The 57671-nt window shown below is 47.3% G+C and carries 55 protein-coding genes and 1 riboswitch (2 of these 56 running past the window's edge); of the genes, 39 read left to right on the top strand and 16 right to left on the bottom strand.

All coding sequences use genetic code 11. The annotated features are described in order from the left end of the window. Positions 1-785: the 5' portion of a stalk domain-containing protein gene (locus ACN6NF_RS24090; protein WP_474320003.1), read on the bottom strand. The gene continues 259 nt to the left of window position 1, outside the view; 785 of the gene's 1044 nt are visible here — the first part of the coding sequence; the start codon lies at positions 783-785; its stop codon lies beyond the left edge, outside the window. 256 nt (positions 786-1041) lie between these two features. Then, positions 1042-1218, bottom strand: a complete 177-nt coding sequence (locus tag ACN6NF_RS24085; RefSeq protein WP_013373642.1) for a CsbD family protein — start codon at positions 1216-1218, stop codon at positions 1042-1044. 156 nt (positions 1219-1374) lie between these two features. Here ACN6NF_RS24085 and ACN6NF_RS24080 point away from each other — a divergent pair, with 156 nt between their 5' ends. Then, complete coding sequence (locus ACN6NF_RS24080; RefSeq protein ID WP_474320001.1) at positions 1375-1890, top strand: DUF2179 domain-containing protein; 516 nt, start codon at positions 1375-1377, stop codon at positions 1888-1890. Between the two features lie 119 nt (positions 1891-2009). Continuing rightward, on the top strand, positions 2010-2222 hold the full coding sequence (locus tag ACN6NF_RS24075) for a cold-shock protein (RefSeq protein ID WP_016822696.1): 213 nt from the start codon (positions 2010-2012) through the stop codon (positions 2220-2222). Positions 2223-2320: 98 nt separating this feature from the next. On the opposite strand, the gene ACN6NF_RS24070 is transcribed toward ACN6NF_RS24075, so the two are convergent. From ACN6NF_RS24070 to ACN6NF_RS24060, 3 genes are all read right to left on the bottom strand, one after another. Then, a complete protein-coding gene (locus tag ACN6NF_RS24070) occupies positions 2321-3334 on the bottom strand; it encodes a substrate-binding domain-containing protein (protein ID WP_474320000.1) in 1014 nt (337 codons plus the stop codon). Between the two features lie 248 nt (positions 3335-3582). Continuing rightward, positions 3583-4782: a glycoside hydrolase family 130 protein gene (locus ACN6NF_RS24065; RefSeq protein ID WP_474319998.1), complete on the bottom strand. Its 1200-nt coding sequence runs from the start codon at positions 4780-4782 to the stop codon at positions 3583-3585. After that, a complete protein-coding gene (locus ACN6NF_RS24060; protein WP_474319997.1) occupies positions 4779-5954 on the bottom strand; it encodes an AGE family epimerase/isomerase in 1176 nt (391 codons plus the stop codon). The genes ACN6NF_RS24065 and ACN6NF_RS24060 overlap by 4 nt, the downstream gene beginning before the upstream one ends. A 232-nt stretch (positions 5955-6186) precedes the next feature. Here ACN6NF_RS24060 and ACN6NF_RS24055 point away from each other — a divergent pair, with 232 nt between their 5' ends. The 14 genes from ACN6NF_RS24055 (at position 6187) to ACN6NF_RS23990 (ending at position 20958) form a co-directional block, all read left to right on the top strand. Then, positions 6187-7506 carry an ABC transporter substrate-binding protein gene (locus tag ACN6NF_RS24055; protein WP_474319995.1) on the top strand — a complete coding sequence of 440 codons (1320 nt, stop codon included), beginning with the start codon at positions 6187-6189 and terminating at the stop codon, positions 7504-7506. Positions 7507-7573: 67 nt separating this feature from the next. Then, positions 7574-8458, top strand: a complete 885-nt coding sequence (locus ACN6NF_RS24050; RefSeq protein ID WP_113050056.1) for a carbohydrate ABC transporter permease — start codon at positions 7574-7576, stop codon at positions 8456-8458. A 2-nt stretch (positions 8459-8460) separates the two neighbouring features. Further along, on the top strand, positions 8461-9294 hold the full coding sequence (locus ACN6NF_RS24045; RefSeq protein ID WP_474319994.1) for a carbohydrate ABC transporter permease: 834 nt from the start codon (positions 8461-8463) through the stop codon (positions 9292-9294). Between the two features lie 42 nt (positions 9295-9336). Continuing rightward, the gene (locus ACN6NF_RS24040; protein WP_016822703.1) at positions 9337-10386 is read left to right on the top strand and encodes a glycoside hydrolase family 130 protein; all 1050 of its coding nucleotides are present in this window, start codon (positions 9337-9339) and stop codon (positions 10384-10386) included. A 12-nt stretch (positions 10387-10398) separates the two neighbouring features. After that, a complete protein-coding gene (locus ACN6NF_RS24035) occupies positions 10399-11358 on the top strand; it encodes an acetylxylan esterase (RefSeq protein ID WP_474319992.1) in 960 nt (319 codons plus the stop codon). A gap of 55 nt (positions 11359-11413) precedes the next feature. Further along, positions 11414-11513, top strand: a riboswitch (purine riboswitch). Between the two features lie 67 nt (positions 11514-11580). Further along, a complete protein-coding gene (locus tag ACN6NF_RS24030) occupies positions 11581-12759 on the top strand; it encodes an MFS transporter (protein ID WP_474319991.1) in 1179 nt (392 codons plus the stop codon). A gap of 81 nt (positions 12760-12840) precedes the next feature. Further along, positions 12841-12984 carry an RAxF-45 family protein gene (locus ACN6NF_RS24025; protein ID WP_016822706.1) on the top strand — a complete coding sequence of 48 codons (144 nt, stop codon included), beginning with the start codon at positions 12841-12843 and terminating at the stop codon, positions 12982-12984. A gap of 103 nt (positions 12985-13087) precedes the next feature. Further along, complete coding sequence (gene abc-f / locus ACN6NF_RS24020; RefSeq protein ID WP_474319990.1) at positions 13088-15172, top strand: ribosomal protection-like ABC-F family protein; 2085 nt, start codon at positions 13088-13090, stop codon at positions 15170-15172. A 335-nt stretch (positions 15173-15507) separates the two neighbouring features. After that, entirely contained in the window at positions 15508-16236 is a 729-nt protein-coding gene (locus ACN6NF_RS24015; protein WP_474319989.1) for an ABC transporter ATP-binding protein, read from the top strand. Next, positions 16233-17033 (top strand): ABC transporter permease, encoded by an 801-nt coding sequence (locus ACN6NF_RS24010; RefSeq protein ID WP_474319988.1) that lies wholly within the window; start codon positions 16233-16235, stop codon positions 17031-17033. The genes ACN6NF_RS24015 and ACN6NF_RS24010 overlap by 4 nt, the downstream gene beginning before the upstream one ends. A 12-nt stretch (positions 17034-17045) precedes the next feature. Beyond that, entirely contained in the window at positions 17046-17813 is a 768-nt protein-coding gene (locus ACN6NF_RS24005; RefSeq protein ID WP_474319986.1) for an ABC transporter permease, read from the top strand. A gap of 205 nt (positions 17814-18018) precedes the next feature. Continuing rightward, the gene (locus ACN6NF_RS24000) at positions 18019-19251 is read left to right on the top strand and encodes an ABC transporter substrate-binding protein (RefSeq protein WP_474320294.1); all 1233 of its coding nucleotides are present in this window, start codon (positions 18019-18021) and stop codon (positions 19249-19251) included. 16 nt (positions 19252-19267) lie between these two features. Then, the gene (locus tag ACN6NF_RS23995; protein ID WP_102997464.1) at positions 19268-20134 is read left to right on the top strand and encodes a carbohydrate ABC transporter permease; all 867 of its coding nucleotides are present in this window, start codon (positions 19268-19270) and stop codon (positions 20132-20134) included. Next, the gene (locus ACN6NF_RS23990; RefSeq protein WP_474319984.1) at positions 20134-20958 is read left to right on the top strand and encodes a carbohydrate ABC transporter permease; all 825 of its coding nucleotides are present in this window, start codon (positions 20134-20136) and stop codon (positions 20956-20958) included. The genes ACN6NF_RS23995 and ACN6NF_RS23990 overlap by 1 nt, the downstream gene beginning before the upstream one ends. A gap of 112 nt (positions 20959-21070) precedes the next feature. On the opposite strand, the gene ACN6NF_RS23985 is transcribed toward ACN6NF_RS23990, so the two are convergent. From ACN6NF_RS23985 to ACN6NF_RS23975, 3 genes are all read right to left on the bottom strand, one after another. Then, positions 21071-22756, bottom strand: a complete 1686-nt coding sequence (locus ACN6NF_RS23985; RefSeq protein WP_474319983.1) for a DUF4179 domain-containing protein — start codon at positions 22754-22756, stop codon at positions 21071-21073. Next, entirely contained in the window at positions 22725-23276 is a 552-nt protein-coding gene (locus tag ACN6NF_RS23980; protein ID WP_474319982.1) for an RNA polymerase sigma factor, read from the bottom strand. The genes ACN6NF_RS23985 and ACN6NF_RS23980 overlap by 32 nt, the downstream gene beginning before the upstream one ends. A 256-nt stretch (positions 23277-23532) precedes the next feature. After that, a complete protein-coding gene (locus tag ACN6NF_RS23975) occupies positions 23533-24540 on the bottom strand; it encodes an acrylyl-CoA reductase family protein (protein WP_474319981.1) in 1008 nt (335 codons plus the stop codon). A 357-nt stretch (positions 24541-24897) separates the two neighbouring features. Here ACN6NF_RS23975 and ACN6NF_RS23970 point away from each other — a divergent pair, with 357 nt between their 5' ends. Both ACN6NF_RS23970 and ACN6NF_RS23965 read left to right on the top strand, forming a co-directional pair. Continuing rightward, a complete protein-coding gene (locus tag ACN6NF_RS23970; protein WP_474319979.1) occupies positions 24898-26307 on the top strand; it encodes an MATE family efflux transporter in 1410 nt (469 codons plus the stop codon). Between the two features lie 239 nt (positions 26308-26546). Then, the gene (locus ACN6NF_RS23965) at positions 26547-27560 is read left to right on the top strand and encodes a LacI family DNA-binding transcriptional regulator (protein ID WP_013373617.1); all 1014 of its coding nucleotides are present in this window, start codon (positions 26547-26549) and stop codon (positions 27558-27560) included. Positions 27561-27742: 182 nt separating this feature from the next. Here the strand turns inward: ACN6NF_RS23965 and ACN6NF_RS23960 are convergent, their stop codons facing one another. Then, on the bottom strand, positions 27743-28699 hold the full coding sequence (locus tag ACN6NF_RS23960) for a sugar kinase (protein ID WP_013373616.1): 957 nt from the start codon (positions 28697-28699) through the stop codon (positions 27743-27745). 339 nt (positions 28700-29038) lie between these two features. Between ACN6NF_RS23960 and kduI the strand changes: the two genes are divergently transcribed. From kduI to ACN6NF_RS23920, 8 genes are all read left to right on the top strand, one after another. Then, the gene (gene kduI, locus ACN6NF_RS23955) at positions 29039-29869 is read left to right on the top strand and encodes a 5-dehydro-4-deoxy-D-glucuronate isomerase (protein WP_474319978.1); all 831 of its coding nucleotides are present in this window, start codon (positions 29039-29041) and stop codon (positions 29867-29869) included. A gap of 79 nt (positions 29870-29948) precedes the next feature. Beyond that, positions 29949-30593 carry a bifunctional 2-keto-4-hydroxyglutarate aldolase/2-keto-3-deoxy-6-phosphogluconate aldolase gene (locus ACN6NF_RS23950; RefSeq protein ID WP_474319977.1) on the top strand — a complete coding sequence of 215 codons (645 nt, stop codon included), beginning with the start codon at positions 29949-29951 and terminating at the stop codon, positions 30591-30593. Between the two features lie 49 nt (positions 30594-30642). Beyond that, positions 30643-31419: a 2-dehydro-3-deoxy-D-gluconate 5-dehydrogenase KduD gene (gene kduD, locus ACN6NF_RS23945; protein ID WP_474319975.1), complete on the top strand. Its 777-nt coding sequence runs from the start codon at positions 30643-30645 to the stop codon at positions 31417-31419. A 249-nt stretch (positions 31420-31668) separates the two neighbouring features. Next, positions 31669-32907: a CynX/NimT family MFS transporter gene (locus ACN6NF_RS23940; protein WP_167440884.1), complete on the top strand. Its 1239-nt coding sequence runs from the start codon at positions 31669-31671 to the stop codon at positions 32905-32907. Beyond that, entirely contained in the window at positions 32888-34039 is a 1152-nt protein-coding gene (locus tag ACN6NF_RS23935; protein WP_474319974.1) for a winged helix-turn-helix domain-containing protein, read from the top strand. Before ACN6NF_RS23940 ends, ACN6NF_RS23935 begins: the two co-directional genes overlap by 20 nt. A gap of 91 nt (positions 34040-34130) precedes the next feature. Beyond that, positions 34131-35498: an MFS transporter gene (locus tag ACN6NF_RS23930; protein WP_474319973.1), complete on the top strand. Its 1368-nt coding sequence runs from the start codon at positions 34131-34133 to the stop codon at positions 35496-35498. Between the two features lie 51 nt (positions 35499-35549). Continuing rightward, on the top strand, positions 35550-36137 hold the full coding sequence (locus tag ACN6NF_RS23925; RefSeq protein ID WP_474319972.1) for a GNAT family N-acetyltransferase: 588 nt from the start codon (positions 35550-35552) through the stop codon (positions 36135-36137). Between the two features lie 317 nt (positions 36138-36454). Continuing rightward, positions 36455-37615: a cation:proton antiporter gene (locus tag ACN6NF_RS23920; protein ID WP_474319971.1), complete on the top strand. Its 1161-nt coding sequence runs from the start codon at positions 36455-36457 to the stop codon at positions 37613-37615. A 111-nt stretch (positions 37616-37726) separates the two neighbouring features. Here the strand turns inward: ACN6NF_RS23920 and ACN6NF_RS23915 are convergent, their stop codons facing one another. Next, positions 37727-38362 (bottom strand): NAD(P)-dependent oxidoreductase, encoded by a 636-nt coding sequence (locus ACN6NF_RS23915; RefSeq protein WP_474319970.1) that lies wholly within the window; start codon positions 38360-38362, stop codon positions 37727-37729. A gap of 260 nt (positions 38363-38622) precedes the next feature. Between ACN6NF_RS23915 and ACN6NF_RS23910 the strand changes: the two genes are divergently transcribed. The 4 genes from ACN6NF_RS23910 to ACN6NF_RS23895 all read left to right on the top strand — a co-directional run bounded on the left by ACN6NF_RS23910 (position 38623) and on the right by ACN6NF_RS23895 (position 43812). Next, positions 38623-39576 (top strand): alpha/beta hydrolase, encoded by a 954-nt coding sequence (locus ACN6NF_RS23910; RefSeq protein WP_474319968.1) that lies wholly within the window; start codon positions 38623-38625, stop codon positions 39574-39576. A gap of 202 nt (positions 39577-39778) precedes the next feature. Then, the gene (locus ACN6NF_RS23905) at positions 39779-40336 is read left to right on the top strand and encodes a glycerol-3-phosphate responsive antiterminator (protein WP_019688909.1); all 558 of its coding nucleotides are present in this window, start codon (positions 39779-39781) and stop codon (positions 40334-40336) included. 51 nt (positions 40337-40387) lie between these two features. Then, positions 40388-41881 carry a glycerol kinase GlpK gene (glpK, locus tag ACN6NF_RS23900; protein ID WP_474319967.1) on the top strand — a complete coding sequence of 498 codons (1494 nt, stop codon included), beginning with the start codon at positions 40388-40390 and terminating at the stop codon, positions 41879-41881. Positions 41882-42108: 227 nt separating this feature from the next. Then, on the top strand, positions 42109-43812 hold the full coding sequence (locus ACN6NF_RS23895) for a glycerol-3-phosphate dehydrogenase/oxidase (protein WP_474319965.1): 1704 nt from the start codon (positions 42109-42111) through the stop codon (positions 43810-43812). Between the two features lie 81 nt (positions 43813-43893). Here the strand turns inward: ACN6NF_RS23895 and ACN6NF_RS23890 are convergent, their stop codons facing one another. Together ACN6NF_RS23890 and ACN6NF_RS23885 are read right to left on the bottom strand one after the other, a co-directional pair. Next, on the bottom strand, positions 43894-44571 hold the full coding sequence (locus tag ACN6NF_RS23890; RefSeq protein ID WP_474319963.1) for a CidB/LrgB family autolysis modulator: 678 nt from the start codon (positions 44569-44571) through the stop codon (positions 43894-43896). Continuing rightward, the gene (locus tag ACN6NF_RS23885) at positions 44568-44939 is read right to left on the bottom strand and encodes a CidA/LrgA family protein (RefSeq protein WP_016822733.1); all 372 of its coding nucleotides are present in this window, start codon (positions 44937-44939) and stop codon (positions 44568-44570) included. The genes ACN6NF_RS23890 and ACN6NF_RS23885 overlap by 4 nt, the downstream gene beginning before the upstream one ends. Before the next feature lie 131 nt (positions 44940-45070). Between ACN6NF_RS23885 and cidR the strand changes: the two genes are divergently transcribed. Beyond that, positions 45071-45976, top strand: coding sequence for a cidABC operon transcriptional activator CidR (gene cidR, locus ACN6NF_RS23880; RefSeq protein WP_474320293.1), 906 nt, complete (start codon positions 45071-45073; stop codon positions 45974-45976). Positions 45977-46039: 63 nt separating this feature from the next. Here the strand turns inward: cidR and ACN6NF_RS23875 are convergent, their stop codons facing one another. Together ACN6NF_RS23875 and ACN6NF_RS23870 are read right to left on the bottom strand one after the other, a co-directional pair. Next, positions 46040-46213, bottom strand: coding sequence for an aspartyl-phosphate phosphatase Spo0E family protein (locus ACN6NF_RS23875; protein ID WP_013373596.1), 174 nt, complete (start codon positions 46211-46213; stop codon positions 46040-46042). A 134-nt stretch (positions 46214-46347) separates the two neighbouring features. Beyond that, positions 46348-47424, bottom strand: coding sequence for a diguanylate cyclase (locus ACN6NF_RS23870; RefSeq protein WP_474319960.1), 1077 nt, complete (start codon positions 47422-47424; stop codon positions 46348-46350). 168 nt (positions 47425-47592) lie between these two features. On the opposite strand from ACN6NF_RS23870, the gene ACN6NF_RS23865 reads away from it, so the two are divergent. The 3 genes from ACN6NF_RS23865 to ACN6NF_RS23855 are packed head-to-tail and all read left to right on the top strand — an operon-like array spanning position 47593 to position 51110. Next, positions 47593-49965, top strand: a complete 2373-nt coding sequence (locus tag ACN6NF_RS23865) for an ATP-dependent DNA helicase (RefSeq protein ID WP_474319959.1) — start codon at positions 47593-47595, stop codon at positions 49963-49965. Then, positions 49955-50464 carry a MarR family winged helix-turn-helix transcriptional regulator gene (locus tag ACN6NF_RS23860; RefSeq protein ID WP_040102632.1) on the top strand — a complete coding sequence of 170 codons (510 nt, stop codon included), beginning with the start codon at positions 49955-49957 and terminating at the stop codon, positions 50462-50464. Before ACN6NF_RS23865 ends, ACN6NF_RS23860 begins: the two co-directional genes overlap by 11 nt. 37 nt (positions 50465-50501) lie before the next feature. Continuing rightward, complete coding sequence (locus tag ACN6NF_RS23855; RefSeq protein ID WP_474319957.1) at positions 50502-51110, top strand: pentapeptide repeat-containing protein; 609 nt, start codon at positions 50502-50504, stop codon at positions 51108-51110. Positions 51111-51187: 77 nt separating this feature from the next. Here ACN6NF_RS23855 and ACN6NF_RS23850 read toward each other — a convergent pair whose 3' ends face one another. Next, entirely contained in the window at positions 51188-51781 is a 594-nt protein-coding gene (locus ACN6NF_RS23850; RefSeq protein ID WP_474319956.1) for a hypothetical protein, read from the bottom strand. 214 nt (positions 51782-51995) lie between these two features. Between ACN6NF_RS23850 and ACN6NF_RS23845 the strand changes: the two genes are divergently transcribed. Continuing rightward, positions 51996-52952 carry a nucleoside hydrolase gene (locus tag ACN6NF_RS23845; RefSeq protein ID WP_013373589.1) on the top strand — a complete coding sequence of 319 codons (957 nt, stop codon included), beginning with the start codon at positions 51996-51998 and terminating at the stop codon, positions 52950-52952. Between the two features lie 131 nt (positions 52953-53083). Here ACN6NF_RS23845 and ACN6NF_RS23840 read toward each other — a convergent pair whose 3' ends face one another. Further along, positions 53084-54268: a GAF domain-containing sensor histidine kinase gene (locus ACN6NF_RS23840; RefSeq protein ID WP_474319955.1), complete on the bottom strand. Its 1185-nt coding sequence runs from the start codon at positions 54266-54268 to the stop codon at positions 53084-53086. 369 nt (positions 54269-54637) lie between these two features. On the opposite strand from ACN6NF_RS23840, the gene ACN6NF_RS23835 reads away from it, so the two are divergent. The 4 genes in view from ACN6NF_RS23835 to ACN6NF_RS23820 are tightly spaced (at most 50 nt apart) and all read left to right on the top strand, a layout consistent with a single transcriptional unit that may run on beyond the window. Continuing rightward, positions 54638-55243, top strand: coding sequence for a hypothetical protein (locus tag ACN6NF_RS23835; RefSeq protein WP_474319954.1), 606 nt, complete (start codon positions 54638-54640; stop codon positions 55241-55243). Further along, positions 55227-55739 carry a hypothetical protein gene (locus ACN6NF_RS23830; RefSeq protein WP_474319952.1) on the top strand — a complete coding sequence of 171 codons (513 nt, stop codon included), beginning with the start codon at positions 55227-55229 and terminating at the stop codon, positions 55737-55739. The genes ACN6NF_RS23835 and ACN6NF_RS23830 overlap by 17 nt, the downstream gene beginning before the upstream one ends. A gap of 14 nt (positions 55740-55753) precedes the next feature. After that, entirely contained in the window at positions 55754-56131 is a 378-nt protein-coding gene (locus tag ACN6NF_RS23825) for a DUF4280 domain-containing protein (protein WP_474319951.1), read from the top strand. A gap of 50 nt (positions 56132-56181) precedes the next feature. Next, positions 56182-57671, top strand: the 5' portion of a protein-coding gene (locus ACN6NF_RS23820) for a phage baseplate assembly protein V (protein WP_474319949.1). The gene runs 1357 nt beyond the window's last position; the window shows 1490 of its 2847 coding nt (coding positions 1-1490); the start codon lies at positions 56182-56184; its stop codon lies off the right edge, out of view.

Here is a 57671-nt window from a genome sequence, read left to right as displayed (position 1 = left end):
GAATCCAGAGAAGAAGCTACATCCTTCAAAGTAACATCGCCTCTGCTGTTGGTTGTAAAGGTCGCCATTTTATCTCTATTACTGGAGTTTTTAATCGTACCCTCAACATCAGCATCCTTATACTCTTTCAAAATATCTTCTACAATGTCCTCCAGGAAGCTTTCCTTTCTGCTGTTGGTTAGGTCAGTCCATCTGGATTTCGTCATTTCGATGGTCACCGTAATATCGTTTTTGTTACCGTCTAGCGTGATATCCGAGTTGGTGTTGTAGTCATCTCTGTGATCATCGTTCAGCTTACGTTGGAGGTCTTTCAAGGTGCTTGAACTATTTTTGCTCGCTTCATCTTTCAGCGTCTGATTGTCTTTTTGCAACTGAGCAATGGTAGCGTCTTTCGTTGTATTCGCTGCTTTGGCTGTGTTCAGTTCTTGAGTCAGCGTCGTAATCTGGTTGTTCAGTGCTGTAACCGTAGACTGATCAATAGGAACGCCGTTGTCAGCAATGACTACGCGTTTGTTTGTGCCATCCCATGTTACTTTTTTATCCAAAGCTGTACCTGCCAGCTTCAGCGGGATATACGTCACGCCATCCAGCAGAAATGGTTCTGTTTTAGCATCCGAGGCAACCTCGGTTCCGTTATAGATAATTTTAATATTGTTATATACTGCTTGGATCGGCTTAGTTACTTGTGCAGCATATGTAGATTGGCTGAACAGAGCCCCGGAGATGGCCAAGGCCGACACGGCAGTGATGATGACAGGTTTCTTCATGGACTTCAATGATTTCATTCGTTGGTCTACCCCTTTATTTAAGAATTATAGCTTGATACATAGACTAGAGTAACATTAATACATACAAAATCCAACAGGTTGGAAGGGTTGTTATTGGTTGTGCTTATATTAGTTAGACGCAAAAGCGACTGTAAAAGTTGCCCTGTCTGCGTAAATATTTTTCCAAAAGTAACCGAACAAAATAAAACAAGTCCGCTGTACAAGACAGCAAGACTTGTTTGGAGTACAGTGCGTTAGGGTATCAAAAGTTGGACTATTTGTGGTCCTTCAGTTTGCCTGCTGTTTCCTGAAGGTGACCTTTGGCTTTATCCAATTTACCTTCCGCTTGAAGGGACTTATTATCCGTGGCGTTTCCGATTTGGTCCTTGATTTCACCTTTAGCTTTATTTACATTACCTTTGATTTTATCGCTAATTCCGTTATCCTTCATGGTATAGCCCTCCTCATATAATCAAACTTTCATTCAGCATGCTGTAGTTAGTCATTACCCGAGCGAGGGTAATACGAAACGTGAGGCTGTAGATCACAGACAGGGGCATAATGTTGGGGACGGGGTCAACTAGATCGTGAAATAAGGAGTGAGCGTATGCTCAAAATTTTATCGTTTATTCTCGTGATTCAACTTATTTATGTATCGGCGTATACACTGCGCATGATTTTGACGCTGAAAGGACAGAAGTACATTGCTGCACTCATCAGCACCGTGGAAGTTACGGTTTATGTGTTGGGCTTGAATGTCGTGCTTAAGTATCTGGATCAAGTGGCGAGTCTTGCGGTATACGCTATAGGCTACGCAGTGGGTATTCTTATTGGAGCATGGATTGAGGAGAAGATAGCGCTCGGTTATGTCACTGTGAAGGTGATCAGCAATGAGATCAATGGAGGAATTGCCAATGCGCTGCGAGACAAAGGGTACGGCGTTACAGCCTGGCTGGGTAGTGGACGTGATGGAGAACGCCTCGTGATGGAGATTTTGGCCAAGCGTAAAAACCAGAATAAGCTGTATCAGTCTATCCTGGAGCTGGATCCCAAGGCTTTTGTCATTACGGTAGAACCGAAGCAATTTCATGGCGGTTTCTGGACCAAGGCTATCCGCAAATAAGGATTTTGGTAAAATACGCATATTTTTCGTTGGTTGGAGCATATTAATACCCGCACAGGAGGGAATTAACAGTATGCCGACAGGGGATGTTCCCCTATAACAACCAAGGGGGGATATAGATGTACAGACGCCAGGCCCCGGAAATCATTCCAGAGGAAAATACGGCTATTTGGTCGTGTACCAACGAGGGTTGCAACGGATGGATGAGAACGGATTTTACCTTTTTGAGCGAGCCAGCTTGTCCACTTTGCCAAGCCACGATGGGACAGGAAATGCGGATGCTGCCGATTCTCAATCGGACGGGCAATTCCTTTGTCGCCCAGCGCTCTTAATTGAAGGGTAAGCCCATGATTACGCTGCAAAGTTTATAGACGTCAAAAGCCGCTCCAGCGATATGCTGAGCGGCTTTTGGTTGTGGAATATTCACGGATCATGACCTCTCAAGGGGCTGTACGGAATCACGATACACAATATGGCCCTGTACAAGGACTCGACCAAAACGACTGCCGGGATGGCTTATTTTTTTCATCATTGAATCTACCGCGGTACGTGCCATTTGCTCAATGTCTACTCCGACCGTGGTCAGTTGTGGAACAATAAGCGTGGCGTATACATCGTTATCGAAGCCGACCACGGAGCAGTCCTCAGGTACGCGGTATCCCAGACCAATCAGCTGGTGCACCAGATTGTGAGCGACCTGATCGCAGTTGCATACAAAGGCGGTCGGTAGTGGCTTAGGCAGCTCCATTTCAACATAGGACCCTTCGTCATCCCGGTCGCTGAGTACCCACTCGTTACGGAGGGGCAACCTGTGCTCCAGCAAGGATTTATAGTAGCCGAGGAAACGGTCCTGAATACTGCTGGTGGAATAGATATTTCCCACATAAGCAATATCCCGGTGTCCCTGGGCGATCAAATAATTGGTTAGCTCGTAGGCTCCGTAAAAATTATCCGTCACCACAGAATCGATATCGGCATGCTCATCATAAAAGTCGAGAAACATTTTAGGTTGGTCCATGGTTTGTACCAGCTCAATATATGGCTTGCTCACTTGGCCCAGAAGAATGAAGCCGTCCACCTTACGGTCGTAATAGATACGTGGCAGATTAAGTTGCTCTTCGTCCTCGCGATGGAGGATGTGAAGGATACCGTAGTAGCCGTATGGCTCTAGTGCCCGTGAAATTTGCTGGTAAATATGCAAATAAAACGATTGGCCAGGACCAGTAAAACGTTCAGGGATGACAACACCAATGTTATAGGTGAGCCCCTCTTTCATAGACTTGGCAACGGTATTAAAACGATAACCCATTTCGCCCGCGAGTGTTTTAATACGTTCTTTGAGTTCCTCGCTAACCCCATCCTTGTCATTGAGCGCCTTCGACACGGTCACGCTGCTTATTCCCAGCTTATCTGCAATATCCCGCATCGTTACGTTGCTCTTCATTCCTGTTCCGCCTTCCAATTTTAAAAAGATAAGCATTTTGCCTACATTCAGATAGCGATTGCAAAATGCTGGGGTGAATATGAATAGCTTATCCGCTTGTAGAAATTCAATTAGCTTAGCGGTGCAGCTGCTCTGTAAAGATACAAGGATTGGCAGCATAGCTGCCCATAGAACAACGATTAGCCTGCGGGTAACAATTGTTCTATGGATAGTATACATGGTTCCACAAGCAGGATAAAGCTTACGGCTTAGATCCGCTGGGAAGGACGGTTGCTTGCTTGCAATAGCGCTTCATTGCGATGGATCAGCTCACGGCGGACAGCGGCGCTGCCAAGAGAACGCAATGGGTCGGATGGTGTATTGAAAGTATAGTCCTCCAGACGGGCAATCGTGGTCGTCGCCACGTGGATACGGGTATCACTGGACGCGTAGTATATGAAGACTTCATCCCGTTCATTAACGACTGCTCCATTGCAGAAAATAACATTCGAAACATCACCCACGCGTTCCTCATCATAAGGAGCCAGAAAATGCCCACCGGGCTTGGCGATGACGCGCGTAGGGTCTTCCAGACTGGTGGCAAAGGTATACAGCACATATCGCAGCCCGGCGGCTGTATTGCGTACCCCGTGAGCGATATGAATCCAACCGCGACTCGTTTTGATCGGAGCAGGACCTTGCCCGTTCTTGACTTCGTATACCGTATGATAGTAGCGCTCGTCAATGACTGTCTCATGTTCAATCACGGGCTGTGTAATATCTTTGCAGAGACCGAACGCGATGCCCCCGCCTGACCCGGTGGAAATAAACCCATCTTGGGGACGAGTATAGAAGGCATATTGACCGTCCACAAATTCGGGGTGCAGGACAACGTTACGTTGCTGCGGGGACTGGGTAGTGATGTTGGGAAGCCGGGTCCATGTGCGGAGATCATGAGTGCGGACCAGTCCAGCTTGAGCGACAGCGCTGGAGGTATCGTGAGATGGCGCGTCTGGGTCTTTTTTCTCCGAGCAATAAATACCGTAAATCCAGCCGTCCTCATGTTTCACCAGCCGCATATCGTACATATTGGTTTCTTCCGGGTCGATATCATCCCATACTAGGGGAGCGTCAATAAACCGAAACTGATCAATGCCGTTATCGCTCTCTGCCAAGGCAAAAAACGACTTTCGATCCAGTCCCTCGGTGCGCGAAACAAGAATGTATTTTCCTTCATGATAGATCGCTCCAGGATTCAATGCTGCATTGACACCCAGTCGTTCCATGAAAAAGGGATTGGTTTGTGCATCCAGATCAAACCGCCAGTGAATGGGGACATGATGGCGTGTGAGCACCGGATAGAGGTAGCGTTCATAGATACCATTGTAAAAGGAGGTTTTAACCTCATTGGGACGCGTAATCAGTTCTTCTTGCTGCAATAGCAGCTCATCGTATTTGTTATGAATCATTGTTTTTCCATCCTCTCCAGCATTTCAATGCAAAATCGGCTGTTATGATATGGGCACTTCCAAGGACCTGCAATCTCTCTTGCGTCAGGCTTACCGTCCGCTTGAACCGACCAGAACCATTCGCCTCCGGCGCGTGGATCGATGATATACTGCCGGGTATAGGTCCATAGATTTCGTACAATTTTCAAATATTCCCCATTTTGTGTCCGTTGAAATGCATTGTAAAAGCCAACCATTGCCTCGGCCTGTACCCACCAGATACGTGAGGTGTCTACCCGCTCTCCCTCCCGTTCGTTGATGAGCGATCCGTCAGGCTGAACAGCCCGCTCAGCTACCGCGCTGGCAATATCCATCACCATATTCACATATTCGGATGGATGATGACCCAGCACATTCATGGCGTCCTCCATCAGCCAGCTGGCTTCGATGTCGTGACCATATGAGGTCAGATCAAGCAGAGAGTGCCATTCTCGGTCGAAGAATACTCCCAACCGCCGGGCGGAAGCATCGTAAACACGATGATATAAAATGTCCAGCACGTTTTTCAGTGCAGCCTGAACCTCCTCGTTTGGATGGGCGCGCAGTAATTGGGTATACGCTTCCAAAACATGAATATGCGTATTCATAGTAATATGCGCGGTAATTCCATTTTCGCTGAGTAGCTCGTTAGGCTGCGCGTTCCACGATCGATCATATTGTTCTCCGTATGCTTGGAGAGCAGGATCATACCCTTTTTGCTCCACGAGGCGAAACAGTTCCATTGCCAGTGGCAATGCATTTGGGTCACCCGTAGCTCGTGCATATTCTGCCAACGCATAGATGGCAAATGCCTGCGCGTATACATGCTTACACGTATCCACAGGTTGCCCGGTGTAGTCCACCATCCAGTATATTCCGCCATGTAATGGGTCAAGCAGGTGATCTCGCAGGAATGTGAAAGCATGTCGTGCCGCATCTGCATAGGCACGTTCCCCTGTTACACGGGCTGCTGCTGAGAAAGACCAGAGTAACCGCGAAGTGGCGATGCCACCTTTGTCCGCCTGTTTATGGATGTGCAGATCCACGTCTACCTCGCCATAAAATCCGCCATGCGTTTCATCTTTCAAGCCTAGCCAGAATGGGAGTATGTGTTCCTGCCATTCCTGTCTAATTTCGTGTACTAGTGTTTCCAAGAGACAAAGCCTCCTTCGGAAAATGTTTTATTAGTTTATCGTTAACTTTACAGAAGTATCATATCTAGGTGTTTATAAACTGTCAACCATGCTAAATTTGTGTTTTTCACAAGATGAGGACCGCGATATTTTACAAAAAAATATTGTAATTGACACAGTAAGCGCTAACATAATAAAATGATTTTGTTAGTTTAACGATAACCTTATTAAAAACAACAGGAGGGGTCGTCTCATGAAGTTGTCCAAGGTTTTAATGTCATTACTATCCGTGCTTTTGTTAGCGGGACTGTTTACTGGCTGTACCTCAAAGAAGGATGCGCCAGCTACCAGCTCTGATCCGAAGGGACCGGAAGGGGAAATCACGGTGATCACACAGCGGACAGATATTGTGGATACCGTATTTCAGGATTACGCCAAGGAATTTAACAAACTTTATCCGAACGTGAAGGTCAATTTTCAGGCATTGGCCGATTATGATGGTCAAATTAAAATTCGGATGGGGACTCGGGATTACGGAGATGTCTTGCTAATTCCTGGAAGCATTCCAATTGAAGAGCTACCCAATTTTTTCGAGCCTCTAGGTACTTATGAGGAGATGAAAAACAAGTATACCGGCATTGAAGAACGTACAGTGGATGGTAACAGCTACGGTATTCCGATTGCGATGGTTTACTCGGGTGTGATTTATAACAAAAAGGTGTTCAAGGAAGCAGGAATCACACAAATTCCTAAAACACCGGATCAATTCCTGAAAGCGTTACAGCAAATTAAGGACAAAACCAAGGCAGTGCCGCTGTTTACCAACTATGCCTCTGGCTGGGCACTGACTCAGTGGGAGTCTAGCCTGGCAACAGTAGCGGGTACGAAGGAATACGTGAATGTCACACAACCGACTACAGATGATAATTTCACGAAGGGTCAGCCTCACTATGAGCTGTACAAGGTCCTGTACGATGCGGCTAAAAATGGTCTGATTGAAAAAGATCCAACGACTACGGATTGGGAGACCTCCAAGGCGGATCTTGCTCAAGGCAAAATCGGTACGATGGTGCTTGGCTCTTGGGCGATTGATCAGATCAAAAGCTTAGCTTCTAACAAGGATGATATCGGTTTTATGCCTTTCCCAACGAATGCCTCCAAGGTACTTGTACCGCTGGCTGGTGATTTTAACCTCGGTATTAACGTAAACAGTGAAAATAAAGAGGCGGCCCGTGCCTGGGTGGATTGGTTTACCGAAAAGTCCAACTATGCTGTAGAGCAGGCAGGCAGCATTAGTCCGCTGAAGGGTGCCGCAATGCCTGCCATTTTGAAGCAGTATGAGAATGAGGGAGTTGTTTTTGAAGCGCTCACTCCGTCTCCGAAGGGGCAGGAAGGGATTGTCGATAAAATCGATAAAATGGGAGAAATCGGCTTGTGGCAGCCTGATTTCAAGAAACGCATTATTGAGGCAGCGGTGGGTAACCGCCCGGAATCGTATGACACCATTATGAAGGATCTGAACGATGCATGGGTGAAGGCGCGTGCTGAAGTGGCAGCCAAAGAAGCCAAATAGCCATCTGAACTGACCATAAGAAGAGTTTGAAGTGGCAGTTGATGGACGGATAGCCAGGAGGTGCAGCATGTTTAAATTTTCGAATCTCAGCTACTCCAAACAAAGATTAGCGATTATTGTTGCCTTTTCATTTATTCCGCTGGCGCTGCTGGTCACTTTTGCGTACTTACCGGTGATCAATATGTTTAAATACAGCTTTTCGGACTGGAACGGCTATAGTAAGCGTCTGGAATATGTGGGCTTTGAAAACTATATCAAAATCTTTACCGACCCCGAGTATTTCTCGGTGTTTAAGGTCAGTCTGTATTACTTTGTAGCCACGTTTGTACAGATGGGTTTGGCCCTTTATTTTGCAACCATTCTCAGCTTCCAAACCTGGTTTAAAAATTTCTTTAAAGGAATTTTGTTCTTTCCTTCCCTGATGAACGGGGTGGCGATTGGTTTTATTTTTCTATTCTTTTTTAAGCCAGACGGTACCCTCGATACACTGCTTCAGGCAGTGGGGCTGGGTTCGTATGTCAAGCTGTGGCTGGGCAACCCGGAGATTATTAATATTTCGCTGGCTGGTACGTCGATCTGGAGATACATGGGGTTTAACTTTATTGTGTTTCTAGGTGCGATTTCTTCCATATCCAGTGATCTGTACGAAGCAGCCGATATCGATGGAGCCAACCGCTGGCATCAGTTCCGCTCTATTATTTTGCCGACCATCAAGCGGATTTTGCAGCTAAACCTGATCTTGGCGATTAGTGGTGCGATCAGTGCATTCGATATTCCGTACATTATGACTGGTGGCTCCAACGGCAGCAAAACATTCGTCATTCAGACAATTGATGTGGCATTTAAATACAGCAAGGTTGGTTTGGCCTCGGCGATGGCGGTTGTTCTGCTACTGATCGTAGTTGCTGTTACGCTGCTTCAGCGGTTGCTGATTCGGGGGGAGGAGGACTAATCATGTATAAGCTAAAAAGATTACTGGCAAACACCATCAAGTATGCCGCGCTATTGCTAGGTGCGTTCATTGCTCTACTGCCGATTGTTGTGATTTTGTTTGCATCTTTGAAGACGAAGGCTGAATATGCGGCAACCAGTCCTCTGACTCCCCCGGTGAACTGGCTGAACTGGGCAAACTACGCCAAAGCCTTTGTGGATGGAAATATGCTAACCGGATTTCTGAACACAGCCTTTATTTTGCTGATCTCTATCATCGGGGCCACGTTGACCGGTTCTATGATCGCGTATATTTTGAATCGTTTTAAATTTAAAGGTAAAAGTCTTATGCTGGGTGCGTTCTTGCTCGCTACGCTCATTCCGGGGGTGACGACACAGGTATCGACATTCCAGATCATTAACAAGTTGGAGCTGTTTAACACGCCTTGGGCAGCCATTTTACTGTATTTGGGAACCGATATTATCGCGGTGTATATTTTCCTTCAGTTTCTGGATTCCATCGCGGTGGCGCTGGATGAGTCGGCCATGCTGGATGGGGCCTCCTATCTGACCATCTACTGGCGCATTATTTTACCGCTGCTGAAGCCTGCTATTGTGACGGTAATCATCATCAAGGGTGTTAATATTTACAACGATTTTTACACCCCGTTCCTGTATATGCCCAAAACAAGCCTTCAGGTGATATCGACGGCACTGTTTAAGTTTAAAGGGCCATACGGTTCGCAATGGGAAGTCATTAGCGCAGGCATCATCATTGCGATTATTCCGACGCTGGTTGCATTTTTATCATTACAAAAATATATCTATAACGGATTTGCACAGGGTTCAGTGAAATAGAAAAAAATAAAATGAAGTGTCTAGGTGAGAGGAGAGTTAAGTATGAGTAAATTGAATGTGGATTTGGATGTAGGTAACGTACGAATTGTAGGAGACAGCTTGTCGAAAATGCCTTGGCAGGATAAGCCGGAAGGCAGTGAGGCCCCAGTATGGAGGCATACTGAGAATCCGGTCATTGGACGAAATCCGGTGCCTGGCATTGCCCGTATTTTCAACAGTGCCGTAGCTCCGTATGAAGGACGGTTTGTAGGGATATTCCGTGCTGAAACGATTAATGGACGCCCGCATTTGCATCTCGGCTGGAGTGATGACGGGTTGGCTTGGGACATTGAGACAGAGCGTCTGCATATGGTCGATGAGGAAGGAAATGAATATCAGCCTAATTATGCTTACGATCCGCGTCTGGTTCGAGTGGAAGACACGTATTATATCATCTGGTGTACAGATTTCTATGGTGCAGCGCTGGGGATCGCACAAACGAAGGATTTCAAAAGCTTTGTGCGCCTGGAAAATCCGTTCTTGCCGTTTAATCGCAACGGAGTGCTGTTGCCTCGCAAGCTAAATGGAAATTTTATGTTGCTATCCCGTCCGAGCGACAGCGGCCATACTCCGTTTGGTGACATTTTCCTGAGTGAAAGCCCTGACTTGGTATATTGGGGCAAGCACCGTCATGTAATGAGCAAGGGCGGTCAGGGCTGGTGGCAATCGGTGAAGATTGGCGGCGGACCAGCACCGATTGAGACGACAGAGGGCTGGCTGATGTTCTACCATGGGGTGACAGGCACGTGCAATGGATTGGTATACAGCATGGGAGTAGCCGTTCTTGATCTGGATGATCCGTCCAAAGTTAAATATCGTTCCTCCAACTTCGTGCTGACCCCGGAGGAATGGTACGAAGAGCGGGGATTTGTGCCAAATGTGGTGTTCCCGTGTGCTACACTGCATGATGCGGACACCGGAAGAATTGCGATTTATTATGGAGCCGCTGATACGTATGTAGGTATCGCATACACGACAGTATCTGACATTATGAAGTATGTCATCGCGACGGATGAAGTAGTCGCAGATGACCGTGAGTCAGGCCGGATGTAGGAGGAAATTTACATGCCGGAGGATATGTCTTTACAGCAGCTACAGTCCTATATGGGAAGTAATCCAAAGCCGCAGGATTTTGATATGTACTGGGAACGGGCGCTACAGGAGCTGGAACGACAGTCGCTGGAATATACACTGGAGCCTGCTGATTTTGTCTCTCCGCTGGTGGAGTGTTACCATCTGTATTTTAATGGAGTGGGCGGAGCGAGGGTTCATGGGAAGCTGGCTCGTCCCAAGCATCTTACGGAACAAGGACCAGCCTTGGCTATGTTTCATGGGTACTCCTGCGACAGTGGCGACTGGTTCGACAAGGTGAGCTATGCGGCACATGGATTCACTGTGCTGGCCATGGATTGCCGAGGACAAGGCGGGCTGTCTGAGGACAATTTGCAGGTTCAGGGAACGACAGTTCGCGGCCATATTATCCGCGGAATCGACGACCCGGACCCGGAGCGGTTGTATTACCGCAATGTATTTTTGGATACGGTACAGACGGTGCGCATTCTAATGTCTATGGAGCAGGTGGATCCGGAACGGATCGGTGCATTTGGCTGCTCCCAAGGCGGGGCACTAACGGTTGCCTGCGCTGCATTGGAGCCGCGTGTCCGTGTGGCGGTACCGGTATATCCGTTCCTGTCGGATTATAAAAGAGCCTGGGCGCTGGATGCAACGACATCGGCCTATGAGGAACTGGTTTATTATTTTCGCTGGTTTGATCCCAATCATGTACGGGAGAGCGAAGTATTTCACCGCCTAGGCTACATCGACATTCAACATTTAGCAGAACGTATTCGGGGACGGGTGCTGTTCGTGACAGGGCTATCGGATGTGATTTGCCCACCTTCCACACAGTTCGCAGTGTACAATAAAATCGTATCGGACAAGGAATTGCTTGTATATCACGAATATGGGCATGAGTATTTACCCTATCTGTCGGATCGAGCGATGAGTGAATTTTTACGGCTGTAGGGGTTGAACTTAACCGAAGGCTCCTTTATAGTAATAGCTATAACCTTCGTGAAGCGTAATAAATGAATGCCCCATTTGTATAACCTCAATAATATGGTTTGAGGGTCTCTACCAGGAACCGATAAATCCTGATTACAAAAAGTGTACATCTTGTACATTTCTTGTGGTCAGGATTTTTTGCGTGATACGAGGGATTTACATGACAGCAAAGGAGCTAATGTAATGAACTTCAAAGTAGTTATTCTAACCATTGCGACCTTTACGGTAGGTCTGGTGGAGTTGATTATCGGTGGAGTCCTGCCCCAAATTGCACAGGATTTGAACGTCTCTGTAAGCACGGCAGGACAGCTTATCATGATCTATGCGCTCGTATACGCTATTGCCGGGCCGACTTTGCTGGCGTTGACCGCCAAAATCGAGCGAAAACGACTGTACTTGTGGTCGATGTTTATCTTTATTTTGGGAAGTCTGCTGGCTTTCTGGAGTCCGAATTATGCTGTGTTGTTTGTATCCCGTATCGTTACTGCTGCCAGTGGGTCGTTGATCGTGACATTGTCGCTAACCATTGCAGTCAAAGTGGTGTCCAAAGCTTATCAAGCCCGCGTTCTCGGTGTAATCTCCATGGGGGTCAGTTCCTCCATCGTGCTAGGCATTCCAGCCGGGGTGCTGATTGGAAATGCGTTTGGCTGGCGGGTGCTATTCCTGATCATTGCCTTGTTGACCGTAGTTTCTATGATCATTATGCACTTGTTTATGGAGCGGATTCCAACGGAGCATGTTGTGCCTATGCGTGAGCAGTTGAAGTCCTTGAAAAATGTTAAAGTAATCAGTGCCCATCTGGTCACTACGCTGACACTGGCGGGACACTACACGTTGTATGCATATTTCACTCCGTTTTTGGAAAACCTGATGGGCTTAAACGCCTCGTGGGTGAGTGTAGCCTATTTTGTCTTTGGGCTGGCGGCAGTGAGTGGAGGTTTTATTGGCGGCTCTTTGGCAGACCGATTTGGCACAGCGAAAAGCATTCTCATCGTCGTGGGTGTGTTTATTGCCGTGATGTTCCTGCTGCCGTTCTCGATTCACTCGGTGTATGTGTTTGCGCCGCTTCTGATCATCTGGGGGATTCTGAGTTGGGCCTTGTCGCCCCCGATGCAAAGTTATCTTATTGAAAATGCACCCGAATCGGGTAGTATTCAGCAAAGCTTTAATTTCTCCGCACTCCAGGTCGGGATCGCTCTCGGCTCTGCCTTAGGTGGGGTAGTGATTGAGAATAGCGCTTCTGTTGCCACAAACGCTTGGGTAGGCGGGGCATTTGTGATTGTTGCCTTTGTCTGCGGCGTATTTTCGATTACCAGAGCCGGGACATCACAGGCTGTCAGAGGGCAACACTCCGTTTCATAGTGCGATAGGCCATTACCCCTCTTTTATTATACGAGAAAACATGCTATACTACACACAATTATGAAGAAGGAGGTGAGGTAGGTGAATCACGAGATGCTGAACAACCGTATTAGCCAGCTGCCGATTGCTATGGCTGGCATTGTTCATGCTTTTCCATACAACGGGAGAAGTCTGTCCAATTTTAATCATACGGTTGTAAACATCGCGAGAAGACGCCTACCTTAACTCGAACGGATTGCTACATCTTCCGAAGAGTCGCGGGGTTGCTCCTGCGGCTCTTTTTGTGTTACCTGGGTAAGGGTCTTCCTAAATAAAGGAGAGCCTAAACATGTACATTGTAAACGGTCAACAATTGAAAAAATACCACGCTGCCAATCTGATTTTAGATGGTGCGACGTTTGATATCCATAAGGGAGAAAAGGTGGGGCTTATCGGTCGCAACGGAAGCGGAAAAACCACCCTATTACGCCTGATTGCACGTTTGTCTCGCCCGGATGAAGGGCAGCTCGTCATCACCAAGGATACGAAAATCGGCTATTTACCGCAAATCCCGGCAGAGTTTGAGAGCTTCACCGTATACGAAACGCTGGCTTACGCTTATCGTGAGCTGAAGGATTGCCGCAATCAGATGACCACACTGGAACGGGAAATGTCAGATCCGGTTGTGACAGCGAATCCCGAGCTGTTGGAGAAGCTGCTGCAAACGTATGCCTCCCTACAGGAGCGGTTTGAACGTAACGGCGGCTATGAAATGGATGCCAATATAGATCAGGTTGCGGATGGGCTAGGTATTCCCAAAGCTATGTATACGCGCAACTTCGGATCACTGTCAGGCGGAGAAAAAACCAAAATAGCGCTGGCATCACAGCTCATTGGACGACCAGATTTGCTGTTGCTGGATGAGCCGACCAACCATTTGGATTTGAAAGGATTGGAATGGCTGGAGCAATTTTTGCAGGGCTACGCAGGTGCGTGTGTGGTTGTATCCCATGATCGCTATTTTCTGGATCGAGTTGCCGGCAAGATGATCGAACTGGAGGATGGCGAGGCCTTTACGTACTATACGAATTACAGCGGATACGTTAAAGAGAAGGAAGAACGTCTGCTTCTGCAATTTGAGGATTATAAGGAACAGCAAAAGCGGATCAAAAAAATGAAGGAAGCCATCCGCCGTTTGGAAGAGTGGGGACGCAATGGCGACAATGAAAAGTTTTTCAAAAAGGCGGCTTCAATTCGTAAGGCGCTGGAGCGTATGGAACTGGTGAAGCGACCTGTACTGGAACCACAGGGGGCGGAGTTTCACCTAAAGTTGGAGGATCGTTCCGGTCGCAGGGTGCTTCAATTCGAGGGAATCACCAAAGCCTATGAAGAACGTCAGATCTTAAACGGGGCAACGGGCAGCCTGGAATTTGGTGAAAAGGTAGCCTTGCTGGGCGATAACGGCGCAGGCAAAACGACGCTGCTCAAGCTGTTGCTTGGTCAGGAAAGCGCAGATGCAGGCACGGTCCAATGGGGTGCGCGCGTCGAGTACGGATATTTGGCGCAACAAGAAAGAGAACGGGATAGCCGGGCGACGGTGCTTGCTTATTTTAAGGAGGAAGCAGGACTGGAAGAAGGCGAGGCACGCGGACAGCTAGCGAAGTATTTATTTTATGGTGCGGATGTGTTTAAACCCGTGAGTATGCTGTCCGGTGGGGAGTGGTCCCGCTTAAGGCTGGCGCTGCTGGTCATGAAAAAGCCGAATTTGCTGGTGCTGGATGAGCCGACCAACCATCTCGACATTGACTCCCGTGAGGCCTTGGAGGAAGCGCTGGGCACCTATACGGGAACGGTGCTGGCCATTTCTCATGACCGCTACTTTGTGAATAAGCTGGCTGGACGCGTGTGGGAGTTGGATAACGGGAAGCTGTCCTTTTATCTGGGCGGCTTTGATGAATATCGCGCGAAGAAGCGTGAGCTGGAAAACGCTCGCTTGCAGCGCGAAGGGGATGCCGGGGTACGCTCGGCATCTGCGAGCAGAGCCGCATCTGGTGGCGGCTCGGGCTCGGATTTGGCTGCGTCTGCCAGTGCAGCCAGTAGTGGCGCGGGGATGGCTGCGCGGACAGGAGCGACCACCGGAGCCGATGCGAGCTGTGCTCGCTCTGGGTCGGGAGGTCGCTTGGGGGCGCCCGATGCCCGGAGTGGGGCACGCGGAACGAAGGCCGCGAAGCCATCTCGCTCGCCCGCTGCGTCCAGCGAGCGGTTGGAGCGGGCGATTGCCGCCAAGGAAGCTGAATTGGCGGCGACGGATGCCGAGCTGGAGCTGCTCGGCACAAGCAGCGACACAGCGCGCATGGCGGAGCTGTGGGACGTGCGTGAGCGACTGCAAGCGGAGCTGGACACATTGCTTGGTGAGTGGATTGAACTAGAGTAAGTGATAGGCTGGTTGCTGAAGATAGGCAACGTATATTTTATAAAGGATAGCCCTGAGGTAGCACGCCTACTGAGGGGCTATGCTTTTTTTGTAGTGCAAAGATATTATAGTAAAGATTAATAACCATCTATTATAGAAAATGACATTAATAAATTATTGTTATTTTATTTTACATATAAAGTGAACTGTTTACATTTCGCAACATGTGATATTTTTTAAACTGTATTGTTAATATGGATCATTGTTAACTGAAGTTTATGTCGTCAATAGAAATCTTATATATCCAATGCCCGCTTGTAACTATTTTACGATTCGTTATGGATGGGGGAAATAGTATGTCGGACTCCTTGCTGGAGGTCAGCCAGGTGACGAAAAAAATGGGAAAAAGGTATTTGTTAGATCGTGTTTCCTTTAAGCTTCAAAAAGGAAAGATATATGGATTTATTGGGCCTAATGGGGCCGGTAAAACCACAATGATGCGAATCATGACCGGATTAATGCAGCCAACCAGCGGTTCTGTAAAGATAGCTTCATATGATGTGCACACTGATCGGGAAAAGGCGTTATGCAAGGTAGGGGCCATTGTTGAATCTCCAGTCTTTTTTGATTATATGACAGGTAGGCAGGTTTTGCGCAATTTGTCAAGGCTGCATTCTGAAATTGCGCCCTCAGATCGGGAGAGACATATCGAGGAATTGCTTACAAAAGTGAGGTTAGAAACGCGGGGGGATGACAAGGTGAAGACCTACTCGCTGGGAATGAAGCAAAGACTAGGTATTGCGCAGTCCATGCTGGGCGCTCCTGAGCTTCTGCTGCTGGATGAACCATCCAACGGTCTTGATCCCATGGGGATGAGGGAACTGAGAGATATTGTGCTTCAGCTGCGTGCTTCAGCGAATTATGCCTTTTTTATCTCCAGTCATCTACTGGATGAATTGCAACAGATGTGCGATGAACTCATTGTAATTAAAGAGGGTAGGCTAGTTTGGCAGGGACCAGCTGATCAGCTGATAAAGGAAGGCCAACGTCTGGAGGATGCCTTTATGGGGTTAATGGGACTATGAAGTTATTAATATACAGTGAGTTCGAGCGGCTATGGAGACGAAAGTGGTTCTGGCTCATGGTATTATGTACACCAATGCTAGCCTGTTCGACAGGAGTATATTTCTTGCGTACCATGAAGATTCCTGTAGAGGTATTATCCTTAAACTTTGTCGTTACGGGTCTGCGTGAGAATTTGTTTTTAGCATGCAATATAGCTGTGTCTGCTTTAGCGGCTGCTGTATACACAGAGGAATTTCGAAGCGGGCAACTGCGTTTGTTATTTATGCGACGATTTACCCGTGGTCAGATTTTCTGGGGTAAGCTGCTGGTTTTGAATACTTCTATCTTGCTTCTTCTCATGGCATTTGCAGTATCCTCGCAGGTGATCGTTGAAGTATGGACTCTTTCATATAATATAAGTGATGCGGGACTATCTGGATCTCAGGGACTACAGATGCTTGAATACTATGGTTGGGCACTTGCTTCATTATTGGCAATAAGTTCCTTTTACTGCTTTGTCGCTATGTACAGCAAGAGTGTAACGTATGCAATCGGTGTGTGTATGATATACAATCTGGGCTCACTGTTGTTTGATTCATTGTATTTAAAATTAGCAACTTTGGTTTCTCATATTCCCTACTTATACAATGTGATTGCATTTATGATTGTTCCATATATGCAGCATACAGGACTAGATAGGTCCTTAATGGGGAATTTGTCTGTGAATGGAGCGATTATCACCGTGGTTAGTCTATATCTTATCTTTTTTACTTGGGGGGCTTACCGCCGTTTTGTGACCGATGACTATTTGTATTAGGGGGATTTCCTCGTGCTAGGAATATGGCGAAGTGAAATGGAACGAATTTGGAATCGCAAATCCAGTCTTTTATTATATATAGCCTATATATTAATCGTGATTGCAATTATATGGAGCCATAAAGTAACGGGTACGAAGGTCTTACGTTTTGGTGAAGGAACTGTGGTCGTAAATAATGTCAATTTACCGTGGCTGATGATGAGTGAGGTTGCTTTATTTCTCATTACAGCAATCCTGCCCATTCTGTATGTGGACCAATTAAGCGGGGATCTCTATTCTGGAGCCTATAGGCTATATGTGTTACGACCGTATCGACGTTTTCAGTTTTGGCTTGCCAAGTTGCTAGCACTATCAGCCATAACGGTAATTTTTATGGGGACAAGCTTGCTTATAGGTGTAATCGCTGGATGGTTGTTTTTTCCGCACAGCTCTACTTTTTTTAAATATGGGTCATCTGTTGCCTCTCTCCGGTCGGACGCTATACCCTACATACTTGGGTTTTATTTGGTATTAACGCTGGTTTGTCTGGTAAAACTCATGTTGAGTAGCGTTGTGTGTTTGTTTGTGTCACGGCCGTTATTTGCCTATATAGTGATTCTTATCTTATCCGTATTTCACTTCCAGTTGTTTAGGCCACTCATTATGTTAATGGATCCATTTCGAGAAATATTGCTTGCTCTAAGAATTGACAACTCATTTGAATTTTGGATGTGTGCAGGAGGAATGATTATAGCCTGCATGGTTATTAGTTTTACACGATGGCAAAAAAAGATTGTTTAGAAATAAAACTTTGTAACCCGAACATTATAAAAGCGAAAAGGATCCACGCGACCATTTGAAAGGTTAGCTGGATCTTTTTTTAATACGGACGATGTTGAACTTCACGGCGGCAATCTCATCCAGTGTGTCGTTTCTTTCTCGCCAGGGACGGGTATTAATTGTCTAGTCCCGCATAGATTGACATAGGGGAAAAGGAGGTATGAGCATGTGGAATGCGGTCAAAAGGCTATCTATACTAACGGTAATTCTGCTGCTAGCAATTACTGTAAGCGCATGCAATAAAAGTGACGATTCAGGCAAGGTGCAAATTGAGTTTTTTCAAAATAAGCCGGAGGCCAAGGGTTCATTCGACAAGCTGATTGCACAATTCAATCGGGAGCATCCCGGTATTGAAGTGACGCAGGTCAATCCGCCAGAGGCGGAGACGGTGTTATTGACCCGGGTGGTCAAAAACGATGTACCTGACATTGTGGGGCTTGGAGCCACCGATACTTACTCTATTTTGGCGCAAAGCGGTATTTTTACGGATCTGGCGAATACAGAATTGCCACGCACGGTGGACCCGATTTACCTCAAAATGCTTAAGGATGTCACCGGGGTTGATCCCGTGTATGGAATTCCTTATGCTGCGAATGCGAATGGTGTGATGTACAACAAAAAGCTGTTTAGGGAAATGGGATTACAGGTGCCCAAAACGTGGGATGAACTGATTGCAACAGCGCAAAAAATCAAGGCTGCTGGCAAAATCCCTTTCTATTTTACATATAAAGATGATTGGCAAACGAACCTCCCTTTTAATGCACTGGGTCCGAACCTGGTGGGTATTGATTTTTTCCTGCAACGGCGTGAGAATCAGGTTACCTTTCAGGACAAGTACCGCGAGGTTGCGGAAAAGCAGCTGGAGCTGCTGAAATACGGACATAGTGATAACTTTGGCAAAAACTATGCTGACGGGAACCGTGCTTTCGCTAACGGGCAGGGACTGATGTACATTCAGGGCTCGTGGGCTATATCTGAAATCCGCAAAGCTAACCCGAAAGTGGAACTCGGATTTTTCCCGTTCCCCACAGGGAATGACGCCAAGTCGGTCAAGCTGGTGTCTGGGATAGATACGCTATTGGCTGTCTCGGAAAGCACTCCGCATAAAAAGGAAGCTGAAGAGTTCATTGCCTTCCTGTTGAAGCCGGAGAACAGCAAGCAATACATTACGGAACAAACGTTGTTTTCAGCGGTGAAGGGAGTCACGCAGGATGACCCGAGTGTGGCAGAGCTGCTGCCGTATTTTAAATCAGGCCGTGTCATTGATTTTGCCGATCATTATATTCCCAAAGCGGTCCAATTGAATTCAATTGTACAGGCGTTCCTGCAAAACGGAGACATCGATGCCTATCTAGCCAAGCTCGACCGGGAGTGGAATAAGGTAGCTAACCGCCGATAGGGGAGGAGGACGAGACATGAATAAGCGACTAACGACTTTTTACTGGATGACGGTGCCGGCGGTGCTATTATTTTTTATATTTTTGACCTTACCTGCCTTGCAGGGATTTTACTATTCGCTCACCAATTGGAATGGATTCGGGCATCAGTATCACTTTGTCGGGTTTAAGAACTATATTAATTTGTTTCAGGATGACAATGTGGGCAATGCTTACTGGTTTACTTTCAAATTTGCGATTGTGGTTACCATTGCGATTAATATTCTCAGCTTGCTAATTGCTATGGGGCTGAACGCTAAAATACGTTTTCGCAATTTTTTTCGCGGGATTTATTTCTTGCCTAATATTTTGAGCGTGTTGATCGTAGGTTACATATTCAATTACCTATTCTCGAACGTATTTACGATCTGGGGGCAGAACTTGGGCATCAGTTCATTATCAACGAACATCCTGGGCAGCGAGCAGTTGGCTTGGGTGGGGGTGGTCATCGTAGCTGTATGGCAGGGCATTGCCTTTAATACGATTCTCTATCTGGCAGGGCTGCAAACGATTCCGACCAGTCTGTATGAGGCATCCAATCTGGACGGTGCAGGTAAATGGCGTGAATTCTGGAGCATTACCTTCCCATTGATTGCTCCATTTTTTACGATCAATATGGTATTGGCGATGAAAAATTCCCTGATGGTATTCGATCAGATTGTGGCCTTGACGAACGGCGGACCGGGACGGGCCACGCAGTCGATTTCCCATCTGATATACACCGGAGGCTTTAGAGGCGGAGAATTTGCCTATCAGTCAGCTAACTCTGTGATTTACTTTATTGTGATCGCGATTATTTCCATCTTACAGCTGCGATTCCTCCAAAGAAGGGAGATGGATAACTGATGAAAACAAGCAGACGTACCAACTGGCCTGTGCTGATTCTGGTAGCTTTGGGAACCATATTTATCCTGTTCCCCCTCTATATGACGGTGACAATTGCACTCAAAAATCCTGAGCAGATGGCGCATTGCGCCTTTGCCTTTCCGACGGAGCTGCATTGGGAAAATTTTAGTCGTGCAGTGGAAATGACCCATTTTTTCAGTGCTTTTCGGAACAGTGTGATGGTGACGACATCGACGGTCATACTTACTTTGCTCACCAATTCGATGGTTGCTTATGCTATTGCCCGTAATATGCAGCGGCGTTTCTTCAAAGGATTATATTTTTATTTTGTGAGCGCCATGTTTATTCCGTTCCCGATCATCATGCTGCCGATTGTGAAGCTGGCTTCAGGGCTTCATATGACCAATCTGTTGGGGCTCATTGTGCTGCATACGGTATATGGCTTGGCGTTTAATGTCTTCGTGTATGTCGGTTATATTCGCTCGATTCCGGTGGCATTGGAAGAGGCGGCTACGGTAGATGGTGCGACGACATGGGGAACATTTTGGCGTATTATATTCCCGCTGATGGCGCCGATTAGTGCTACGGTGGGGATTCTCACTTGTCTGTCCACATATAATGACTTCTTGCTGCCGCTCATTATTATCAGCGATGCGGAGCAATATACACTGCCGCTCGTCCAGTATGTGTTCCAGGGGCAGTTCAACACAGACTTTAATCTGGCCTTTGCCTCGTACTTGATGGCTTTGCTGCCGATGATTATTGTCTATCTGATTGCACAAAAATGGATTATTAATGGTGTTACGCAAGGTTCTGTAAAATAAGATGAGAATACAACAGCTTCAAGCAGCAGGCTGTGCCTTACTAGGCGAATAAAAAGGGGGTTCCTATACTGTGAATCACACAGGTATAGAGAACCCTCTTTTTATAGCATGGTTATTTAGATGCTTGGCTGTTGCTAGTCAGTGGCTGCAAGCGTACGGTCGTCTCGGCTTCCGGTTCGTCTGTTGTGTAGTAGAACATATAAATAGAAGCTTCCTTTTCCTTGAAATTCTTGTAGACATCCACTGCTTTATTATTGCCATCTCCGGCGAAGTTGGCTGTGATCGGCTTGCCAATCATTCGTTCTTTCCCCAGACCCATATGCGTCTGGTTGATCCCTCCAAAGTGAATATCCTCACTTTCGGTTTCTACGAACAAGTCCGACCCTTGTTTGTAGTAGGTCCACTTCACAGGATAGCCGTCGATTTGCGTCGTTAGCGTCTGCTTTTGCTCAGAAATATCAGTTAAACGCTGCGGCGTTTTGTCATCCGAATGGGTCGTAACCTTGTATTTTCCTGTGAAATCAATGGGAGTATTCTGGGTGATCACAAGATTGGTCGGTCGTTCAAAACGGATCGTGTTCAGATCGTGGTCCTCATCAGGTGAAGACCAACGATTACCCTCTAACGTTGTGCCGTTCACAGAAAGAAAATATTTTTGATAAGGCAACATGGCGAATTTCTTTTCACTTCTGATCGTGACACGGATTTGTGTCGGTGTGACAATCATTTGTTCCAGCATGAAATTCGGGTTACCGCTCTCCAAGGGGGTATTCAGCACGCTTTTTATCGTCCCGCTCTCCATTTTCTTCTTGCTTAGTTGCAGGTCAAAGTTTAGGGGTTCATGTATACTTTTCTCCGTTTGTGCATATTGCAGTTTAAAAGCGGTCTGCCCTTTTGGTATATCGCCTTTAGTAAAATACTGCTGAGCTGTGTATTCTCCGTTCTCACCGGGTGTACCAAATGTCCCTCCAGATTGGGGCTTTACAGGCTTCCCACCTCTGTAGGCAATAATTTGCGGATTGTCCCATTCTTTTGGTATGGAGGAATCGAAGGTAATCGCTGATGACAGCATCAGCTTATCCTTACCTTGTTCGAATACCTGTATCATCATATCTTGTAAACCGTTACGATTCAGCTTGAAAGTCTGTTTCTGAGGTGATGTGATATCGAGTGGCAAATCCAATTCCTGAACGCTGGTAAGCTCAATATGATCTACGGTCAGCCGCACATTTTCTGTTTCTTGCTGTGGTGTCCAATCACTTTCAAAGTAGCCGTTATAGCGTTGGTTTTTCTCATCCCATTGTTGGAAGCTATATTCCCCTGCGCTGCTTTTCCCAGCAGCATTTTTAAGCGATACCCCTTTGACATTCCAAAACTCGTTGTCTGTGCGTTTTCCGACTTCCAGGCTGTACAGAATCACAGTCCGGTTCTCATCGACAATAGCGGTATGCAGCGTCAGTTTTATCCCGTCTTTGGTGACAGACTGTTCCAACGGTTGCCCAAGGTCTTGAGCTAATGCCGTCTCAATTCCACTTCTTCCGTGCAGCAGATTGCCCCAGTTATAATGGATGGCGGCATAGACGGGAACGGCAACGAGAAGTGCGCTCAGAGAGGCAGCGATGGCTATTTTTCGCCAACTTCTATGTCGGTACGGAGTGAATGAGTCGGGAGCATCGGTTAGCGTAGGGGCAGTACATCCTGCCTGTTCCATCCGGTTCCACATCTTATCGAAGTCGGGATAGGCTATTTCCGAATCATTATTTAACTTACGCTTCAATGCCTTTTCTACGTTGTTCATAGTTCTCTCCTTCCAGATCGGGAATCTGTGCGTCAGCTTCCCGCAGTATTTGCTCCATTAACTTTAGCCCTTTGTGTGTCCTGGATTTGACGGTTCCCAGCGGAATTTCCAGCTGTTTGGATATTTCCGCCAACGTGAAATCATGCATATAGCGAAGTGTCAGCACAGCGCGGATTTTGGCTGGAAGGCGATTCATATAAACGGCCCATTCTTCCGCAGACTCGCGTTCCTCCACCTGCCTGTCCACAGGCTTGTTTTCTGTTCCAGTAAAAAGATGGAGATTGGCCGATACTTTCAAATGCAGGCTTTTTCGGCGATTAAGATAGTTCAGACAATGATTGACCGTAACTTTCATAATCCAGGCTTTTAGTTGCTCGATGTGCTCACGATTGCTGCGAAACAAGGTAATAAACACTTCCTGTGTTAAATCCTCTGCATCCGAGGCGTTATGGACCATGTAGTAGCAGGTTCGGTATACATCTCGTTGATACAGATCAAACAACTCTCGATTGCTCTCCAATATGTGCTCTCCTTTCTCGTGCAGTTTATCTATATAACAATTGAAGTTCACAAAAGGTTCATTTGGTTATGAAAAATAAATCGTCTGCTTCGAATGTGTCTATTTTTTCTCCAATGTACCACACAAAAAAAGAAGCCTGTAAATCTCAAAACTGCAGATTTACAGGCTTCTTACATGTTTCATTGCTAGATCCTACGGGATGAACACTCCTTCACGCAAAAACACGTCAACGGATAGCTTGCGGACAACCTTCCGGTTAATCAGCCAGCCGTACAATCGTTCTACCCTGTGAGCGGGCTGCCAGGATGTCTTCGAGCGCGCTTGGCAGGTCAGCCAAGCCAATTTCGCGCTCAACGAGCTGCTCTAGCTGCTCCGGCTTCCAGTCACTGCCGATGTGCTTCCAGATCGCTACGCGGGTGTCATAGGGGCAGAAGACAGAGTCTATGCCCAGTAGATTTACGCCGCGCAAAATAAACGGCAGCACCGTCGTAGGCAGCTTGGTACCTGCCGTCAGGCCGCTCACGGCAACAGAGCCGTTGTAGGCGATCTGGCTGAGCAGCGAAGCGAGCGGCTTTCCGCCTACAGGGTCTACAGCCGCTTGCCAAAGCTGCTTGCCTAGCGGTCGGATGCTCTCGGCACCGTCGTAAACCTCTTCACGCGAAATAACATCGGCTGCTCCGAGCGCCTTGAGGTATTCATGCGATTCAGCTTTGCCACTGCTGGCCACGACATGGTAGCCCCTCTTGTGCAGCAAGGCAATGGCTGCACCGCCTACACCGCCTGTCGCTCCGGTGACGAGTACCTTACCCTTTTCCGGCGCAACGCCGTTTTGCTCTAGCCGATATAACGACAGAGCTGCGGTAAATCCGGCTGTTCCGAAAATCATTGCCTCTCTCAGCGTGAGTCCGTCCGGAAGCGGAACTACCCAGTCCGCAGGCACACGCGCATATTGGCTGAATCCTCCGAATTGAGACACACCCAGTCCGTAGCCGGTAACGAGCACCGCTTGTCCCTCGCTAAAGCGGTTATCCTCCGAAGAGACGATGGTTCCCGAGCAATCTATGCCAGGTACGAACGGATAGGCTTTGACAATATTGCCATCCTTGCGGGCGGCAAGCCCGTCTTTATAATTGATGCTGGAATAAGCGACACGAATCAATACTTCTCCAGCAGGTAAACTGTCAGTTTCCAAAGAACGTACCTCTGCTTGAACTTCACCGTCCTGCGTCTGATCGACGACAAGGGCTTGAAATAATTGAGTCATCTGTAAAAGCCTCCTTTATTACCGTTTAAGCCTATGAATGGCCTATATTATTCCTTCTCTAAATTTACAAATTATGCTCAGGAAGCATACAACAATCTGCACATCCTGTCAGCGGTAATTTTCACAAGCTCTTGATCTATTATACCCTTTAGCTCATAACGACGTCGAAAGGTCCAGATTACGGATATATTCTTGCGACATCCTATTTCAATAAAGTTCGATAATCAATTATAAGAAGGTGATAAATGAATTCTTACGTATTTTTCAAATCATTTTACGTAAACGGGATGTATTTTCAGAATGACTGTGCTAACATACCCTTTGATCATTAAATATTCTATGAAGAAAGGTGAATGAATGACAACCAGAGCACTAAAAAATGGTTCGGTATTGTCCGAAGCCAAGGAACTGAATTTGTTCCGTTTGACATGGCCTATTTTCCTTGAATTGTTCCTGTTTATGCTAATGGGAAGCGTCGATACATTCATGCTCAGTTCTGTATCTGATAATGCAGTGTCGGGTGTAGGCGCATCCAATCAAATTATTTCAATTGCTATCCTTGTATTGGAGGTTATCGGCAACGGCGCTGCTATCGTCGTAGCTCAATATATCGGTTCTAAGAAACTAGTCGAGGCGGCCCAGGTGACGGGTACGGCCATTACTCTGAATTTAATGGTAGGTCTTTTGCTAAGCGTCATTTTTCTTGTGTTTGGTACTCATATGTTGCAATGGCTGAATGTCCAGGGTGATATTCTGACTTATGCGGAATCCTATATGAGTATCGTCGGGGGGGCCATTTTCCTTCAGGCATTGATTAACTCGCTGGCGGCGACCATTCGTACGCACGGTTTTACCAAAGAAACGATGTATGTATCGGTTTTTATGAATGTGATCCACGTGGTCGGCAACTATGTTTTGATTTTGGGACATTGGGGAATGCCTGCACTTGGTGTAGAGGGTGCTGCCATTTCTACAGTAGGTAGCCGCTTTATTTGTCTCTTGATCTTCTTCTGGTTGATGTATCGGGTAACTGAGGTCCGTGTCGAGTGGAAATATTACGTCCATTTATCCAGAAAATTCATCTCAAAAATATTGCGTATTGGTGTACCATCCGCGCTGGAGTCTATCATGTATCAGTCGTGTCAGCTCATATTCACACTGTACGTGACCTATCTGGGCGCAGAAGCGATGGCGACACGTCAATATGCCAATAATATTTCGAGCTATATTTATTTGTTCAGTATGGCCGTTGGTATGGGTACGGCTATTGTGGTAGGAAGGCTCGTGGGAGCCAGGGAGAAGGATACGGCTTACAAACGTGTATTGAGCAGTGTGAAGTGGGCGCTGCTCGTGACTGTCATTATTGATGCGATAGTTATCTTTTTCCGTGTACCCTTACTTGGTTTGTTTACGGAAAACCCTGAAATTATTCGTTTGGGTGCACAGGTTATTTTACTTAGCATTCTGCTCGAAACTGGCCGGACGACGAATATCGTCATTATTAACTCGTTGCGTGCTGCTGGAGATGCCAAGTTTCCAGTCTTTATGGGCCTGATCTCTATGGTCTGCATGAGCTTGCCGCTGGGTTATCTGCTGGTATTCAAGCTGGATATGGGACTCGCTGGTGTGTGGCTGGCGATAGCTGCTGATGAATGGACTCGTGCTGTCATCATGTATGCCCGCTGGAGAAGCCGGTTATGGGAAAACCATTCGCTGGTCGAACACGATACACCGGATCAGTCTGCGACGCCTGTTCCAGCGCACTAATCCAAGCAGTAATTTTTCGATAGAGTTGTATGTGGAGGCAGTTCAAGAGAACATCTTGAGCTGCCTCTTTTTGCTGCATAGAGAGGAAAATAGTCTGCGGATTTATAGGCTGAATTCCAAAAATCCGGGGTCAGAATATATCATAATGGTATTTATAAATAGAAGTATGGTAAATTTACTAAAAAAAAGATATACTTTTGTTGCACTAACGCAGTACATGAAAGACAAGGAGTGTACCGATGAAGAAGCCGACGATTGAAGATGTTGCCCAGAAGGCGGGAGTGTCTAAAAGCACTGTCTCGCAATTTCTGAACAAACGATATAAATATATGAGCGACCAAACCAAAGACCGGATCGCCGAGGTTATTCAAGAGCTGAACTATCAACCTAACGGGCTAGCCCGCAGCTTGAAGCAAAACCGGACGTTTATGGTGGGAGTCATTGTAGCCAACATTGATTATACGCTGTCGATTCAGTCTATCCGTGCGATTGAGGAGGAATTGCAGCGCTTTGGCATTCAGGTGATCATTTGTAACGCCGATGAAAACCCTGACAAGGAAAGTCAGTATATTGAGATGCTCAAGGCCCGTCAAGTGGACGGCCTAATCATATTCCCAACAGGAAAGCATGCAGACATTTACAACCAGCTCATTCGTGAAAAATATCCATTGGTGTTTTTGGACCGCTTGGTAGACGGTGTCAATACACGCAGCCTGCTGTTGGATAACGAAATGGCGATTAAGCTGGCGATTCAGGAACTTGTGGCTCACAAGCATGAACGAATTGCGCTGATTACCTTGCCCCTTGGCTTGAATCGGATTACTCCACGAGTGGAGCGGCTCAGCGGATATAAGAAGGCGCTGGAGGAGCATGGCTTGCCATTTCGTGAAGAATATATGCACAGTGTGCCGAGAGAAGAAATCCAGCAGACGCTGAAGGAACTGTTCCAACTGCCGGAGCCGCCGACTGCATTGTTGGCCGGGAATGATATCGTGTTGGCTGAGGCGTTAAAGTATGTGAATGCCCGCCGTATACGCATTCCGGCAGAGCTGTCCATTATCGGGATTGACGATGCGGAGTTTGCTCATATTTACAATCCGCCGATTACGACCATTACACAACCGATTGCGGATATGGGGAAGCAGGCGGCAAAAACGCTGCTGTCCAGCATTGAGGAAGGCGGTGAGTCGGTTCCGATTATTTACCGATTTGTACCGGATATCAATCGTGGAGAATCCGTCAAAACGCTGTAGACTAGCATTGTGTCACATATTATAAAAATAGCCCGTATTCCTTTGTACGACCTGAGCATGCGTATGCTGCTAAGGTCATACAAATGTGAATACGGGCTATTGGAAGTTAAGGCTGACTTTGGATACGGCCTTGTTGAGCTTGCGCTCATAGCGATGAAGGTTATGCGGGGAATGAACCCAAACTAATTCGTGCTGGCGCTGAGCAAAAAAGATTCCAATTCGGCTCGCGTCGGATAGCCGTCCATGTCTCCAGCCGACATGACAGCCAGCGCACCAAGTGCATTACCGCGCTTGACCGCTTCAGCCAAGGGTAATCCTTCCAGCAGCGCGCTGATCACACCTGCGGCAAAGCCGTCACCTGCGCCGACGGTATCCACGACATGATCTACGCGGAAACGCTTGACATACCCCTCTGCATCTGCGGATTTGTAATATGCGCCTTCGGTTCCCAGCTTGATGATCACCAGCGAGGTGCCGCGATCGAGGTAGAACGAAGCGATATCTTCAGGCGAAGTATAGCCTGTTAGTATTTTACCTTCATGAATGCCTGGCAGCAGCCAGTCGCAACCCTCGGATGCCTCGTTAATCGCCTCCACCATCGTTTGTGTGTCAGGCCATAACTTGGGTCTGAGGTTGGGATCGAAGGATACGGTTTTGCCTGCCTTTTTCATAAACTGCTTCGCATGTCGGGCGAAGTCGCGGCATTCAGGGGAAAGTGCGACAGAAATACCTGTAAAGTGCAGGTGGCGAGCCCCGGCAAAGTAAGCCTCGTTAAAATCAGCAATGCTCAGTGTGGAAGCGGCGGAATGCCTGCGAAAATATTCGACCTCAGGATCGCCGCTGGTAACTTTGGATTTAATCAGCATCCCGGTAGAGTGGTCTTTGGTAAACATGACATTTTGGGTGTCAATCTTCTCCTGACGCAGTGCATCGGCAATGAACTTGCCGAACGTATCCTCGCCAAGCTTGGTCACGAGTCCGGCTCGTAGCCCCAAACGCGACAAGCCGGCCGAAACATTCGTCTCCGCCCCGGCTAGCGCTTTGGTAAATGAACGCACCTCATCCAGAGAGCCTGCTTCATTGGCGTAAAACATAGCCATAGGTTCTCCAAAGGTAACAGCATCCAATGTTGCGGTCATGTGAATTCCTCCTTATGTTTAGTAAACTAAATCTGTAAGCGTATGCACCGCTTGAATAAAATGAAATTATCACATAAATCGGTTTTTCACAATGAGTAAGTTGATATATTTGCTAAAAATTTTTTGGGTAATGTAGATAAAAAAATATGATTTTGTTTATCAAAAGATAAAAATCGTGTAAAAATTCGCGAATATTAAGGCTTTTTCTAGGATTGATGAAGTTTTGGGTTGACACCCTCTTAGATAATTATTACAATTCTAGCTAAGAAGTAGAGTTAGAAACCGCTTTATAACAATTCCGTTGATAAAAAAGTTTATCTAAACAGGAGGAATGTTTTTATGGAAATGCGTTATTCAACTCATCCCGAACATGCCAAGCATTTTACGACTGAAGAGTTGCGTCAGCACTATCTGATTCAGGAGCTTTTTGTACCTGATGAAGTAAAGCTGGTCTATACGCATGAAGATCGTGTCATTATCGGGGGCATTCACCCCGTGAATAAATCTGTTGCACTGGAAGGTAACGATCAAATCAAAGCGGAAACTTTCCTGGAACGCCGTGAACTGGGTGTTTTTAATGTCGGCGGTAGCGGTACGGTCAAGGTGGATGGTGAAATTTACGAGCTGGCCACAAAAGACTGTCTCTACGTAGGTAGAGGTGCCAAGGAGTTGATCTTTGAAAGCGATTCCAGCGAAAAACCTGCGAAGTTTTATATCGTTTCAGCCTTGGCTCATACCACGTATCCGACAACGAAGCAGTCTTTTGCCGATGTTCCGTCTGAAAGTTTGGGTTCGCAGGAAACAGCCAATAACCGCACGTTACGTCGCTTTATCCATGATGAAGGCATTCAAAGCTGTCAGCTGGTTATGGGTATGACCACATTAGAGAACGGCAGTGTGTGGAACTCTATGCCAACACATGTTCATGACCGTCGCATGGAAGTGTATTTCTACTTTGAGCTGGATGAGAACGCCAGAATGTTCCACCTGATGGGTGAGCCGAACGAAACGCGCCATCTGGTCATGAAAAATGATGAAGCCGTTATTTCTCCACCTTGGTCTATCCACTGCGGTGCGGCTACGGGTAGCTATACCTTCATTTGGGGCATGGCCGGTGAAAATAAAACATACAAGGACATGGATCAGGTAGCCCTGAGCGAGCTGCGTTAAGCCGGTCATTGCATTGGGACGTAGGCCTGCAAGCGGCTGAGGAACCATGGTCATCCCATTCGTGGAAAGGATCAGGAACATGACGAAAAAGAAAGTTTTGGAACATATTACTTCGGTTGGTGTTGTCGCAGTCATTCGGGGAAACACAGCGGAGGAAGCGTATCAAATGTCCAAAGCCTGTATTGAAGGCGGCTTGGATAATATTGAGCTTACGTTTACCACGCCGGATGCGGATCAGGTCATTCGTAGATTGAAAGACGAATTTAAGGATCGGGCCGTTATTGGTGCAGGAACTGTATTGGAGTCACTGACGGCAAGAATTGCTATTCTGGCTGGAGCAGAGTTTGTTGTGAGTCCTTCTTTTGAAGAAGAAACAGCGAAGCTATGCAATTTGTATGCGATTCCTTATATGCCTGGCTGCATGACGCTGAATGAGATCAAGGAAGCCATGAAATTGGGTAGTGATGTCGTGAAGTTGTTCCCGGGCAATACGATGGGGGCGGACTTTGTTAAAGCCGTGAGAGGGCCAATGCCTCACGTGCAGATTATGCCAACTGGTGGCGTTGACCTGGATAATATGGAAACTTGGCTGCGTAACGGCTGTGTGGCCGTGGGCATTGGAGGCAATTTGACGGCTCCAGCCAAGGAAGGTCGCTACGACTTGATCACAGAAAATGCAGCGCGTTATGTAGCTAAATATAAAGAAGTACGTGCAGCGTTGTAGGCTTCAGGAAATATAGGTTTTTATACTAATTTGTGATGGAGGCGTAGGCATGGGTCTGGACAATTTTTCATTGGATTTTTTCAGTCTAAAAGGTAAAACGGCGATTGTAACAGGGGGCAACAGTGGATTAGGTCAAGGATATTCCGTAGCTTTGGCCAAAGCAGGCGCAAACCTGTTCATTGTAGCTAACAATGATGATTATGAAGAAACAAGACGTCTACTGGAGCCAACGGGTGTGAAGTTTGCCTTTTACCAGGCTGACCTGACTGAAAAAGCATCCATTAAAAAACTTGTAGAAGAGTGCATTAAGGAATTTGGCAAAATTGATATCCTTGTCAATAATGCGGGTACGATCCGCCGCGCTCCTTTGCTGGAGTATAAAGATGAAGATTGGGACGCTGTTATGGAAATCAACCTGAATGCTGTATACCATTTGAGCCAGGAAGTGGCGAAGATAATGGTAGAGCAAAAAAGCGGGAAGATTATTAATGTCGCTTCTATGCTTGCTTTCCAAGGCGGCAAGTTCGTTCCGCCGTATACAGCAAGTAAGCACGCAGTAGCTGGCATAACCAAGGCATTTGCGAACGAGCTGGCGGTTCATAACGTTCAGATTAATGCGATTGCGCCTGGTTATATTGCTACGGCGAACACAGCTCCAATTCGTGCGGATGAAAGTCGCAATCAAGAAATCTTGTCGCGTATTCCTGCGGGTCGTTGGGGTGATCCATCTGATCTGATGGGGGTTGTTGTTTTCCTCGCCAGTCAGGGCTCGGACTACATGAACGGTCATATCCTGGCGGTGGATGGCGGCTGGCTCGTACGTTAATCAGCGCCGATCACATCGAAGTCATGAACTGAAAGCTGCCTCAAAAGGAACTTGTCCTTTCAGGCAGCTTTTATTTGTTTGATGAACCTGTAAGCTGAATATGAAGATTTGGGGCGTTGTGTCGATCCGTCCTATGCATATGGCACGAATGCCTTTATAATTTAATGAGATAAAAATTGCCTAGGCTCCAGCCGTTACACTTGGTTGGAGCCTTTGAGCATAATACAGAATGGATTGGAGAATGGAGAGATGAGTTCACAGCAACACCAACGAGCTTTGGTATACAAATCGTTGTGGCATGCAGGTCCTTGGGTGCTTGCCGCAGGGATCATCCTGGTAGGTGCCAATCTGCGTGCCTCAATTACTTCGGTAGGACCTCTTATCGGTTTGATTAAGGATTCTTTGCATATTTCGAATACACTAAGTGGTCTGTTAACGACATTCCCGCTACTTGCTTTTGCACTGTTGTCGCCTTTTGTAGCCAAACTGTCACGGCGCTTCGGGTCTTCCCTTATTATTTTTGCGGCCTTGCTGCTGTTGACTGCAGGTATTGTGGTGCGCTCAACGCTAGGGGTGACTTCATTATTTGTCGGGACTGCGATGCTGGGACTGGCTATTGCTGTGTGCAATGTTTTGCTGCCCAGTTTGATCAAAGAGGAATTTCCCCGCAACAGCGGACTAATGACCGGCGTATATTCCGTATCCATGAATGTGGTTGCTGCAACAGCATCCGGTCTGAGTATACCGCTGGCTCTGAACGGAGGAATGGGCTGGCGCGGTGCTCTGGGAATTTGGGCGATTGTTGGTGTCCTAGGTATTTTACTCTGGGTGCCCCAGCTTCTTAAGGCGCGCCGAACGGCTAATCAAGCGGCAGTGTCTGCCCGAACGGTGAATGTGTATAAATCGTCTTTGGCTTGGAAGGTAACGCTGTTTATGGGGCTGCAATCTGCCCTGTTCTATGTTCCTGCTGCCTGGTTTCCCGAAATGATGAGCGGACAGGGAATGGATTCAGAGACTGCAGGATGGATGCTGTCTGTGATGCAATTTTCGCAAATGCCATTTACTTTTATTGTGCCTATTTGGGCAGCGCGAGTGAAGGATCAGCGGATATTGGTTCTGATTATGGCTGCGCTCTATTTTATGGGTCTGGGTGGATTTCTGCTCGGGGCTACCCAGTGGAGTGTGATTTGGGTCATTTGTATGGGTATAGCGGGAGGTTTTGCTTTTCCACTAGTCATGATGTTCTTTAATTTGCGGACGCGAACACCGCAGCAGGCAGCAGAGCTGTCAGGTATGGCACAATCCTTTGGTTATTTGCTGGCAGCGACTGGGCCGACGCTGTTCGGCTATTTGCATGATGCGACACAAGGCTGGACAATTCCGCTGCTTTTACTCTTGTGCCTGAGTGTTCTGCTTATGTTTACAGGGCTGGGTGCAGCCAAGAAACGATATGTCGGAGGCGAGGTGGATGATCAGGCTGCAATTTGATGCAGATGGCTATAGTGTGGTCTATAATGCAGATCGTGTTATGTTGTTGGCTAAAGAGTTTGCGTTGTTGCGCTTTCTATACGATAACCCGAATCAGGTGTTCACCCGGGAACAACTGCTGGATCGTGTGTGGCCGCTGGAGTATCCGGTGGAGCGTACAGTGGATGACCATATCTATAGATTGCGCAAAAAACTCAAGTCATGGGATGTGCTCTGTATTCATACGGTTAGAGGATATGGCTACAGCTTGACCTTGACTGAAGTGCAGCCACAGAATCATCCGTCCTTGCACGATCAGGAGGTGCAGGACGCCGTACATGGACTATTCCGGAAATACCAGTTGCTGGGTCAGGGGCATTCCATCGTAGCGTTGGCTGCCCAGCAGGAGCAGATGGGTTTTGAATTGTCAGTCTTTTATCAAATGTATACCCGTTTTGTACAGGCGGATGTATCATGGTTTTTGAAACGACAGGACTTTGCACCCGCAGACCGATTGTATTGGATGCTGCTGCTATATATGTGCTCAGCAGGGGTGACGGATGAGGGGCTAGCCCTTTGTGAACGTGCGCTCGCCAGCGGATTGCTGTCCAGTGAACAAGAGCGGGAATTACGCATCCTCAATATCCTGGAGGCTTATGTGGAACATGGACAACCAGAACGCGCACAGGAAGGCCTACCATTGACCTTAATGGTCATGGAGCGGGATGATCTCGATAAATTTGTGATGCCGGTTGCGCTCATGGAGATGTACATGCATCTGGTTGCCAAACATATGGAAAAGGCTGCTGAACTGTCTGATCGTCTGGAAGGCATGCTGTCGGAGGCTCCGTATTTGCGCGAACTGGGCCGTTATCGCATGATGCGTGGACTTATGCTGCTGCGTACTGGAGATGTGGACAACGCCGAGCGGCTCATGGATGAGGGACTGGACACCCTTGATATGGCGAAACAGGAGCTGCTAAAAATCAAAGCGGTTAGTCAAATTCGCAGTTTCTTGAAGCTTTGCGGCCCTTATCCCATGCTGGAAGAAAAGTATGCGGCTCAATATGATCAGCTTGACCGGGACAATCGTTTGACACTGCATCGTTCGGCGCTAAAGCGCTGGCTGGAGCAGATTCTTCCTGTAGCCTGATTTTTTTAGCTGTCTGATTTTCCTCTGATAAAGACCCACTAGAATGTTCTTATTGCTAATGATGCAGAAAATGAGAGCAGGGTGAATAGAAATGAAGGAAGAGAAAGAGTTGCAATCCACGCCCAGCATTTGGCGTAACGGTCGTTTTCGGCGGATGTTTGCGGCCCATACGGCTGCTTCCTTTGGCGATTGGTTTGATGCTATCGCCATTCAGGTGCTTGTTGCTTACCGCTGGGAAGCCGACCCTATGCTGATTGCGCTGATCCCGGTAGTGATGGCGCTACCGGGGCTGCTACTGGGCTCCATCGCAGGCACGTTAGCCGATCGGGTACACAAGGCCCGATTGATGATCGGCTGTGATGCAGCTATTGCCTTATTGACGCTGGCGATTCTCGCCGTTCCTGGGCCGGCGTGGCTGTTGCCTTTGCTCGGCTTGCGCGCGGCGGCTGGCGTATTCCAAATGCCGTCACAGCAAGGCTTGACCCGTACAGTAGTCGCCAGTGGTGACTTATTCCGTGCCACCTCACTGAATGGACTGGTTAATCAGGCTTCCAAAGTGGCGGGACCATTGCTGGGCGCCATGACCTTGACTGTACTGTCCCCGCAAGCATGTATCATCCTGAATGCACTTCTGCGTCTTTGCTCCGGCCTGTTGCTGTGGCCGCTGCGCGGAATCGGTCCGGCGCTGGCCAGCACAGACCAGCAAGCGGTTGCTGGTGCTGACGAGCAGCTAGGAATGTCGGCATCGCTTACAGCGGATGAGGCTGATGCTACCAAGAGGCAGGGAGAGTCTGTTCGAACATCCCGTTTTTTCAGCCAGTGGCGGGAGGGCTGGGCGTTCCTCTGGCGCAGTCGAATGCTTATGCATACGCTCATATTCGGGCTTTTCGGCTCGATTGCCATTCTTATGATCGACTACCAGTTCCCTACACTGCTGCGAGTACTCGCCCCAGGTAATGAATCGCTGCTTGGTTGGCTGGTTTCAGCCATAGGTGCTGGCGCCGTCGGCTGCATGCTTGTGCTTAATCGCTTGAATCGCATAAGCGCAGGCTGGGGGCTCGGTGGAGGGTATGTGCTGGTTGGCGGAGCTATTGCCGCTTTAGGCTGGGCGCAACCCGGGACAGGACTACTCGTACTGCTTGCGATCGGGGCCATGCTAGGTGTGGGGAACGGCCTGTACATTATCACCCAGAATTACATATTACAAGCCATGACCCCTGCTGATATGGTGGGGCGCGTCTTTGGTATTCAAAGTACCGTCATTGGAGCGATCATGGTCATTTCGCCGCTTGCTGGGGGAGTATTGATCCGAATAGCAGGGGCGGGGACGGCTTTTGTCTGGATCGGGATGACTGTAGGAATCCTAGGTTTGGCAGGACTACTGCTTCAATCCGTCATTTGGCGCGAGTCTCTCGCTAATCCTACCCCATCGACTGAACAAAATGTCGACCTAGCGTAATCGTTTGCTTTCATTGTAGCAATTTATATTTTTAGCATAGGAGAGATCGAGTTGAATCAGAATTTTTCGCCTGCAACCCCAGTGGCACGACTGCTTGAAGGATCACGGGTGTACTTGCGTCCCATTAACGTGGAGGACACCGAGCTATACTATAATACGTTGTTCTATCAGGAGGTGCGGAGGCTGACGGGCACACAGCGAAGCTTTACCAAAGAGCAAATCGCCCGTTATATTGAAGGTAAAGGGCAGGATGCCTCAAGCCTGCTGCTTCTCATTGCACTTCAGGAGGATGATCGTGTCATCGGCGACATTGCGCTACAGGATATGGATAGCCTGAATCGCAGCGCCAACATCCGTATTGCGATCAATGAGCAGGGAAATCAGGGAAAGGGCTACGGCACTGAAGCGCTTGTACTCATGCTGGGCTATGGGTTCGGCATTTGTAATCTGCATCGGATTGAGTTGAATGTATTTGATTTTAATGAACGGGCTATCCGCTGCTATGAAAAAGTAGGCTTTAAGCGTGAAGGTGTGCAGCGGGATGCTTTATTCTACAATCATCAATATCACGATTCGATTTTGATGAGTATGCTGCAGCATGAATATCGCGACAGATATGTGAAACAAGCAGAAAGTTGATTCAATACGTTTACACGGGTTTGCAGAAGAGATATAATTAAAAAATAAAGTTACTTGTTTGCGCAAGGATGACCAACAATATCAAATGAATATATGAATTACCGGAGGAGCCTGTCACCAAGGCTCCTTTATGTCTTTTTAGGGGAACCTGTGCTGTATGTCGGGTTTCCCTTTTTATTTTGCGAGTTGTTGGTCTGTTGAAGGTCAGACACATATTTTGAGCGATTGTTCTGCATTTTAAAATTATCCGTTTTCTTTAATGTTGTAGATGATGCGCAAATGAGGTCAAAGATTAAATAAAAGGAGGTTATTAAGCTATGCAATTTATATTGTATCTTCTACTGATTCTGTTGTTTACAAAAGTAGCTGGTCATCTATCGGTTAAGCTCGGTCAACCTGCGGTATTGGGGAAGCTAATCGCTGGTATTGTATTGGGTCCGGCAGTTTTGGGATGGGTGCAAAATGATTCGCTGATTCATGATATGTCTGAAATCGGCGTGTTGCTGTTGATGTTCATTGCCGGGCTGGAGACGGATCTGGATCAGCTTCGGCGCAACTGGAAGCCTGCGGTAGCAGTGGCGGTCGGGGGGATTATTTTGCCGTTGCTCTGTGGTTTTGCAGTCGGTGAAGCCTTTGGATTTTCAGTACATGAAGGATGGTTTTTGGGGATTGTCTTGAGCGCTACTTCCGTAAGCATTACAGTGCAGGTGCTCAAGGATATGAACAAGCTGAATACTCGAGAAGGCTCGACCATTTTAGGTGCAGCCGTACTGGACGATGTGCTCGTCGTAGTGCTGCTTGCGGTAGTGATGAGTATATTCGGCATGGGTGGGCAAACCTCGCTGGGACTTCTTGTTGGCAAGAAGCTGATCTTCTTCGTGGGGGCTATTCTGGGTGGCTGGTTCGTTGTTCCATGGATTATGAAAATACTTGCTCCCCTCAAAGTGACAGAAGCTGTGATTACTGCTGCGTTGATCATTTGCTTTGGATTTGCGTATTTTGCGGATATGTTGGGGATGGCAGGGATTATCGGAGCTTTTGCGGCCGGGATTGCCATCGCACAAACCGACTATAAGCACGTGGTAGAAGAAAAGGTGGAGCCTATCGCTTATTCCATCTTTGTGCCTGTATTTTTTGTCAGCATTGGATTAAATGTATCCTTTGAGGGAGTAGGCCAGCAGCTAGGATTTGTCATTGTTTTGACCCTAATAGCGCTGGTGACGAAGTTAGTCGGAGGAGGTATCGGCGCGCGACTGACAGGCTTTAATACCCGCTCTTCGCTAGCGATTGGTTCTGGTATGATATCTCGTGGGGAAGTTGCGCTTATTATCGCGTCTACCGGGCTGCAAACAGGTCTGCTGGCACAGCAATATTTTACATCAGTCATTATTGCCGTCATTTTGACGACTTTGGCTGCACCTCCAATTCTCAAGCTAATTTTTAGCGATAGGAAGCCTTTAATCCAAGTTCAGAAGTAAGAGGTTGGACGGACTAGACATACAACAAGACCTTTCGAATTCATATTCCATGCAGCATAGGATGAACTCGAAGGGTCTTTTTATGTTTGAATGTTTGGTCTAGTTACAGAATCAGGACTCGGATACGACAGTGAAGCGTTGATTCAGATGTTGTGGTTTTTCAATTTCGTCTATTACGGCAACTGCATAATCTTCATAGCTAACATAGCTTGCACCTTTGGAATTAACCAATAGCGTATCTTTGCCCACTTGGTAAGAGCCTGTACGTTTGCCGATAGCGAATTCTGCGGAAGGACTAATGAAGGTCCAGTTCAGGTCGCTGGTACTGCGTAGAATGTCTAAATTTTTCCCTTGGTTATTAGCCGTTGGATATACAAAATCAGGGAAGTTAGGAGTATCCTTGACCAAGAGTGTCTGAGATTCATCCGTAAACAAGCTGCCTGCACCACCTACGACAATCAGGCGAGTACCGGACACATGGCGGAGAGCCTCAATCAATACGTTACCTGCATCTACGTGTAGATGCTCTTGTCCGAATGGAGCGGCAAAAGCATTAACAACGACGTCAAAACCTTTCAGATCATCTGTTTTTAGATCAAAAATGTCTTTTTGTACTACAGCAGCACGACTGTCCGTTACTTTTGCTGGGTCACGGACGATGGCGGTTACTTCATGCCCTCTGTCTAATGCTTCTTTTACGATATTACTTCCAGCTTTACCGCCTGCACCAATGACTGCAATTTTCATAATAGAATAGCCTCCTAAAAAATAATTTGGATGATTTATTTGCTTGATTCATGCGTTGCATGATGTTCATACTTGAACTTTAATATGTAACTATTATAGTTACAATACGAATTAAAAGTCAAGCTCTTCTGTTGGGAAAAATAGAGTCCTCCGATTGGAAAGAGAGGAACTCGTTTAAATATTAGGTGATACTGAATGAGTAAATGTAAAGCATATTGAATACATGTAGACCGCAGAAAAGAAAGGAAGAGTGAAACGATATGAGTAAAAAAGTACAGCTGGAGCCCGCAGCGCAAAAATTCGCAGACGATAATGCCAAACCTCCGTTTTTGTATGATTTGGGTCCTGAAAAAGGACGTGAAACGGTCAATGAGGTTCAATCCGGTCCTGCAGACAAACCTGCCGCAGATTTAGAAGATCTAACTATTCCAGGTGGACCTGGCGGTGAGGTGAAGGTCAGAATTGTTCGTCCACAACAGGTGACAGGCGATCTCCCGGTCATTGTATATATCCACGGAGCAGGCTGGGTATTCGGTAATGCTCATACGCATGACCGTCTGATTCGTGAATTGGCAGTCGGCTCACAGGCAGCCGTTGTATTCCCGGAATACAGCTTGTCACCTGAAGCCAAATATCCGACGGCGATTGAGGAAATTTACGCGGTCGTGCAATGGGTGGCACAGCATGGGCGCGAGCATGGGCTGAAGCCCGATACGCTGACGATAGCCGGAGACAGTGTCGGGGGTAACATGACTGCAGCTGTAACTTTGCTGGCCAAAGAACGCAGTGGCCCTGCCATTCGGCAGCAGTTGTTGTTCTATCCGGTGACGGATGCTTCTTTTGATACGGAATCGTACCATGAGTTCGCCACAGAATATTTCCTGAGCCGTGAAGGGATGCAATGGTTCTGGGATCAATACACGACAGATCCTAACGAACGAGCGCAGATCACGGCGTCCCCGTTACGTGCCACCACTGACCAGCTCAAAGGGCTACCGCGTGCGCTGGTCATTACTGGCGAGGCCGATGTGTTGCGTGATGAAGGGGAAGCCTATGCGAACAAGCTGCGTGAAGCGGGAGTAGATGTAACTGCTGTACGCTTCCAGGGCATCATACATGACTTTGTGATGCTGAACCCATTATCAGAAACCGCAGCTAAGCGCGGTGCAATCACGCTTGCTACCTCGTGGCTGCGTCAAGGGTTTGAGGGCTAGTCTCCTATAGAGCAACTCAAGGTCTCATCTTGTGATCTGATCGAGTCCTTTAAAGGATGAGGCTGTCTTCTCCTGCAGAATCTGAAGCAGGGAGGGCAGCCTTTATACATATCCCCATTGAAACCGCTTCACGTTCATCGAACAGAGTGATAATATAAAATTTGAACGAGTTTGGCCGACATTCGGCCTAAGGGGGATATCCATGCCATTTCAGGGACAACGCATTTTACCTGCAGCTAAGCATATGAAGCAGTTGGAGGATATTTTGGACAGCTCTTATGAGTATGCTGTTTTTCTGGATACGCATGTAGCACAGTTGCGCAACCTATATCAGATGGCAAGGAGCCGCAATAAGCAGATGCTTCTGCATGCCGACCTGGTGCAAGGTTTGAAGAATGACGAGTATGCCGCTGAGTATTTGTGTCAGGAAATTAAGCCATTTGGGATTATCTCGACCCGTTCCGGGGTGATTGCAACTGCTAAAAAAAAGGGGATTCTTGCTGTACAGCGAGTGTTCCTGCTGGATACGATTGCGCTGGAAAAAAGCTACGCACTGGTGGAAAAAACGCGCCCCGATTATATTGAGGTGCTGCCCGGTGTTGTGCCGCCGATGATTGCGGAGGTCAGTGAACGTACGGGTATTCCTATTTTGGCTGGCGGACTTATTCGTACCCCTGAGGATGTGGAAGCGGCGTTGGCAGCGGGAGCTGCAGCGGTTACGACCTCCAATAAACAACTGTTTGAGCACTATAAGCGATAGCTTTTTTTGAATCAAGTGGGCAACCTACATAATAAGCAAGGAGATTGGAAAATGACGGAGCAGTACATTCTTGCCTTGGATCAGGGCACAACCAGTTCGCGGGCCATCTTATTTAATCGGCAGGGGAAAGTGGTGTACAAGGCACAACGGGAGTTTCCGCAGTATTTTCCCCAGCCGGGATGGGTAGAGCAAAACGCGAATGAAATATGGAGCTCTATTTTGGCTGTCATCGCCTCCTGTTTGTCGGAACCAGGTGTGAAAGCTAGCCAAATTGCTGGAATTGGCATTACCAATCAACGGGAAACTGTGGTGGTGTGGGATAAACATACAGGCCTGCCTGTATATCATGCGCTGGTATGGCAGTCACGGCAAACGGCCGGGATTTGCGAGGACTTGAAAAGCCGTGGGCTTGATGAAACTTTTCATAGCAAAACAGGCCTACTCATTGATCCCTACTTTTCGGGTACCAAAGTCAAATGGATACTCGACAACGTTGAGGGAGCGCGGGCCCAGGCGGAACGTGGAGAGCTGTTGTTCGGTACAATCGATACCTGGCTGATCTGGAGACTGTCCGGTGGTAAAGCGCATGTAACGGACTACTCCAACGCTGCTCGTACGCTGATGTACAACATTTATGAGCTAAAATGGGATGAGGAGCTGCTGGATATTCTTGGCGTTTCCGCATCTATGCTGCCGGAGGTGAGGTCGTCCTCCGAAATCTATGCGAATACGGTGGATTATCATTTTTTTGGACAGGAAATTCCCATTGCCGGAGTGGCGGGCGATCAGCAGGCAGCTTTGTTCGGTCAGGGATGCTTTGACAAAGGCATGATTAAAAATACATACGGTACGGGATGCTTTATGTTAATGAATACCGGAGATGAACCCTGTGAATCGAAGCATGGACTGATTACGACCATTGCATGGGGGTTGAACGGTCAGGTGAAGTATGCGTTGGAGGGCAGCATTTTTGTAGCGGGGTCTGCTATTCAGTGGCTGCGTGACGGGCTACGCATGTTCCGCGAGGCCAGAGACAGTGAAGCGTATGCGGCGCGAGTGACCTCAACGGAAGGTGTATATTTTGTCCCGGCCTTTGTGGGGCTCGGCAGTCCGTACTGGGACAGTGACGTGCGCGGCGCGACCTTTGGCTTGACGCGGGGAACGACCAAGGAGCATTTTATCCGAGCGGTACTGGAATCACTGGCCTATCAGACCAACGATGTTCTAACCGCCATGGTGAGCGACTCGGGTGTACCTGTGCGTTCATTGCGCGTAGATGGCGGTGCAGTGATGAATGAGTTTCTGATGCAATTCCAGAGCGATATTCTCGGTCTGCCTGTGGAACGACCTGCTGTGAACGAGACAACTGCACTGGGGGCGGCGTATTTGGCTGGGCTGGCAGTCGGCTTCTGGAACAGTCTGGATGAAGTCCGGGGATATGCTCAGAGTGACCAAACCTTCACTCCAACCATGAGTGAAGATGTACGGGCTGAACGATATGCAGGCTGGAAAAAGGCAGTCCATGCCGCAATGGCGTTCAAGTAGAGGTGGTTTTACAATAGGAGGAAGTCATCTGGCAGCAGGCAGATTTCCCTTTTCATCGTGTACTGTGTGTGCTACGATATAGATAAGTTAATACCCGTCAGGAGACTTGGAGAGACCATGAACCGCTCGGCATCCGCCGCAGCGATGTTCGTGGTCTTTTTTTGTATCCTTTGATGATTCGGTGTCAGATGGCATAGCAGACATGTACGAAATTGGAGGGATAGATGATGGGAGAACAAGGATTTGCTGCACAGGAGAGAACGGCCGTTTTGGAACGCATGGGGCGTGAGCATTTTGATATTTTAATTATTGGTGGCGGCATTACAGGGGCGGGAATTGCGTTGGATGCGGCGGACCGTGGTTTGAAGACGGCTCTGGTGGAAATGCAGGATTTTGCAGCAGGCACCTCCAGTCGCTCTACCAAGCTAGTGCATGGTGGTCTTCGTTATTTGAAGCAGTTTGAGGTTAAAATGGTAGCTGAAGTTGGGAAGGAACGAGCCATCGTATTCGAAAATGGCCCTCATGTGACCATTCCGGAGCGTATGCTGCTTCCTTTTCACCAGGGTGGCACATTTAATGCGTTCACCACCTCGATTGGTCTGCTGGTGTATGATTTCCTCGCTGGCGTGAAGCGTAGTGAGCGCCGCCGCATGCTGGACATTCAGGCTACGCTGGAGCGCGAGCCTTTGCTGAAGAGAAAAGGACTGAAAGGAAGCGGTAGTTATGTGGAGTACCGCACAGACGATGCTCGCCTGACGATTGAGGTGATGAAGGAAGCCGTTACACGAGGGGCGCTGGCTGTGAACTATGCCAAGGCTGACAAGCTGCTGTATGACAGCGGACGAATAAGCGGCGCCAGTGTAACCGATCGGGTAACGGGAAAGCCATACGAGATCAGGGCTTCGCTGGTCATTAACGCTGCCGGGCCATGGGTAGATACGTTGCGGGAAATGGATCGCTCCAAAGAGGGAAAGGTGCTTCGCCTGACGAAGGGTATCCACCTGGTATTCGATGCTGAGCGCTTCCCGCTTCAACAAGCAGTGTACTTCGATACACCGGATGGACGCATGGTGTTCGCGATCCCGCGTGATGGCAAAACCTATGCAGGTACGACCGACACGGTGTATGAAGGGGATACGGCGCACCCTCGGATGACCGCCGAAGACCGGGCGTATGTGCTTCAAGCGATCAACGGGATGTTCCCGGATGTGAAGCTGACGGTTGCAGATGTGGAATCCAGTTGGGCAGGGGTACGCCCGCTCATTTATGAAGATGGTAAAAGCCCTTCAGAAATTTCACGTAAGGACGAAATTTGGGAATCCCGTTCAGGTCTGATCACGATTGCAGGCGGCAAGCTGACAGGCTACCGGAAAATGTCCGAACTCGTCGTGGATCGTGCGGTGCGGGAGCTGGGCCGCTTGCATGGGCAAAGCTTTCGGGCATGCCGCACGAGGCATATTCCGATTTCGGGCGGGAGCGTAGGCGGCTCGGCGGGTTGGGACGCTTTCGTGAGCAAGCAAGCCGCAGCGGGCGCCGCGCTCGGTCTGTCGCCAGAAACCGCCAGAGCATGGGCTGCTCGCTATGGCTCAAATGTGGAGCGACTGTTCGCCATAGCGACACGGAGCATGAAGAACGCCACCGAGACGGAAGCGGCACTGCCTGTGGAAGTGCGTATTCCGCTTCTGTACGCGATGGAACAGGAAATGACGGTGACACCGTCTGATTTTTTCATACGTCGTACTGGTGCGCTGTTCTTTCAGATTGACGAGGTGAAGCGCTGGAAACAGGCTGTCATTGCTCTGATGTCCGAGTATGCAGGCTGGAGTGCTGAGCAAGAACGCCAATATACGACGGAGCTGGATGCTTATCTGTATGAAGCTGTGACACCTGTAGAGGTAGAGGCGGAACCCGGCGCCGTTAAAGCCATCTGATACAGCGTGAAAGGGCCTACAAAACAAAAGCAGTGATTCTCTATTGATAAGAGAATCACTGCTTCTTTGTATACAGATGGCTTACAGCATCAAGTGGAACAGGAACGGCGCAGCCGCCAAGGTAAAGAGAGCGGCGAGCACCATCGAGATGCTGGAGATGGTACCTGTCAGCGAACTGAATTCGAATGCTTTGGAAGTACCTGTACCATGCGCACCGGTACCGAGCAATACCCCGCGTGAAACTTCATTTTCGATCCGGAACAGCTTTACGGTCATTGGGCCGATAATAAGACCGCTCAATCCGGTCAAAATAACGAATACAGCCGTGACTGTTGGATTACCGCCAATCGTTTGCGATACATTCATCGCAATAGGCGTCGTAATGGAGCGAGGAATCAGGCTGCTCAGCAGCGAGGAATCCAGATGCATCCACTTGGCGAGCGCCATGGAGGACAGCACGGCTACGACAGATCCAGACAACACGCTAAGCACAATTTGGGCCGCGTGTTTCTTTAACACAGGAAAATATCGGTACAAAGGGACAGCAAATGCAATCGTAGCTGGCTGTAGCAGCATGGATAGCAAATGAGCGCCCGAATTATAAGAACGGTAGTTCACACCCATCAGCGTTAAAATCAAAATAATAACAACAGGTGTAATGAGCAATGGGGACATATACACCTTGGGCAGTGTGCGGTACATGCGTTTGGCCATCCAGTAAATAGCGAGTGTCAATACAATACATAGAAGACCGGTCATGATGATTTATGCTCCTTTCGTTTACCAAGCAGACTGGCGATCATACCTGTGCAGGCCATCACCAGGAAGGTGCCGAGCAGTACGACCAGCATAATGCTCATGCCGTCGTGTTCCAGCATCGGCCAATAATTCATAACACCCACAGCAGAGGGAATAAAGAATAATAGCAGCTCGGCCAGCAACCAGTTAGCGCCAACCTCGATCCAGCTTAGTCGAACCACGCCCGTTTGCAGCAGAATAAAGAGAATCAGCATACCGATGATACTACCGGGTACAGGCAGGTGGAGCCAGGAGACCACCGCGTTCAGGATGAGCGAAAAGGCCATCAGGACGGCGATCTGAAGGACACCGCGTATGAAGCTTTTCATATATAAAGTCTCCTATCTTTGAGATCCGTTATTTTCAAACTGTAATGAAATTTTACATCACAAGCTTTCATGAGTAAAATGCATATAAAGAATGAAGTCCATTCCGTTTGTCTATGGAAGAAGGTGTAGCTTTGGATATCCGACATTTGCAATATTTTCTGGAAGTCGCGCGGTTGCGTAGCTTTACGAAGGCAGCCCAGAGCATGTTTATTACTCAGCCGACGATTAGTAAGACGATTAAAAGCCTGGAAGAAGAATTGGGAGTTACTTTGTTCGATCGTATTGGCAAAAGAATCGTACTGACGGATGCGGGCAAGATCATTGAGCTTCAAGCGCAAGCGATTGTGAAGTCTTTTCAGAGCTTATCCTCGGAGCTGAGTGATTTGATGAACCTGAAAAAAGGACATATCCGCATCGGGTTGCCTCCTATGGTCGGGTCTAGCTTTTTTCCGCGTGTCATTGGTGAGTTTCACAAGGCCTTTCCCGATGTGACGATTCAATTGTTCGAGGATGGAGCGAAGAAAGTGGAGCAGGACGTAGAAGCTGGCGCGCTGGATATCGGGGTGATTGTGCTGCCACCGGTTGGAGATATGTTCGAGACATTTCTATTTGTGGAGGAAAAGCTGAATCTGCTCGTTCATCCTACGCATGCATTGGCTGAGTGCAAGGAGGTGCCGCTATCTGCGTTAGCAGAGGAGGCATTTGTGCTGTTCCGTGAGGATTTTACGCTGCATGACCGTATCATTGCCGAATGTGTTCGTGCCGGCTTCCAGCCGCGTGTAGTCTACGAAAGCTCTCAATGGGATTTGATCAGCGAAATGGTTGCTGCCAACCTGGGAGTAGCATTATTGCCGGAGGCGATATGCCGGGATTTGGATTCCGAACGATTGCGTGTTCTTCCGCTCGTTGACCCTGTTATTCCTTGGCATTTGGGGATGATTTGGCGGAATGATCGCTATCTGTCCTTTGCGGCCAGAGAGTGGATATCCTTCACACAGCGATTGTTGCGGACAGAATATGGCGGAAGTCGTCGGTGAGAAGGACGGGTGCGGCTTACATCATAAAAAAGCTGCCCTGAGGGGCAGCGATGTAGCTTGCTTCTATGAGTGTGTTTGGTTGATTGCGCGCTTGGTGTGAAGGTACTTGTCCATAATACGGTCAAGCCTGGAGGATTTGTCCAATACACGTTCATCTCTTAATCCGTGCAAGTCAGCCATGCGATTCAGTTCACGGCGTTCTTTTTCCATGAGTTTTTCCAATTGTTCGAGGTTCACAAAGCCCACCCCCCATGTCGATTGTAAGGCATGTCTCCACTAGCGGCAGCAGTTTTTTTGATAACGATGTTATTTCCATTTTACCACTTTTTATTAACATTAATCCAGCTTTCCTGACATTTAGCGACTAATAATTATGGTTTTGCCAACTTTACCCGATTGCGTCCTGACCGTTTAGCTTCATATAATGCTTCGTCTGCCCTTTCCAGTAAGTGCCTTGATGCAATGACAGGAGAACTGCCTGCTCCGATGGATACGGTTAAAGAGATTATGGTTCCGTCATTCAAGAGAAAACATTCATTTTCCACAGCTTTCCGAATCTTCTCAGCAAAGCTTGCCGCCTTTTCGGTATCACAATCTCCTAGTAAAATGGCAAATTCCTCTCCGCCCTTACGGGAGGGGTATGCTCTCGTTGTAGATTCCCGGTTTAACAGAATTCCCAGTTGGCTTAAGACGGTGTCTCCGTTCAAATGGCCATACGTATCATTAATTTTTTTAAAGTGGTCAATATCTAGCATTACAAGTCCAAAGGGTTTTTTTGTAGTCTTGGAAGCATGAAGTACCTCTTCGAACAGCGCATCAAAAGCACGAGGACTGTATAACCCGGTTAAATGATCGCGGTTCGCAGCTTCTTCCAGCAGATGAATAGCCCGTTCTGTTTTTTTGATATGAGACATCATAAAATAAGTGAACAAGCCGCCAAGCATCTTCACGGTTGTGATTATTATAATAGATTCCGAATTGGGAGGATTAGCTACAAAGAAAGTAGATAACAGCGACACAACGACAGCTCCAAGCACAGCTGACATCCATTTGCTGAGTGTTAGCTTTTTTTCTCGAATAAAGATAAGTGAAACGACTAATGTCATGAAGCAATTGACAGTAGCAGTCAGAGAAACATCTGTCCAACCCCCAGTGATGTAAATACGGTACAGACTTATGATCAGGGTGGTCAGTAGTCCGGATACCGATCCTCCCATATAAACGGATATGATAATCGCCAATTGGCGCAGATCCACCACAAAATGCCCATGGATCCATAAACCGGTCATCATTAACAGAATGCCAAACAGGCCCAGCATTAAACCGTTCATTACCTGATGAATGAGTGCGTGGTTTGTCAGGTAACGTTCATATTTCCGGGATAATAAATTTCCAAAGAATAAGAAGCTTGTTAATAACGCAAAATTGTTAATTAATTCTTTTAACATGTCCCTGTCCTTTATGCTGTAATGTGAGTTGTAGTATCGTTGGGAATAAAGTAAAATGCCTCGTTTCTATATTTCGGTAAAAAGTAGATCTGAATGAATACCAATCGAATACAAACGATGCTTATGTCCCTTACGTTTCGTTGATCTACGTGGTACAGTGTAAGGACTATGACCGGAACGGGTGATCGTATGAAGGAACCAATTCACATTTCGGTGCGTCCACTTGTGGAATATGTGCATCGAAGTGGCAGCATTCAGAGCGGCTTTCGTTCGAATAGCAGTATGCAGGAAGGAACTCGCGTGCATCAGGTTATCCAAAAGGGTTACAAGGAGCATGAACGCAAAGAGGTACATTTACGTACAGAAATTTTGTATAAGGGCGAATTGTTTATCATTGAAGGCCGCTGTGACGGACTGATTGAGCTGGACGGCGTATGGACGGTTGATGAAATTAAATCGATCTCTCAGCCCCTCGAAGATATCCAGGGGGACGGCCAACCCGTACACTGGGCACAAGCATTTCTGTATGCCTATATGATTGCTCGTGAGGAGCAGCATCATTCCATGCAGGTTCAACTTACTTATGTACAAGCACATAGTGAAGACATTCGCCGTTTCAGACGGATGTTATCTTTTGCAGAGCTGGAAGCTTTCGCTCAGGAGATGATTGCTGGTTATGCACCGTATGCATTTCTGCTGAGAGCACATGAGGAGAAGAGGGATACCAGTATTGCTAAGTTAGACTTTCCTTTTGACACGTATCGTTCAGGTCAGCGAACTCTAGCGGGTTCGGTGTACAAGACGATTGCCGAAGGAGTTAACCTGTTTGCCAAAGCACCCACAGGTATCGGTAAAACGGTATCCACCTTGTATCCTGCGATTAAAACGATCGGCGAAGGACTGGCTAGGCGAGTATATTATGTAACGGCTCGTACCACCACTCGGACAGCGGCTGAAGAGGCTTATGCCCGAATGCAGGCCCAAGGGCTGCACATGCATGTGGTAACGTTGACAGCAAAGGATAAAATTTGCTTCAAGGATGAAAATGATTGTGATGCTGGAGCATGCAGCATGTGTGAGGGCTATTACGACCGGATCAACGGTGCGGTGTCCGATATTTTGGCGAATGAGACGTTAATGACACGGTCGGTGATCGAGCGTTATGCGCGCAAGCATAAGGTATGTCCCTTTGAATTTTCACTAGATGTGGCGTATGCCTCGGATGGTATAATCAGTGATTATAATTATGTTTTTGATCCACGAATTTCTCTAAAAAGATTGCTGGAGGAGCATAAGCGAAAAGGTGTTGTGCTGGTGGATGAGGCGCATAATCTGGTGGAACGCGGCCGGGACATGTTTTCGGCGGAAATCCTGAAATCTTCTTTTTTGGAACTGAAAAGAGAATTTAAGTTGCTAAGCCCGGAGATTGCTGCGGCTGCGAGTGCAGTGAACGCACAAATGATTACGCTGCGCAAGTTGCATGCAGATACAGGGAAAGCAGTGGAAACAGCAGCACCGCAAGAGTTGCTGGAGCTGTTGGTGCCTTTTGTGGAGGCCGCTGAACGTGAACTGGTGACGGGGAGCAGTACAAGTCGCGCAAGCAGTGAGGGGACGACTTATGCATTGCTTCTGGATACATATTTTACCGCTCAAAATATGCTGCGAATTGCTGCTTTATACGATGAACGTTACGTTACTTATATTGAAGCGGGTCGCAGTGAGGTGAGGGTGAAGCTGTTCTGCCTCGATCCTTCGCACTTGCTGGGACAGGCTGTAAAGAACTACCGCTCAACTATATATTTTTCGGCGACATTGACACCGCTTGCTTATTACCGGGACATGCTCGGAGCAAGCGAGGAAGACTATACGTTACAGGTCCCTTCCCCTTTCCATCAGGAGCAATGGGATGTACGCCTGCTGCCGCTCTCCATCCGTTATCGGGATCGTGAGCGTTCCAAAGGCGCGATTGCCGATCTGCTGGCTGGATTGGTTGCGGAGCGGAAAGGGAACATCCTTGTATTTTTCCCGTCTTATCCGTATCTGCGAGAGGTATACGAGGAGTTTATGCTTCGGGACGTGTCTGCAGATACGTTGGTACAAAGTCCAGGTATGACCGAACCGGAGCGTGATCGGTTCCTGGACACCTTCCAGCCTGAGCAAGAGCGCACCCTGCTCGGCTTTGCCGTACTGGGTGGTGTGTTTGCTGAGGGTGTCGATTTACCGGGTGATCGCTTAAACGGGGTGGTGGTCGTCGGTGTCGGCTTGCCGCAAATTGGAGCAGAGCGGGATGTGCTGCGGGATTATTTTTCGGAACAGGGACGAAATGGTTTCAACTATGCGTATGTATATCCGGGGATGAACAAGGTCCTTCAGGCAGGTGGCAGACTTATTCGCACAGAGGATGACGAAGGGCTGTTGGTCCTGGTAGATGATCGTTTTGCCAAGGAGCCGTATGCTTCTTTGCTGCCAGATGAATGGAAAAGCTACCGTTTGACGGAACAAGCGGGTTTAAGGAAGGAATGGATGGACTATGAATTTTAATTTTCATAATGACTCCATACGCGGGGTGCTGCGTAGCTTTGGACATGAGGATGCCGAAGTAGATAATATAGAGACTTTTGTGACATTTGCGCGCTTGGCTAACGGTATTTTCAGAGAAATGGATACAGATTTGACCAAGTTGGGAGCTTCTCAGGGCCGGATTATCGTTCTTAGCCTGTTGCATTGTCATGCGCCGCATCGCATGACACCATCGGAGTTAGCGGAAAAAGCGGATGTCACGCGGGGGACCATGACGGGGCTGATCGACGGATTAGAGCGAGATGGCATGATTGAACGTGTGGCCCATGAGAGTGACGGACGGATGGTGACTGTCGGATTAAAAGAGGCAGGACGAGAACTGTTAAGCAAGATAGTCCCTTATTATACGAAGCTGATTCGGTCATGCATGTCTGAGTTTACGCCGCAGGATCATAAGATGATGAAGGGTTTACTGGGGAAAATGAAAGGCGGTTTTGAGCGGTCGTTGCCGAAAAGCTGAATCCTTGATGTCGGGAATAAGGAATAGGAGAGAGAACATGTTCTTTTATACAGATGAGGTCTATGAAGGCCGTGATTTTGGCTCAATGGATGCCAGAGAAGGCGAGTGGAGAAATTGCGAGTTTACCCGATGTCGCTTTCGGGGTGTGGAGATGAATGAGTCCCTTGTGGAAGACTGTACTTTTGTGGACTGTGATTTTACCGGAGCCATTCTGAATGCATCTCACTACAAGGAGTCCGCTTTTACCAATTGTCTATTCACCAGCGCGAATCTGTTTGTAGTCCGGTTTGATAACTGTAAGCTGGTAGGCTCAGACTTTGCAGGGGCAAATATGGATGGGATCACGATTACGGGCGGAGACTGGTCTTATACGAACTTACGTCATGCAGATTTAAGAAAACAGGATTTGCGAAAAATACGCTTCAAGGAAGCTGATTTATCCGAATGCCATCTGGAAAAGGCAGATTTGCGCGAGGCGGATCTTACCCGGGTAAGGCTGCACAAAGCCCACCTTCAAGGAACAGACCTGCGCGGTGCGAAGATGGATGGCGTGAATTTTAAAGATTTGGACATCACCGGAGCGAAGATAGATATCGAGCAGGCAGTAGCAGTGGCCCGCTCCTATGGAGCCAAGATAGATGGTTAAAAGCACGGAGATACAGGGGCTGTCTCGACCTGTGTTACCCCGTGCTGGAGAAATGGAGGAATACTAAGAATGGAAAATTATTCCTTATGGGATACCGGCAGTAGCGGAATCGCTGCTTCCGGATTTTGATTTGGCAACTGATCAACTCCCACGGGATCTAGAGGCTGCTGTGGTACCGTCCAGTTGCGTGCCGTATCTGCGGCAGTTTGCTGCTCCAGCAGGCGTTTGGCCACTTCGTAGCACTCATCAACATGCCGGTTGCCAATGGTCCGCATTGCAGTAAAGCCAATCGCTGCGGCTAGTCCTTGCCCCAGTAGAGGGACAAACTTGCTAACCTGCTTGGTGGCAATGCGAATGCCCATTTTCTGCAAAATCTTCACGATGGCTTCTCGGGTGATGAGTCGTCCGATTAGCTTGCTGCCAATTGAAGTGATAAAGCCATACACCATCGACTTTGTTTCTGCATCCAGACCCTCCAGCTGCTGCTCAGATAATCCGAATTTTTCATTAATGGCAGGCAGTAGCTGCATCAAAATGCCGACATCAGCAAGAACGTCAGCCCCTGGAATGGGGACCAATACAGCTCCTCCTGAAGCTGCAGCCCTTTTCGTCACCATGGATTTACACTCTTTGCGGATCTGCTCCAACTCTTCTATTGTTCGGTCTGTCATATGCATCTCTCCTTCCTACGCTTCCGATTAGGACCCATGCCTCTACCCTGTTATTACACACATTTCTACCTTTTTTAAGCATGGAGCAGATAAAAAAGTCCCTGATGCACGTACTATCACACATTTACTCCTGTGTAGCGATCAGGCATAATGAAGGATGGTTGCCGATAAAAGAACAAGCCTGTTTTACGGGGATAAAGGAAGGAAGAGACAGATGAGTCAGACAAATGTTTATTTTAATCATGATGGTGGAGTGGATGATCTAGTATCCCTGTTTATGCTGCTTCAGATGGAACAGGTTCATTTGACCGGAGTATCGGTTATTCCAGCAGACGGTTACCTGGAGCCGGCGACGGATGCCAGCCGTAAAATTATTGATCGTTTTGGACAAAATAAAGGGCCTGTTGAAGTCGCCAAGTCTAATTCACGCGGTAAAAATCCGTTTCCTGCCGCTTGGCGTTTACATTCCTTCTATGTAGATGCATTACCTGTGCTGAATGAATCGGGGCGAATGGAAGCACCGCTTTCATCCCTGCCAGCTCATCAGCATCTAATTGAAAAGGTACGCGGAGCTGAAGGTAAAACGCTGTTACTATTCACTGGACCGCTAACCGATCTGGCACGGGCACTGGATGAAGCACCGGATATTGAAGCCAAGATTGAAAAGCTGGTATGGATGGGCGGCACCTTTGAAAAAGGGAATGTAGAGGAGCCGGAGCATGACGGTACTGCAGAGTGGAATGTGTTCTGGGACCCGGAAGCGGCCTATCGGGTATGGCAAAGCGGTATCACGATTGATCTGGTGGCGCTGGAAAGCACAAGCAAAGTGCCTTTAACTCCAGCAGTACGCAATCGTTGGGCTGCCGAGCGCCGATATGAAGGCGTTGATTTCCTGGGCAATTGCTACGCAGGATGTCCTCCGCTCGTGTATAGCGAGACCAACTCAACATATTACCTGTGGGATGTACTGACTACTGCATCCGTAGGGCGCCCGGATATTGTCAAGAAAAAGACGGTGCATTGCAGCGTTATCGCAGAAGGCCCAAGTCAGGGCAGAACGGTGGAACAGGCGGATGGACGCCCTGTGAACCTGGTATATGATACAGACCCGGAAGCCTTCTTTACGTATATGGCGGATTTGGCCAAGCAGGCTGCTCCCAAACGTTACTAAGCCCAACTATCCACAAACGTGTGGCATACAGTGATCATACTGCCTAGTGCATATTCATAGCTAAAACCCGTGACGCTATCTGTCACGGGTTTTATTAATTGGCCCAATATGATTGCAAGCCTACCGTTTGTTCAGGCTGACTCCTGGTATATTTTTAGAGTGAACTGGAGCGTGATCTCCGTCCCTCTACCAGGCTCGCTAATCCCTGTCATTTTACCATTCATTCGTTTCAACAGCTGTTTGGTAATCTGCCAACCCAAGCCGAGATTGTCATATGAGTGAGAGTACCCATGGTCATGCTCAAGCCACAATTTTAGCTTATTCGGAGGTATACCGATTCCGGTATCCTTCACCCGCACTTCCAATTCAACCTCAGGCGCATCGGTCACAGATTGAGTGGTTGCAGATAAGATGACTGATCCTGTGCTTGTAAACTTCACTGCATTATCCAACAAATTAATCAGCATACGCCGAATTTTAGCCTCATCCCCGATAAAAATAGGCGAGTCGGTAAGATTCCAATCCAGCTTTAATTCTAAATTTCGTTGCACAGCTACTTCTGTGTACAAGCTCAACACATTTTCCATCATCGTTCTCAGGTCAAACGGGTCCTCAAGATCATCAATCTGTCTGGATTCAATATTGCTATACTCCAAAATATTATTCAGCAGCATCATAAGTGAGCGACTGCTCGACTCCATGATACTCATATATTGCTGTTGTTCCTCTGTTAACTCCGTGGTTAGCATGAGATCCGTGGCTCCCCATATTTCAGTGAGCGTAAACCGAATTTTATTACTCAGGGAAGAAATCAAATCCAGCTTGCTCATGGAAGAGACTTCAGCATCGAACTTGTCTTTTTCCAGTTCCACCACATAACCCAGAAATACAGCCATAGCCTGAAGGGCCTTTATTTCCGTTTCTGTCAAATGTGCAGATGGCGCATCCAAAACACAAATGGTTCCGTAAGCCTGACCATCTTTCATGCGAATAGGGATTCCTGTAAACGAGTGGTTTCCAATAGTTTTAGTCACCTCTAAATCACGTGTGTGCGGGTGATTAGACGTTTCCGAAATGGTGAGATAATCGGCGGAATGGTTCAGCACCAGACTGCAATAGCTAAGCTCAAAAGGAAGTTTCTCTCCATTACGAACCAGTACCTCTTCCCGGTTAAATGAATCTACAATCACATTGGTAACCCCATCATTAGCGGCAATAAAAATGGTATTTACATGTAAAATATCACTCAGCACATCAATGACGTGCGCAGTAGCTTCTTGAATACTATTATAAAAACCTGTAGGTGAAGTAGTCATGTGTCTCCAATCCTGATGCAAAGTGGTGGTTATCAAAACTCTAATAGTTTGTGTACCCCATTCCTGTTCCTCTGAATGTATTGTTGGAGCGTATCCTTAATTATACATCATTATTTCGTTATAAACCTGAGTCTTACTACTTCGAATTACCTATTCCTTTGCACAAACCTTCATCTCCTAGGTCTGGTCTATAGTTTTTTTGAGAGGTATGGGGTATACGAATACACATTTATGAAATCATAAAATATTTTTTTGGGTTTTTATACATTCGTTTACAATCTCATCATATGAAAAAAGTGTAATTAAATAGGAGGATAGGACCAGTAATATCATGTAAATATTCTATATAATAGGTTCAGAGGTGGAATTATGAATAGACTGGAAGCCCTAGATCACTTCCATAAGACCTATGCGGAAGATGTGTTGAATAATAAATTACTTCAGGTAGCGGTTTTATATGAGCACAGAAAAGAAGAGCTCATCTTCTCTTTTATCCAGTCCTTTCAATTGATCTGCCTGCAAGCGAATTCTGCAGAAATGTCCAAAATAAGAATCGGATATATTACCTATTCTATGCGGCGCACATATCTGATGGATCGCAACTATAACTATGTCATCGAGGTGTATGGTAGGGATTGGTACTTCGATCCTCTACCTTATCGTGGAACCTATGATGCAGGCTGGGCGTTCAGCTTGTTGGCAGAATTGCAGGACGAACTAAATCAGCTTCGAAAACCTTATATGAACAAGGTTATTCAGCCGGATGTCGAGCGATTTGTACTTCAGGCTGCGTGGGAATTCCATCAATACATTTTGAAATTAGCTAAAGATGCTATACAGCAGGCTGTACAACTCCCCGAATTCAAGGCATTGAAATGCGAGGACGATTTGGAAATAAGAATAGGAGAGTATAAAGGAATCAGTGAGGTGGTGTATCCAACAGCTTATGGAGTACTACATGATTCAACAGGATAATCGTATTACAGAGTATATGTTGCCAGTAGAGATAAATCGTAGACAAATGTTGGGGTGGGCAGAACGCTCATCATGTACTGATGAAGAGTCTATTTTGCAATGTTATGTATCGGGCGATGCGGACTATATTGATTTTATAGAGCAACCGGTAGCCATTGTTTCTGAGCAACTAAAGGAAATCTTCGATATTTATCAAGCCGGATTAAGCTGGAAGCTGATTGTTTTTGCTGATATGCAGCATATGCAGCAAACGAGGTATTGGCTGGCTCATCCGCCTAGCCTGATGTGTTTATCACCACGTAGCGAGTATCATAGGGACGGTACACTGAAGAAAATCATTTTAGATGAATATGCAGTCGAGAATCATAAGATATTCAGGGTTCAGCATGCCAATCATCATATCATTGTGGATCTAGATGTAGCTGAATGTATGTTGAAGTTCAATCTGGCAGGCTTGAAATTACAAAAGGTCGATACGGAGAGGCCGTTTATATAAAGGAGAATCCGATCATGAGTGAGAGCTATGTAGTGGACGGGGCACACATACAGTGTACCTATGGAAGTCATTCGGGCAGGTTTAGTGTTTCATCTAACAGGGGGATTAGTATTGGTGATAAATTGCAGGGGAATATTCAGGATTTTCACCCGCAGACGCATATCCCATCTTTCGGCATGTGCCGTAGTATGCACAATCCTGCAGTTTCTTCTGCTAACAAGGGTAATTCTGGAAGAATCATTCCGCAACCCTGCATACCGAGCGTGTCTATACCTTGGTTGAATGGAAAGAAGGATGTATACGTGGATCAATCTCCGGCTCTGATGAGCTGCTCCACGAACTTATGCATGTGGTGCGGAAAAATTTCATTCACGTCAGATGGGCAGGAATAGCTACTCATTGTAGAAACATCACATGTTAAGACAAATGGGGGGGGAGTAAGATGGGACTGACAGAAACTGTGCTGACTTATGGAAATATTAGAGTGAATGCGCCGTATGAAATTGTCCATCTGCTGGATGTTCAATTGACACAGAAGGTAAATGAGCACAGCAAAGTGTACATCACTGCTCTCATACCGGATGAGGATCATGCGAAATATGATGGTTTAGCGCATGATGAGGATGTGCTAGAGGTATACGAGACGGATGAAGATCGAGGTACAATTAACATTTTTAAAGGAATCGTCACTGATATTAAAATTGGATTCAAAAATGGCGTATATCACATGTATATAGAGGCTGCTTCTTTTACATATATGCTGGATCAACAACGGAAAAATCGTTCTTTTCAAAACAGCAACTTGACGTATTATCAATTGTTTCGGGAGCTCATAGATAGCTATCCACACGGCGATTTTATTGACCTGACAGACAGCAACCAAAAGCTCGGCGGCTTTACTATTCAGTATGGGGAGAGTGATTGGGAGTTTCTGAAAAGGATGGCCTCTCATCTGCACACTGGACTGATTGCCGAGATTACATCCGTATTTCCGCGACTATGGTTAGGTACCTCAAAAGAACAGGTGAAAGGTGAACTGAGCAGCATTAACTTTTCCCTCCAAAAAACAAAGTCAGGCCCCCAGTATACGTATGCTGAAGTGGAGGACACGAAACGTTTTGAACTTGGAGATGTGGTCTTGTTTCGACGAAAGCATTGGGTTATTGATCAGATTCATGCAGAGATGAAGCAGGGCATTATGACATATGACTACGTTCTCGTTCCAGAAGCGGGCATTTCGAGGGAGGTTATACATAATCAGTTTATTAAAGGTGCTTCTATTGAAGGGAAAGTTATTGAATTAAATAGCGAAAACGAATCCGTTAAACTTCACTTGTCCGTAGATTCCACGCAGTCCAAGGCTGAAGGGTGCTGGTTTTCTTACCCCACTATGTATACCGGTGATGGGATCGGCTGGCATTGCATGCCCGAGCTTGGGGATCATGTCCATTTGTATTTTCCATCCAACAATGAAAAGGAAGCTCGTGTAGTTCAATCTGTGCGTAAGAGAGACTACAAAGGAGATGAAATCAGCCAGCCATCCAAAAAGCTGCTTCATACCAAATCACAAAAAGTGGCGAGATTCGATGATAAGGAATTGGCCCTCTCCACCCAGAAAGACAAGATACTTGTACGCTTAAATCCTGCATCTGGTATTCACGTGTACAGTCATCACGATCTTACCTTTCACGCCGATACAGACCTGGTGCTGCATGGCAAAAAGGTACAGATGACCGCTACTCGCGAAATATCTCTGACGTGCAAAACCAGCTATATCCGAACCGATGGAACACTTCATATCAAGGCTAGTAAGTTCATGAAAAATCAGGTGCCTGATGCCGAATTGAAAGCTTATCAATCCCTGATTCAAGAATTGAAGGGGAAGGGATATCCACAATGGGTACAGGATTTGCTGCTTCAGTACAAAGCCGA

Source organism: Paenibacillus sp. TSM33 (assembly GCF_056099025.1).
This window is presented reverse-complemented; position numbering and strand designations above follow the sequence as displayed.

Coding starts and splice junctions, on each gene's coding strand:
- ACN6NF_RS23885 (WP_016822733.1), bottom strand. CDS start 44,939: ATGAAAAGCTTCATACGCGGTGTCCTTCAGATCGCCGTCCTGATGGCC.
- ACN6NF_RS24065 (WP_474319998.1), bottom strand. CDS start 4,782: ATGATTCATAACAAATACGATGAGCTGCTATTGCAGCAAGAAGAACTG.
- ACN6NF_RS24030 (WP_474319991.1), top strand. CDS start 11,581: ATGAACTTCAAAGTAGTTATTCTAACCATTGCGACCTTTACGGTAGGT.
- abc-f (WP_474319990.1), top strand. CDS start 13,088: ATGTACATTGTAAACGGTCAACAATTGAAAAAATACCACGCTGCCAAT.
- ACN6NF_RS23975 (WP_474319981.1), bottom strand. CDS start 24,540: ATGACTCAATTATTTCAAGCCCTTGTCGTCGATCAGACGCAGGACGGT.
- ACN6NF_RS23870 (WP_474319960.1), bottom strand. CDS start 47,424: ATGTTAAAAGAATTAATTAACAATTTTGCGTTATTAACAAGCTTCTTA.
- ACN6NF_RS24010 (WP_474319988.1), top strand. CDS start 16,233: ATGAAGTTATTAATATACAGTGAGTTCGAGCGGCTATGGAGACGAAAG.
- ACN6NF_RS23830 (WP_474319952.1), top strand. CDS start 55,227: ATGATTCAACAGGATAATCGTATTACAGAGTATATGTTGCCAGTAGAG.
- ACN6NF_RS23845 (WP_013373589.1), top strand. CDS start 51,996: ATGAGTCAGACAAATGTTTATTTTAATCATGATGGTGGAGTGGATGAT.
- ACN6NF_RS24015 (WP_474319989.1), top strand. CDS start 15,508: ATGTCGGACTCCTTGCTGGAGGTCAGCCAGGTGACGAAAAAAATGGGA.
- kduI (WP_474319978.1), top strand. CDS start 29,039: ATGGAAATGCGTTATTCAACTCATCCCGAACATGCCAAGCATTTTACG.
- ACN6NF_RS24045 (WP_474319994.1), top strand. CDS start 8,461: ATGTATAAGCTAAAAAGATTACTGGCAAACACCATCAAGTATGCCGCG.
- ACN6NF_RS23965 (WP_013373617.1), top strand. CDS start 26,547: ATGAAGAAGCCGACGATTGAAGATGTTGCCCAGAAGGCGGGAGTGTCT.
- ACN6NF_RS24040 (WP_016822703.1), top strand. CDS start 9,337: ATGAGTAAATTGAATGTGGATTTGGATGTAGGTAACGTACGAATTGTA.
- ACN6NF_RS24085 (WP_013373642.1), bottom strand. CDS start 1,218: ATGAAGGATAACGGAATTAGCGATAAAATCAAAGGTAATGTAAATAAA.
- ACN6NF_RS23935 (WP_474319974.1), top strand. CDS start 32,888: ATGATCAGGCTGCAATTTGATGCAGATGGCTATAGTGTGGTCTATAAT.
- ACN6NF_RS23895 (WP_474319965.1), top strand. CDS start 42,109: ATGGGAGAACAAGGATTTGCTGCACAGGAGAGAACGGCCGTTTTGGAA.
- ACN6NF_RS23905 (WP_019688909.1), top strand. CDS start 39,779: ATGCCATTTCAGGGACAACGCATTTTACCTGCAGCTAAGCATATGAAG.
- ACN6NF_RS23860 (WP_040102632.1), top strand. CDS start 49,955: ATGAATTTTAATTTTCATAATGACTCCATACGCGGGGTGCTGCGTAGC.
- ACN6NF_RS24035 (WP_474319992.1), top strand. CDS start 10,399: ATGCCGGAGGATATGTCTTTACAGCAGCTACAGTCCTATATGGGAAGT.
- ACN6NF_RS24070 (WP_474320000.1), bottom strand. CDS start 3,334: ATGAAGAGCAACGTAACGATGCGGGATATTGCAGATAAGCTGGGAATA.
- ACN6NF_RS23940 (WP_167440884.1), top strand. CDS start 31,669: ATGAGTTCACAGCAACACCAACGAGCTTTGGTATACAAATCGTTGTGG.
- ACN6NF_RS23995 (WP_102997464.1), top strand. CDS start 19,268: ATGAATAAGCGACTAACGACTTTTTACTGGATGACGGTGCCGGCGGTG.
- ACN6NF_RS23840 (WP_474319955.1), bottom strand. CDS start 54,268: ATGACTACTTCACCTACAGGTTTTTATAATAGTATTCAAGAAGCTACT.
- ACN6NF_RS23865 (WP_474319959.1), top strand. CDS start 47,593: ATGACCGGAACGGGTGATCGTATGAAGGAACCAATTCACATTTCGGTG.
- ACN6NF_RS23825 (WP_474319951.1), top strand. CDS start 55,754: ATGAGTGAGAGCTATGTAGTGGACGGGGCACACATACAGTGTACCTAT.
- ACN6NF_RS23930 (WP_474319973.1), top strand. CDS start 34,131: ATGAAGGAAGAGAAAGAGTTGCAATCCACGCCCAGCATTTGGCGTAAC.
- ACN6NF_RS23960 (WP_013373616.1), bottom strand. CDS start 28,699: ATGACCGCAACATTGGATGCTGTTACCTTTGGAGAACCTATGGCTATG.
- ACN6NF_RS23985 (WP_474319983.1), bottom strand. CDS start 22,756: ATGAACAACGTAGAAAAGGCATTGAAGCGTAAGTTAAATAATGATTCG.
- ACN6NF_RS24080 (WP_474320001.1), top strand. CDS start 1,375: ATGCTCAAAATTTTATCGTTTATTCTCGTGATTCAACTTATTTATGTA.
- ACN6NF_RS23855 (WP_474319957.1), top strand. CDS start 50,502: ATGTTCTTTTATACAGATGAGGTCTATGAAGGCCGTGATTTTGGCTCA.
- ACN6NF_RS24050 (WP_113050056.1), top strand. CDS start 7,574: ATGTTTAAATTTTCGAATCTCAGCTACTCCAAACAAAGATTAGCGATT.
- ACN6NF_RS23970 (WP_474319979.1), top strand. CDS start 24,898: ATGACAACCAGAGCACTAAAAAATGGTTCGGTATTGTCCGAAGCCAAG.
- ACN6NF_RS24055 (WP_474319995.1), top strand. CDS start 6,187: ATGAAGTTGTCCAAGGTTTTAATGTCATTACTATCCGTGCTTTTGTTA.
- ACN6NF_RS23990 (WP_474319984.1), top strand. CDS start 20,134: ATGAAAACAAGCAGACGTACCAACTGGCCTGTGCTGATTCTGGTAGCT.
- ACN6NF_RS23890 (WP_474319963.1), bottom strand. CDS start 44,571: ATGACCGGTCTTCTATGTATTGTATTGACACTCGCTATTTACTGGATG.
- ACN6NF_RS23850 (WP_474319956.1), bottom strand. CDS start 51,781: ATGACAGACCGAACAATAGAAGAGTTGGAGCAGATCCGCAAAGAGTGT.
- ACN6NF_RS23915 (WP_474319970.1), bottom strand. CDS start 38,362: ATGAAAATTGCAGTCATTGGTGCAGGCGGTAAAGCTGGAAGTAATATC.
- kduD (WP_474319975.1), top strand. CDS start 30,643: ATGGGTCTGGACAATTTTTCATTGGATTTTTTCAGTCTAAAAGGTAAA.
- ACN6NF_RS24075 (WP_016822696.1), top strand. CDS start 2,010: ATGTACAGACGCCAGGCCCCGGAAATCATTCCAGAGGAAAATACGGCT.
- ACN6NF_RS23920 (WP_474319971.1), top strand. CDS start 36,455: ATGCAATTTATATTGTATCTTCTACTGATTCTGTTGTTTACAAAAGTA.
- ACN6NF_RS24000 (WP_474320294.1), top strand. CDS start 18,019: ATGTGGAATGCGGTCAAAAGGCTATCTATACTAACGGTAATTCTGCTG.
- ACN6NF_RS23910 (WP_474319968.1), top strand. CDS start 38,623: ATGAGTAAAAAAGTACAGCTGGAGCCCGCAGCGCAAAAATTCGCAGAC.
- glpK (WP_474319967.1), top strand. CDS start 40,388: ATGACGGAGCAGTACATTCTTGCCTTGGATCAGGGCACAACCAGTTCG.
- ACN6NF_RS23950 (WP_474319977.1), top strand. CDS start 29,949: ATGACGAAAAAGAAAGTTTTGGAACATATTACTTCGGTTGGTGTTGTC.
- ACN6NF_RS23835 (WP_474319954.1), top strand. CDS start 54,638: ATGAATAGACTGGAAGCCCTAGATCACTTCCATAAGACCTATGCGGAA.